This is a genomic window from Stenotrophomonas maltophilia group sp. msm1, from assembly GCF_032025805.1.
Lineage (GTDB): Bacteria > Pseudomonadota > Gammaproteobacteria > Xanthomonadales > Xanthomonadaceae > Stenotrophomonas > Stenotrophomonas hibiscicola.
The window spans coordinates 1-57,671 of the sequence record NZ_JAVSKH010000006.1 but is presented as its reverse complement, the minus strand read 5'-3'; the positions used below and the strand labels follow the sequence as shown (position 1 = coordinate 57,671).

46 protein-coding genes (1 of these 46 running past the window's edge) are annotated in these 57,671 nt (G+C 66.9%); 30 read left to right on the top strand and 16 right to left on the bottom strand.

Features of this window, described 5'->3' with window-relative positions; genetic code table 11:
- The 3 genes from ROV95_RS20555 to pilB all read left to right on the top strand — a co-directional run.
- Positions 1–584 carry the 3' portion of an isoprenylcysteine carboxylmethyltransferase family protein gene (locus ROV95_RS20555; RefSeq protein ID WP_312546171.1) on the top strand. It extends 478 nt beyond the left edge of the window, so the window shows 584 of its 1,062 coding nt (coding positions 479–1,062); its start codon lies beyond the left edge, outside the window; its stop codon occupies positions 582–584.
- A 176-nt stretch (positions 585–760) separates the two neighbouring features.
- Complete coding sequence (locus ROV95_RS20550) at positions 761–964, top strand: hypothetical protein (protein WP_312546169.1); 204 nt, start codon at positions 761–763, stop codon at positions 962–964.
- 262 nt (positions 965–1,226) lie between these two features.
- A complete protein-coding gene (gene pilB / locus ROV95_RS20545; protein ID WP_312546168.1) occupies positions 1,227–2,954 on the top strand; it encodes a type IV-A pilus assembly ATPase PilB in 1,728 nt (575 codons plus the stop codon).
- Positions 2,955–3,127: 173 nt separating this feature from the next.
- Here the strand turns inward: pilB and ROV95_RS20540 are convergent, their stop codons facing one another.
- The gene (locus ROV95_RS20540) at positions 3,128–4,501 is read right to left on the bottom strand and encodes a sigma-54 dependent transcriptional regulator (RefSeq protein ID WP_312546167.1); all 1,374 of its coding nucleotides are present in this window, start codon (positions 4,499–4,501) and stop codon (positions 3,128–3,130) included.
- A 60-nt stretch (positions 4,502–4,561) separates the two neighbouring features.
- Positions 4,562–6,175: an ATP-binding protein gene (locus tag ROV95_RS20535; protein ID WP_312546165.1), complete on the bottom strand. Its 1,614-nt coding sequence runs from the start codon at positions 6,173–6,175 to the stop codon at positions 4,562–4,564.
- Positions 6,176–6,555: 380 nt separating this feature from the next.
- Between ROV95_RS20535 and sucC the strand changes: the two genes are divergently transcribed.
- The 3 genes from sucC to ROV95_RS20520 all read left to right on the top strand — a co-directional run bounded on the left by sucC (position 6,556) and on the right by ROV95_RS20520 (position 10,484).
- Positions 6,556–7,725, top strand: coding sequence for an ADP-forming succinate--CoA ligase subunit beta (gene sucC, locus ROV95_RS20530; protein WP_005418614.1), 1,170 nt, complete (start codon positions 6,556–6,558; stop codon positions 7,723–7,725).
- Positions 7,726–7,749: 24 nt separating this feature from the next.
- A complete protein-coding gene (gene sucD, locus ROV95_RS20525; RefSeq protein WP_005418610.1) occupies positions 7,750–8,625 on the top strand; it encodes a succinate--CoA ligase subunit alpha in 876 nt (291 codons plus the stop codon).
- A gap of 224 nt (positions 8,626–8,849) precedes the next feature.
- Positions 8,850–10,484 (top strand): NAD+ synthase, encoded by a 1,635-nt coding sequence (locus ROV95_RS20520; protein WP_312546163.1) that lies wholly within the window; start codon positions 8,850–8,852, stop codon positions 10,482–10,484.
- A 113-nt stretch (positions 10,485–10,597) separates the two neighbouring features.
- Here ROV95_RS20520 and ROV95_RS20515 read toward each other — a convergent pair whose 3' ends face one another.
- Positions 10,598–11,800 (bottom strand): lipase family protein, encoded by a 1,203-nt coding sequence (locus tag ROV95_RS20515; RefSeq protein ID WP_312546161.1) that lies wholly within the window; start codon positions 11,798–11,800, stop codon positions 10,598–10,600.
- Positions 11,801–11,990: 190 nt separating this feature from the next.
- A complete protein-coding gene (locus tag ROV95_RS20510; RefSeq protein WP_026347042.1) occupies positions 11,991–12,878 on the bottom strand; it encodes an outer membrane protein assembly factor BamD in 888 nt (295 codons plus the stop codon).
- Positions 12,879–12,991: 113 nt separating this feature from the next.
- Here ROV95_RS20510 and rluD point away from each other — a divergent pair, with 113 nt between their 5' ends.
- Genes rluD through ROV95_RS20490 form a run of 4 tightly spaced genes read left to right on the top strand, consistent with a single transcriptional unit; the run spans position 12,992 to position 15,690 of the window.
- Positions 12,992–13,981 (top strand): 23S rRNA pseudouridine(1911/1915/1917) synthase RluD, encoded by a 990-nt coding sequence (gene rluD / locus ROV95_RS20505; protein WP_111098290.1) that lies wholly within the window; start codon positions 12,992–12,994, stop codon positions 13,979–13,981.
- Entirely contained in the window at positions 13,981–14,751 is a 771-nt protein-coding gene (pgeF, locus tag ROV95_RS20500) for a peptidoglycan editing factor PgeF (protein ID WP_019660163.1), read from the top strand. Before rluD ends, pgeF begins: the two co-directional genes overlap by 1 nt.
- 20 nt (positions 14,752–14,771) lie before the next feature.
- Positions 14,772–15,278 carry a DUF4166 domain-containing protein gene (locus ROV95_RS20495; RefSeq protein ID WP_312546158.1) on the top strand — a complete coding sequence of 169 codons (507 nt, stop codon included), beginning with the start codon at positions 14,772–14,774 and terminating at the stop codon, positions 15,276–15,278.
- Positions 15,253–15,690 carry a thiol-disulfide oxidoreductase DCC family protein gene (locus ROV95_RS20490; protein ID WP_312546157.1) on the top strand — a complete coding sequence of 146 codons (438 nt, stop codon included), beginning with the start codon at positions 15,253–15,255 and terminating at the stop codon, positions 15,688–15,690. The genes ROV95_RS20495 and ROV95_RS20490 overlap by 26 nt, the downstream gene beginning before the upstream one ends.
- A 95-nt stretch (positions 15,691–15,785) precedes the next feature.
- On the opposite strand, the gene otsA is transcribed toward ROV95_RS20490, so the two are convergent.
- From otsA to ROV95_RS20470, 4 genes are all read right to left on the bottom strand, one after another.
- The gene (otsA, locus tag ROV95_RS20485; RefSeq protein ID WP_021202062.1) at positions 15,786–17,150 is read right to left on the bottom strand and encodes an alpha,alpha-trehalose-phosphate synthase (UDP-forming); all 1,365 of its coding nucleotides are present in this window, start codon (positions 17,148–17,150) and stop codon (positions 15,786–15,788) included.
- On the bottom strand, positions 17,147–18,928 hold the full coding sequence (locus ROV95_RS20480) for a glycoside hydrolase family 15 protein (protein WP_031269310.1): 1,782 nt from the start codon (positions 18,926–18,928) through the stop codon (positions 17,147–17,149). Before ROV95_RS20480 ends, otsA begins: the two co-directional genes overlap by 4 nt.
- A gap of 39 nt (positions 18,929–18,967) precedes the next feature.
- Entirely contained in the window at positions 18,968–19,726 is a 759-nt protein-coding gene (gene otsB, locus ROV95_RS20475) for a trehalose-phosphatase (RefSeq protein ID WP_021202060.1), read from the bottom strand.
- Positions 19,727–19,982: 256 nt separating this feature from the next.
- A complete protein-coding gene (locus tag ROV95_RS20470) occupies positions 19,983–22,418 on the bottom strand; it encodes a TonB-dependent receptor (protein ID WP_312546155.1) in 2,436 nt (811 codons plus the stop codon).
- Between the two features lie 215 nt (positions 22,419–22,633).
- Between ROV95_RS20470 and ROV95_RS20465 the strand changes: the two genes are divergently transcribed.
- The 4 genes from ROV95_RS20465 to ROV95_RS20450 all read left to right on the top strand — a co-directional run bounded on the left by ROV95_RS20465 (position 22,634) and on the right by ROV95_RS20450 (position 28,297).
- Positions 22,634–23,116: a DUF3574 domain-containing protein gene (locus ROV95_RS20465; protein WP_049410962.1), complete on the top strand. Its 483-nt coding sequence runs from the start codon at positions 22,634–22,636 to the stop codon at positions 23,114–23,116.
- Between the two features lie 36 nt (positions 23,117–23,152).
- The gene (locus ROV95_RS20460; RefSeq protein ID WP_312546153.1) at positions 23,153–24,010 is read left to right on the top strand and encodes an SH3 domain-containing protein; all 858 of its coding nucleotides are present in this window, start codon (positions 23,153–23,155) and stop codon (positions 24,008–24,010) included.
- Positions 24,011–24,119: 109 nt separating this feature from the next.
- Entirely contained in the window at positions 24,120–25,838 is a 1,719-nt protein-coding gene (locus ROV95_RS20455; RefSeq protein WP_312546151.1) for a thiamine pyrophosphate-dependent enzyme, read from the top strand.
- 848 nt (positions 25,839–26,686) lie between these two features.
- The gene (locus ROV95_RS20450; protein ID WP_312546149.1) at positions 26,687–28,297 is read left to right on the top strand and encodes a hypothetical protein; all 1,611 of its coding nucleotides are present in this window, start codon (positions 26,687–26,689) and stop codon (positions 28,295–28,297) included.
- A 165-nt stretch (positions 28,298–28,462) separates the two neighbouring features.
- On the opposite strand, the gene ROV95_RS20445 is transcribed toward ROV95_RS20450, so the two are convergent.
- Entirely contained in the window at positions 28,463–29,173 is a 711-nt protein-coding gene (locus ROV95_RS20445; RefSeq protein ID WP_312546147.1) for a glutathione S-transferase, read from the bottom strand.
- Positions 29,174–29,343: 170 nt separating this feature from the next.
- Between ROV95_RS20445 and ROV95_RS20440 the strand changes: the two genes are divergently transcribed.
- From ROV95_RS20440 to ROV95_RS20430, 3 genes are all read left to right on the top strand, one after another.
- On the top strand, positions 29,344–30,165 hold the full coding sequence (locus ROV95_RS20440; RefSeq protein ID WP_312546145.1) for a DUF3014 domain-containing protein: 822 nt from the start codon (positions 29,344–29,346) through the stop codon (positions 30,163–30,165).
- A 181-nt stretch (positions 30,166–30,346) separates the two neighbouring features.
- Positions 30,347–32,932, top strand: coding sequence for an ATP-dependent chaperone ClpB (gene clpB, locus ROV95_RS20435; RefSeq protein ID WP_312546144.1), 2,586 nt, complete (start codon positions 30,347–30,349; stop codon positions 32,930–32,932).
- A gap of 54 nt (positions 32,933–32,986) precedes the next feature.
- Entirely contained in the window at positions 32,987–33,571 is a 585-nt protein-coding gene (locus ROV95_RS20430; RefSeq protein ID WP_312546143.1) for a hypothetical protein, read from the top strand.
- Positions 33,572–33,610: 39 nt separating this feature from the next.
- Here ROV95_RS20430 and ROV95_RS20425 read toward each other — a convergent pair whose 3' ends face one another.
- From ROV95_RS20425 to ROV95_RS20415, 3 genes are all read right to left on the bottom strand, one after another.
- Positions 33,611–34,411, bottom strand: a complete 801-nt coding sequence (locus ROV95_RS20425; protein ID WP_058981573.1) for a MipA/OmpV family protein — start codon at positions 34,409–34,411, stop codon at positions 33,611–33,613.
- Positions 34,412–34,551: 140 nt separating this feature from the next.
- Entirely contained in the window at positions 34,552–35,841 is a 1,290-nt protein-coding gene (locus tag ROV95_RS20420) for an ATP-binding protein (RefSeq protein ID WP_058981571.1), read from the bottom strand.
- Positions 35,838–36,575, bottom strand: a complete 738-nt coding sequence (locus ROV95_RS20415; protein WP_058981569.1) for a response regulator transcription factor — start codon at positions 36,573–36,575, stop codon at positions 35,838–35,840. The genes ROV95_RS20420 and ROV95_RS20415 overlap by 4 nt, the downstream gene beginning before the upstream one ends.
- Before the next feature lie 182 nt (positions 36,576–36,757).
- Here ROV95_RS20415 and ROV95_RS20410 point away from each other — a divergent pair, with 182 nt between their 5' ends.
- Entirely contained in the window at positions 36,758–38,044 is a 1,287-nt protein-coding gene (locus tag ROV95_RS20410; protein ID WP_312546139.1) for an aminotransferase class V-fold PLP-dependent enzyme, read from the top strand.
- 448 nt (positions 38,045–38,492) lie between these two features.
- Here ROV95_RS20410 and ybaL read toward each other — a convergent pair whose 3' ends face one another.
- Together ybaL and ROV95_RS20400 are read right to left on the bottom strand one after the other, a co-directional pair.
- Positions 38,493–40,190: a YbaL family putative K(+) efflux transporter gene (gene ybaL, locus ROV95_RS20405; protein WP_312546137.1), complete on the bottom strand. Its 1,698-nt coding sequence runs from the start codon at positions 40,188–40,190 to the stop codon at positions 38,493–38,495.
- A 206-nt stretch (positions 40,191–40,396) separates the two neighbouring features.
- On the bottom strand, positions 40,397–42,784 hold the full coding sequence (locus tag ROV95_RS20400; RefSeq protein ID WP_111101984.1) for a TonB-dependent receptor: 2,388 nt from the start codon (positions 42,782–42,784) through the stop codon (positions 40,397–40,399).
- 335 nt (positions 42,785–43,119) lie between these two features.
- Between ROV95_RS20400 and ROV95_RS20395 the strand changes: the two genes are divergently transcribed.
- Complete coding sequence (locus tag ROV95_RS20395) at positions 43,120–44,985, top strand: ABC-F family ATP-binding cassette domain-containing protein (protein ID WP_058981562.1); 1,866 nt, start codon at positions 43,120–43,122, stop codon at positions 44,983–44,985.
- Between the two features lie 77 nt (positions 44,986–45,062).
- On the opposite strand, the gene ampR is transcribed toward ROV95_RS20395, so the two are convergent.
- Positions 45,063–45,929, bottom strand: a complete 867-nt coding sequence (ampR, locus tag ROV95_RS20390; protein WP_197575574.1) for a LysR family transcriptional regulator AmpR — start codon at positions 45,927–45,929, stop codon at positions 45,063–45,065.
- 175 nt (positions 45,930–46,104) lie between these two features.
- On the opposite strand from ampR, the gene blaL2 reads away from it, so the two are divergent.
- The 3 genes from blaL2 to ROV95_RS20375 all read left to right on the top strand — a co-directional run bounded on the left by blaL2 (position 46,105) and on the right by ROV95_RS20375 (position 49,014).
- Positions 46,105–47,016, top strand: coding sequence for a L2 family extended-spectrum class A beta-lactamase (blaL2, locus tag ROV95_RS20385; RefSeq protein WP_312546130.1), 912 nt, complete (start codon positions 46,105–46,107; stop codon positions 47,014–47,016).
- An 85-nt stretch (positions 47,017–47,101) separates the two neighbouring features.
- Positions 47,102–48,316 (top strand): cation:proton antiporter, encoded by a 1,215-nt coding sequence (locus ROV95_RS20380; RefSeq protein ID WP_262214340.1) that lies wholly within the window; start codon positions 47,102–47,104, stop codon positions 48,314–48,316.
- Between the two features lie 53 nt (positions 48,317–48,369).
- Entirely contained in the window at positions 48,370–49,014 is a 645-nt protein-coding gene (locus ROV95_RS20375; protein ID WP_312546124.1) for a hypothetical protein, read from the top strand.
- 76 nt (positions 49,015–49,090) lie between these two features.
- On the opposite strand, the gene ROV95_RS20370 is transcribed toward ROV95_RS20375, so the two are convergent.
- The gene (locus ROV95_RS20370; protein WP_312546123.1) at positions 49,091–49,831 is read right to left on the bottom strand and encodes a DUF3011 domain-containing protein; all 741 of its coding nucleotides are present in this window, start codon (positions 49,829–49,831) and stop codon (positions 49,091–49,093) included.
- A gap of 158 nt (positions 49,832–49,989) precedes the next feature.
- On the opposite strand from ROV95_RS20370, the gene aspS reads away from it, so the two are divergent.
- The 8 genes from aspS (at position 49,990) to ROV95_RS20330 (ending at position 57,542) form a co-directional block, all read left to right on the top strand.
- On the top strand, positions 49,990–51,741 hold the full coding sequence (aspS, locus tag ROV95_RS20365; RefSeq protein ID WP_111098900.1) for an aspartate--tRNA ligase: 1,752 nt from the start codon (positions 49,990–49,992) through the stop codon (positions 51,739–51,741).
- Positions 51,742–51,757: 16 nt separating this feature from the next.
- A complete protein-coding gene (locus ROV95_RS20360; RefSeq protein ID WP_049441305.1) occupies positions 51,758–52,078 on the top strand; it encodes a hypothetical protein in 321 nt (106 codons plus the stop codon).
- Between the two features lie 31 nt (positions 52,079–52,109).
- Positions 52,110–52,631, top strand: a complete 522-nt coding sequence (locus ROV95_RS20355; protein WP_021203144.1) for a GNAT family N-acetyltransferase — start codon at positions 52,110–52,112, stop codon at positions 52,629–52,631.
- A gap of 75 nt (positions 52,632–52,706) precedes the next feature.
- Entirely contained in the window at positions 52,707–53,339 is a 633-nt protein-coding gene (locus ROV95_RS20350; protein ID WP_019660134.1) for an alpha/beta fold hydrolase, read from the top strand.
- A gap of 268 nt (positions 53,340–53,607) precedes the next feature.
- Positions 53,608–54,339 carry a YebC/PmpR family DNA-binding transcriptional regulator gene (locus tag ROV95_RS20345; protein ID WP_019660133.1) on the top strand — a complete coding sequence of 244 codons (732 nt, stop codon included), beginning with the start codon at positions 53,608–53,610 and terminating at the stop codon, positions 54,337–54,339.
- Between the two features lie 105 nt (positions 54,340–54,444).
- On the top strand, positions 54,445–54,966 hold the full coding sequence (gene ruvC / locus ROV95_RS20340; protein ID WP_019660132.1) for a crossover junction endodeoxyribonuclease RuvC: 522 nt from the start codon (positions 54,445–54,447) through the stop codon (positions 54,964–54,966).
- 13 nt (positions 54,967–54,979) lie between these two features.
- A complete protein-coding gene (gene ruvA / locus ROV95_RS20335; protein WP_312546118.1) occupies positions 54,980–55,573 on the top strand; it encodes a Holliday junction branch migration protein RuvA in 594 nt (197 codons plus the stop codon).
- 49 nt (positions 55,574–55,622) lie between these two features.
- Positions 55,623–57,542, top strand: a complete 1,920-nt coding sequence (locus ROV95_RS20330; protein WP_021203145.1) for a potassium transporter Kup — start codon at positions 55,623–55,625, stop codon at positions 57,540–57,542.
- Positions 57,543–57,671 lie beyond the last annotated feature (129 nt).

The window sequence follows — 57,671 nt, the reverse complement described above, 5'->3', positions numbered from 1 at the left end:
TGTATGCAGTCGATACTGCATTTGGTTTGATCGGCTACCTCTCGACCGCCAAGTGTCTTGGAGGTGAAATACGTTCTGTCGACGGTACCATTTCAGGTTGGCTGTCAGCCTTGGTGTGCTATCCACCTCTGAGTGCCTTGGTGGTCGATACTTGGTTGATTGCCCGCAATGCGAACCACTGGCAGGACTGGCTTGAATCGAGTGGGGTTGTGTCCGGGCTGTGGGCAGGCTGCATCCTCTTGCTTACTGGGATCTACACTTGGTCAACGGTCGCTTTTGGTCCTCGTTTTTCCAACCTTACACATCGAGGAATCATCACGCATGGACCCTATCGCTGGAGCAAACACCCCGCGTACATAAGTAAAAATCTGTCTTGGTGGCTAATCTCCGTTCCATTTCTGTCAACGTCAGGAGTGTGGCCTGCATTTCTCTCCTGCTTGGCAATGCTGGCAATTAATGCTGTCTATTGGGTGAGGGCTCGCACGGAAGAGCGACATCTTCGCCATGATCCGGTCTATTGCCAGTATTCGTCATGGGTGAGGAAGCATGGCCTAATCGCGAAGATTCGGCCTAATGCCGATTAGTCGCTATTGTTCGGTCAACAAAATGGACTTGATGTGCGTGATAGAGAGCTTGGTGCGGTGCCGGGCGCTTCTATGGCATTCCAGGCGACTTGCAGGGCTGATGTCGAAGTCCTGTCGCCAATTCGAATGTGTGATTGGGAGTTCGCAATTACCGTTCCATCCACCAGATGATGGTCATGGCTCATGCCCGGATCCGTCGGGTCGATATGCCAGTCCATATGGCCCCTGCATCTGATGCTGTTCGTCAAAAGTCCGATGAGCCGTCGGCGGTGCAGATCTTGTTTACGGGCAGCATCGCGCTGGATGCAAGTCTGATCAACCTGCGCATGATCTGTGCCGGCATCGATGTCCACTACGCTGTGCTCACGGGACGAGGATGATTGTTGCGAAGAAATTGCGATGCCGAGCAGTTGGCGGACGCGGCATCAGGCTACTATCTGTTCCGGGCAATGCAACATGCCGCCTGATCGCTGGGGATACTGCAGCGTCGCGGCAGCTGATGGACCAGAACTGGCAGGCGCTTGCCTGATGCTCGACGAAACGGGCCATTGCGCCTGCTGAGCTACCTGGCCTCAATAGGGCCGGTGCCCGCCACCAATGCTGCATTCCAGCCGTCAGGGCAAGAGTAGAACGAGGAATACCATGAGCGTTGTTTCCACCCCCAACCTCGTCGGCATCACCGGCCTGGCCCGCCGCCTGGTTCAGGACGGCGCCCTGGACGAGGCTTCCGCCCGCGACGCCATGGCCAAGGCCACGGCCGCTCGCCAGCCGCTGCCAACCTGGTTTGCGCAGAACAAGCTGGTCAGCGCCTCGCAGCTTGCCGCCGCCAATGCGGTCGAGTTCGGCATGCCGCTGTTCGACGTGTCCACCTTCGATGCCAGCCAGAACGCGATGAGCCTGGTCAGCGAAGAGCTGCTGCGCAAGCACAACGTGCTGCCGCTGTTCAAGCGCGGTGGCAAGCTGTTCGTGGGCACCAGCAACCCGACCCATGCGCTGGACGAGATCAAGTTCCACACCAATCTGGTGGTGGAACCGATCCTGGTCGATGAGGATCAGATCCGTCGCACGCTGGAGCAGTGGCACGCCAGCCACGACACCATCGGCGATGCGCTGGGCGGCGACGACGAGGGTATGGCCAACCTCGATGTCGGCCTGGGCGACGACGAAGGCGCGGGCACCGACGCCGGCATCGACGCCAAGGGCGACGACACCCCGGTAGTGAAGTTCGTCAACAAGGTACTGGTCGATGCGATCCGCAAGGGGGCCTCGGACATCCACTTCGAGCCCTACGAAGACGATTACCGCGTGCGCCTGCGCATCGACGGGCTGTTGAAGATGGTCGCCCGCGCGCCGGTTAAGTTGAACCAGCGCATTGCCGCGCGCCTGAAGGTGATGGCGCAGCTGGACATCGCCGAGAAGCGCGTGCCGCAGGACGGACGCATCAAGCTCAACCTGTCCAAGACCAAGCAGATCGATTTCCGCGTCAGCACGCTGCCGACCCTGTTCGGCGAGAAGGTGGTGCTGCGTGTCCTGGATGGCAGCGCGGCGAAGCTGGGCATCGACAAACTGGGCTACGAGCCGGACCAGCAGAAGCTGTTCCTGGATGCGATCCACAAGCCTTACGGCATGGTGCTGGTGACCGGCCCGACCGGTTCGGGCAAGACCGTTTCGCTGTATACCGCGCTGGGCATCCTCAACGACGAGACGCGCAACATTTCCACCGCCGAAGACCCGGTGGAAATCCGCCTGCCCGGCGTCAACCAGGTGCAGCAGAACAACAAGCGTGGCATGACGTTCGCTGCGGCGCTGCGCTCGTTCCTGCGACAGGATCCGGACATCATCATGGTCGGCGAAATCCGCGACCTGGAGACGGCCGAGATTGCGATCAAGGCGGCGCAGACCGGCCACATGGTGCTGTCTACGCTGCATACCAACGATGCGCCGCAGACCATCGCGCGTCTGATGAACATGGGCATCGCGCCGTACAACATCACCAGCTCGGTGACGCTGGTGATCGCCCAGCGCCTGGCGCGCCGGTTGTGCCCGAACTGCAAGCGCCCGGCGAACCTGCCGGAGCACGCGCTGCTGGCCGAGGGCTTCACCCAGGCGCAGCTGGATGCGGGTATCCAGTTGTATGAGGCGGTGGGCTGCGATGAGTGTACCGAGGGCTACAAGGGCCGAACGGGTATCTATCAGGTGATGCCGATGACCGATGAGATCGCCACCATCGTGCTGGCCGGTGGCAATGCACTGCAGATTGCAGAGGCGGCGCAGCAGATCGGGGTGAACGACCTGCGGCAGTCTGCGTTGATGAAAGCTGCGGCCGGGATCACCAGCCTGGCGGAGATCAATCGCGTTACCAAGGATTGAGGTAGAGCCGAGCCCATGCTCGGCTGAGGTACCGAAGAGCAGCCGAGCGTGGGCTCGGCTCTACAGTAGATCCACGCCATGCGTGGATGATCGGCCACGGATCCCATAGTAGTTCCACGCCATGCATGGATGGTGCGGTCCCGACCACCGCGCAGCCGGGCATGGGCTCGGCTCTACTCCATCCCCAGCTTCTTCAGTTTGTAGCGCAGCGCGCGGAAGGTAATCCCCAACTGCGCAGCCGTGCGGGTCTTGTTCCAGCGGTTCTCCTCCAGCGCGCGCTGGATGGCGCTGCGCTCCAGCTGCTCGATGTACGAGGGCAGGGCGGCGCTGCCGGGCTGCAGGTCGGCCACGGCTTCGGCGGGAGCCGCGCCGCCAGGCGCACGTGGGGCGTGCTGCGGCAGGCGCAGGTCGTCGGCGCCGATGCGGTCTTCTTCAGCCAGTGCCAGCGCGCGTTCCAGGATGTTCTCCAGCTCGCGCACATTGCCCGGGAACGCATAGTGGGCCAGCGCCTCCAGCGCCGACGGCGCCAGCAGCGGGGTGGCGCGGCCGTGGCTGCGGGCCAGCCGCGCCAGCACGGCAGCGGCCAGTTCCGGCAGGTCCTGGCGGCGCTCGCGCAGTGGCGGCACCTTCAACTCGATCACGTTGATGCGGTAGTACAGATCGTGGCGGAAGCGCCCGTCCTCGACCAGCTCGGCCAGGTCCTTGTGGGTGGCCGAGAGAATGCGTACGTCCACCGGCTCTTCGTTGGCCGCACCGACCGCGCGCACCGACTTTTCCTGGATGGCGCGCAGCAGTTTCACCTGCATCTGCAGCGGCAGCTCGGCTACTTCGTCCAGGAACAGGGTGCCGCCGTGCGCGGCCTGGAACAGGCCGGGCTTGTCGGCATGGGCGCCGCTGAAGCTGCCTTTGCGGTGACCGAAGAATTCGCTTTCCATCAGCTCGCCGGGAATGGCGCCGCAGTTGACCGGCACGAACGGCCCGGCCGCGCGCGCGCCCTGGGCGTGGATGGTGCGAGCAACCAGTTCCTTGCCAACTCCGGATTCACCGAGGATGTAGACCGGCGCCTGGCTGCGCGCGACCTTGCTGATGGTGGTGCGCAGTACGTCCATGGCCGGCGAAGCGCCGAGCAGGCGTGCTGCCTGTTCGGTGGCGGGGCCGGGCGCAGGGCGTTCGCTGTTGTTGAGTTCCAGCGCGTGCTTGACCAGGCCACGCAGTACCGAGATGTCCACCGGCTTGCTGACGAAGTCGAAGGCACCGGCCTTCAGCGCTTCCACGGCCAGGTCCATGCTGCCGAACGCGGTGATCATCGCCACCGGCGTGCGCGGGTAGTGCTGGGCGATCTCGCTGACCAGCTCGATACCGTTGCCATCCGGAAGGCGCATGTCGGTGATGCACAGATCGTACGGATTGCTGGCCAGCAGCTCGCGTGCTTCGGCCAGGTTGGCGGCGGTACTGATGCGCAGGCCCATGCGGCCAAGGGTCAGTACCAGCAGTTCGCGGATGTCGCGTTCATCGTCGACGACGAGGGCGCTGCGGGTTTCGTTCATGGGCGTGAAAGATAAACGAGGGGGCTGGAAGCGACAAATGTTTGACGCACAGATCTGCAATCAGGTGGGCAGCAGCGTGTGGGGGCCGGGCAGCACCAAACGGAAGCAGGAGCCGCCGGCGGGCACGGGAATGTAGTCCAGGCGTGCCTGGTTGGCCCGGCACAACTCGCGGGCGATATACAGGCCCAGCCCGGTGCCGTGCTCGGAGGTGGTGAAGAACGGACGGAACAGCTGCGCGGCCACGCTCTCGGGAATGCCCGGGCCACGGTCCATCACGTCAATCACCGCGCTGCGCTCGTGCTGGGCCACGCGCAGGCGCACCCGCGCCGGCTGCTGGCCGATGCGGCCGTACTTCAATGCGTTGTGCACCAGCACGGTGAGCACCTGGTACAGGTGCTTGGTGTCGACCTGCGCCATCACCGCCGTATCGCTGATGATCGGTTCGATGCTGTCGGTTTCCAGCGTCTGGCCTTGTTTGTACTCCAGCACGAAGCGGCGCACGAAGGCGACCAGGTCGACGTTCTCGGGCGTGGCGCGTTCGCGCCGTGCCAGCCCCAGCACGCTTTCAACGATGCCATTGGTGCGCTGGCATTGCTGGCGGATGATCTGCAGCAGGCGGCGGTCGCTTTCGTTGAAGCCGGTGCCTTCTTCCAGCAGCTGCACGGCATAGTTGATCGCCGCCAGCGGGTTGCGGATTTCATGGGCGAGGCTGGCCGAGAAGCGGCCCATGGCCGACAGGGTGAGCGATTCGGCGCGCCGCGAGACCACGCTGGAATCGTCCAGGAACACCAGGGCCAGCTCGCTGCCGGCCAGCAGGCGGGCGAAGCGCGGTTGCACTTCCGGCTGGTCGGGGTTGAGCTGCAGCGGCAGTTCGTCCTGCGCCCAGCCGTTGCGCCAGCGCTGCAGGCGGCGCGCCAGTTCCGGCGCGGCACTGGCCAGATCCAGGCGTCCTGTCTCACCGATGCCTTCATTGTCACCGAGCAGCATCGAGGCCGCTTCATTGGCCAGGGTGATGCGGTTGTCGGCGTCTACCACCAGCACGCCAGTGCGCATGCGGCGGATGATCAGTTCGTTGATCTGGAACAGGTTGGCTACTTCGTCGCCGCGCTGGTTGGCCAGCTGCTGGTTGCGGCGTGCGCGGCTGCCCACCTGGTAGCTGATGAAGGCCAGCGCCAGGTAGCTGGTGGCGAACATGGCCAGCTCGGCCAGCGTGCGGGTGGGATCGCCGCCTTCCAGCACTTTCCACAGGTATTCGGTACCGGTGGCCAGGCTGGCCGCGACTGCCAGGCCCAGCCCCCAGCTCAGCGGCAGCAGGGTGGCGGCCGCGGCGATGTTGAACAGCAGCGACATCGAGATGCCGGCGCTGGCGCCGGGCAGGGCGTGCGCCAGCAGGGTGGCGGCGATGATATCCACCAGCACGCTGGTGACCACGATGGGGCGCAGCCAGCGTTCGTTGCGGCCGATCGCCAGGGCCAGCAGCGACAGCACCAGATAGATGGCCGCAACGGTATCGGCCAGGCGCGGGTGGTGGGCCTCGCCGACCATGCCGGACAGGGGGCTGTAGAGCAGGCCGGCGATGACTGCGGCGATCAGCACCCGGTACAGCGCGAAGAAGTACAGCTCACGCCGCGGAATCGATTCGATGCGGTCGATCAATGAAGCACTGGGTGACACGCCGGAACTCCCCTTCTGGCTGCCTGGGTCTGGAATCTGCGGCGGGCCTGCCTGGCATCCCCTGAGGCCGGGCGGGCACGTCGCGTCGATGTAGTGTCGAGCGTGCTCGAGAGGGCCAGTATAGGGCCCCTGCGCTGGCGCCGCGGGACCGCCCCGCATCGCGCATTTGGCCCGCCGCGGAGACCGGAGGCCAGCGCCAGGGCGGGCGCAACTGCCTGAATGACCGCGAAAATCCGCCCGCGTCTGGCGTTTTGTACAGACTTCTTTGCGCCCCGGCGCCGGCTCGGCCACAATAGTGGGCCCGCCGCGGTCCGTGCCGGTGCCTCTTCCAGGGGGCCCTGAGGAATTGCGTGCGGTCGTTCCTATTCCCACGGTGACGCATGAATTTCCACGAATACCAGGCAAAACAACTGCTTGCCGAATACGGCATCCCGGTCCCGGCCGGCAAGGTCGCGGCGACCCCGGACGAGGCGGTTGAAGTCGCCCAGTCGCTGGGCCAGGGCCCCTGGATGGTCAAGGCGCAGATCCACGCTGGCGGCCGCGGCAAGGCTGGCGGCGTCAAGTTCTGCAAGACCGTCGATGATGTGAAGGCCGCAGCGGCCAAGATGCTCGGCACCAAGATGGCCACCTACCAGACCGCCGGCGTCGAGCTGCCGATCAACCTGGTGCTGGTGACCACCGCCGGTGAGATCGTCAAGGAGCTGTACCTGTCGGTCCTGGTGGATCGCGGCACCCGCACCATCAGCTACATCGCCTCTTCCGAAGGCGGCATGGAAATCGAGCAGGTCGCTGCCGAGACCCCGGACAAGATCCACACCCTGAACGTGGACTTCGTCGAGGGCGTGCAGGGCTACCACGGCCGTGACATCGGCTTCAAGATGGGCCTGACCGCCAAGCAGGCCGGCCAGTTCGCCAACATCATGGTGAACCTGTACCGCATCTTCAACGAAAAGGACTTGGCGCTGGTTGAGATCAACCCGCTGGCCATCCTGGACGATGGCAACCTGTACGCGCTGGACGGCAAGTTCAACAGCGACGACAACGCCAACTTCCGCCACAAGGAACTGGTCGCGATGCGCGACAAGTCCCAGGAAGATGAAACCGAAGTGACCGCTTCGGAGCTGGACATCAACTACGTCACCATGGACGGCAACATCGGCTGCATGGTGAACGGTGCCGGCCTGGCCATGGCCACCATGGACGTCATCAAGCTCAACGGCGGCGAGCCGGCGAACTTCCTGGACGTGGGCGGCGGTGCCAACAAGCAGCGCGTCATCGAAGCGTTCAAGCTGATCCTGTCCTCGGACAAGGTCGAAGGCATCTTCGTCAACATCTTCGGCGGCATCGTCCGCTGCGACATGATTGCCGAAGGCATCATCGCCGCCGTGAAGGAAGTGGGCGTCAAGGTTCCGGTCGTGGTGCGCCTGGAAGGCACCAACGTGGAAGAAGGCAAGCAGCTGCTGCGTGACAGCGGCATGGCCATCATCCCGGCTGACAACATCAACGACGGCGCCAAGAAGGTCGTTGAAGCGGTCAAGAACGCCGCCTGATCCACGACACCGAAGGAAATTCCCATGTCTGTTTTGATTAACAAGAACACCAAGGTGATCGTGCAGGGCTTCACCGGCCAGCAGGGCACCTTCCACGCCACTCAGATGATCGAGTACGGCACCCAGGTTGTTGGCGGCGTGACCCCGGGCAAGGGTGGCACCACCCACATCGACCTGCCGGTCTTCAACACCGTTGCCGACGCCGTGCAGAGCACCGGCGCCAACGCGTCGGTCATCTACGTGCCGCCGCCGTTCGCGGCCGATGCGATCCTGGAAGCCGCTGCTGCCGGCATCAAGGTCATCGTCTGCATCACCGAAGGCATCCCGGTGCTGGACATGCTGCGCGTCAAGAACGTGCTGACCCGTTCCTACCCGGACACCGTCCTGATCGGTCCGAACTGCCCGGGTGTCATCACCCCGGGTGAGTGCAAGATCGGCATCATGCCGGGCCACATCCACAAGCCGGGCAAGATCGGCATCGTGTCGCGTTCGGGCACCCTGACCTATGAAGCGGTCAAGCAGACCACCGAAGTCGGCCTGGGCCAGTCCACCTGCATCGGCATCGGTGGCGACCCGATCAATGGCCTGAACTTCGTCGACTGCCTGAAGCTGTTCAACGAAGACCCGCAGACCGAAGGCATCATCATGGTCGGCGAAATCGGCGGTGACGCCGAGGAAGCCGGTGCCGAGTACATCAAGAACCACGTGAAGAAGCCGGTCGTCGGTTTCATCGCCGGTGCGTCGGCTCCGGCCGGCAAGCGCATGGGCCACGCCGGCGCGATCGCCTCGGGCGGCAAGGGCACTGCCGAAGGCAAGTTCGCCGCCATGGAAGCTGCTGGCGTCGTCACCGTCCGTTCGCCGGGCGACCTGGGCGCTGCCATCGCCAAGCTGGTGAAATAAGAACGACTGCCTCTGGCAGCCGATTCTGTAGAGCCGAGCCCACGCTCGGCTTGCTTTGGAAAAGCCGCCCTCGGGCGGCTTTTCTGCGTCTGGCGGCCGCCTGGTCGGCCCATCCACGCATGGCGTGGATCTACTGAGCCGGGGCTGTCCACGCAGTGAACGCCCCCGGCGCGCGCACGACGCGGCGCTACAATGGGCGCATTGCAACCACAGGCTGGATTCCCATGGCTTCGATCCGCATCGCGATGGCGCAATTCGATTTCCCGGTCGGCGATGTCGCCGGCAACACCGAGCGCATCATCGAGATGATCGGACAGGCGCGCGACGAGTATGGCGCCGAGCTGGTGATGTTCCCCGAGCTGGCAGTGAGCGGTTATCCGCCGGAGGACCTGCTGCTGCGTCCCGGCTTCCTGTACGAATGCGAGCAGGCGATGGGCCGTATCGCTGCTGCCTGCCGTGGCATCACCGCCGTGGTCGGCTGGCCGCAGGCGGCTGGTGCGGTGGTCTACAACGCCGCCAGCGTGCTGCGCGATGGCCTGCTGGAGCAGACCTACCGCAAGCGCGAGCTGCCCAACTACGCGGTGTTCGACGAGCGTCGCTACTTCGATGTCGATCCGGACGGCGGCAGCTGTGTGTTCGAGGTCAATGGCATTCCGGTGGGTTTGCTGATCTGCGAGGACCTTTGGTTCGCCGAGCCGCTGGCCGACACCGTGCGCGCGGGGGCGCAACTGGTGGTAGTGCCCAATGCCTCGCCGTACGAGCGGGGCAAGCACGCCCAGCGCGACGCGGTGCTGGCCGCACGCACCCGCGAGAGCGGGGCGGCCATCGCCTATCTCAACGTGGTCGGTGGCCAGGATGCGCTGGTGTTCGACGGCGCGTCGGTGGTGGCCGATGGTGACGGCACGGTACACCCGGCTGCCGCTGCCTTCGTCGACCAGTGGCTGGTGGTGGAGTACGACGGTGAGACCCGCCGCTTCATGCCGCACGTGTGGATGGACGATGGCGACGAGAGCATGGACGCGCTGGCCTGGCGTGCCGTGACCCGTGGCATCCAGGACTACTGCCGCAAGAACGGCTTCAAGAAGGTGTGGCTGGGGCTGTCCGGTGGCATTGATTCGGCGCTGGTACTGGCGCTGGCGGTCGACGCGCTCGGCGCTGGGAACGTTACCGCCGTGCGCCTGCCGTCGCGCTATACCGCCGGCATGTCCAACGACCTGGCCGCCGAGCAGTGCCAGGCACTGGGCGTGAGGCTGGAAGCGGTCTCGATCGAGCCGGCGTTCAAGGGCCTGATGGAATCGCTGGCGCCGATGTTCGAAGGCACCGCGCCGGACGTGACCGAAGAGAACCTGCAGTCGCGCAGCCGCGGGGTGATCCTGATGGCACTGGCCAACAAGTTCGGCGGCCTGTTGCTGACCACCGGCAACAAGAGCGAGTACGCCGTCGGCTACGCCACCATCTACGGCGACATGTGCGGTGGCTATGCGCCGTTGAAGGACCTGTACAAGACCGAGGTGTTCGGCCTGTCTAAATGGCGCAATACCGTGGGCGGCGCGCCGGTGATTCCGCCGGCGGTGATCAGCCGCCCGCCATCGGCCGAGCTGCGCGAGAACCAGCTGGACCAGGATTCGCTGCCGGCCTATGACGTGCTGGACGGCATCCTGTACCGCTACATCGACCAGGAACAGTCGCGCACGGAGATCGTGGCCGCCGGCTACGACGCGGCCGTGGTTGACCGCGTGCTGCGCCTGGTACGCATCAGCGAGTGGAAGCGGCACCAGGCCGCGCCGGGGCCGAAGGTGTCGCGCCGGGCGTTCGGTCGCGAGCGTCGCTACCCGATCAGCAACGGCTACAAGGGCTGAGGCAACGGTGGGTGGGCAGTGCCGGCCGCTGGCCGGCAACCCGTCGGCCCTCTCCGGTGGGTGCGGACCTTGGTCCGCACGGTGGTCGAAGATCATCCACGCGTGGCATGGATCTACGGGACTTCGTCGAGCAGCTGTTCGATGCCGGCAGTTTCCGCAGTGTCGCTGAAGTGGCCATCCTCAAACCGCGCACGTACGAACGCCAGGCCATCCGCCGCCGCCGCGTCCAGCGTGCCGCGGTGATCGACCGGATAGCGCCGGAACGCGACCGGCTCGCCTCGCAGGGCCAGGCCTGCGGCATACAGCAGGGTGGTCAGATAGGGCACATCGCGGTCCTCGCTGCCGTGGCCCAGCATCAGCGGTTGGCTGAAGCCGCGGCGCGGTACGCCAAGGTAGTCGTACAGCACGGCCCAGATGCCCGGCACGTGGGTCAGCGGTGCAGTGAACATGCTGCCGGTGTCCGCGCCGTCCAGGGTGACGGCCAGTTCGCCCAGGCACTGCTCGCGTGCCACCGCCACCCGCGCGCGGCCTTCATCGCTGAGGACGCGGTCGATCTGCGGCGCGGCCTGCAGCAGGCCATCGAGCAGATACGCGTGATACGCGTTGAGCGCGCCCGGATTGGCGGCGCGGTTGTCGGGCTTCATCACCAGCGCGGTCAGTTCGACTGCGGTGGGCGTGCCGGTGGTGAAGCTGCCGCGGTACTGCAACGACGGTCCACCATAGGAGGGGGCGATGTGGCCCGCCGTGAGCGCGGCGGCACCGCCCTGCGAATGGCCGACCGAGACCCAGCGCGGCGACAGCGTCCCGTTGCCGAGGTACTGGCGGCTGGCCTTGATCATGTCGATGGCGTTGCGCGCGGCAGTGCGCACATGCAGATAGGCATGGCTGCCTGGACTGCCCAACCCCTGGTAATCCGCCGCGACCACGGCATAGCCCTGCGCCAGGAACTGATCGAGGAAGCGCCCGTCGCGCGCGGGCTGGTACGGGCCGGAGACTGAAGGCGCACAGCGATCGGCGATGCCCTGCGTGCCATGCGCCCAGGACACGACCGGCCAGCCGCCCGCCGGCGCCGTGCCGGCGGGCAGGTACAGCAGGCCGGTGCCTTCGGCCAGTTGGCCGCGATGATCCGGGGTACGGTAGTACAGCTTGTAGGCGTGCGCGGCCTTGGAGGGCACCCACGACGCGCGATAGGGGGCTGCAGACAGCAGATCGCCCGGTGCTGCCGGTGCGGCAGCCAGGGAGGCCGAGGACAGCGCCAGCAGGGCAGTGGCGAGGAGGCAGGCGCGGGGACGGAAATGGCGTGGCGGTGGGGTCATGAGGCGCTCCTTCACGGCCGGGATGGCCGTTGCGCCGCAGTGTGGAGGGGCTCGCCCGCGCCGATTGGGACCGGCGTCGCATCCGCCGGGGATTCGTAGAATTCCTAGTGTCGTGGTCCATGGGCGCACGAACCATCCACGCATGGCGTGGATAACCGACAAAGAAAAGGCCCCTTGCGGGGCCTTTTTCTTATTTCTTTTCCAGTCGCGCGTTGCGCTGGCCGGTGCTGGCGGACTTCTCGCCAGCGAACGGGTTCAGCTTGCGGATCATCCACGGGTACTTCGGCCACTTGCCTTCCAGCCACGGGTGGTCCGGCTGGTTCAACTGCAGGACGCGGCGCGCATCATCGGCCAGGGTCTTGTTGCCCAGGTGGGTGTAGGAATCGGCCAGGACAGCGACGGCGTCGTACTGGAACGCGCTCTGCGGATAGGTTTCCAGCAGGTAGTTGGCGCGGCCGGCGGCCGAGACCCAGGCGCCGCGGCGCATGTAGTACAGGGCGTTGTCCAGTTCGTGCTGGGCGAATACGTCACGCAGTTCCAGCATGCGCTGGCGCGCATCGGCGGCGTAGCGGCTGTTCGGATAGCGGTCCACCACGATGTTGAAGTCCGAATACGCCTGGTGCGGCGTGGACAGGTCGCGGCGGCTGGCATCCAGTGACCATACGCGACGCAGGAAAACCGTACTGCGGTTGGAGTTCGCCAGGCCGCGCAGGTAGTACAGGTACGCGATGTTGCGGTGGGTCGGGTAGGTACGGATGAAGCGGTCGATGCTGGACACCGCGTCATCGTGCTTGCCGGCCTTGTACTGGGCGTAGGCGGTCTCGATCATCGCCTGCTCGGTGTACGGACCGTACGGATACTGGGCCACCAGGCGGCGGAAGCTGGCCTCGGCGCCGCTCCAGTTGCCGCCCTGCATCAGCTTGTGGCTTTTCTCGTACAGCTGTTCGACCGGCACGCCTTCATCGGGGCGATCACCCTTCTTGGCGCCGCGATGGCAGCCGGTGGCGGCGATGACCAGCACCAGCAGCAGGGCGGTGAGGCGGACGGGCGCGGAGAGCATGGCGGAGCGTCGGATCATGGGGTCGAGGCGGGACGCGGCTGGAATACGAAGGGTCGATGATAGCCTAGTGTCCTGTCCAGCGACTGAAACCGGCCGCCGGGACCCCAAAATTTCAAAGAATGCCCCCTGCCATGTCTGAACAACCCTCTGAATCGGCCCGCCAGGCCATCGTCCCCGACACCGCTGCCGGGCGCCGTTTCGACGCCGTCGTGGCCGAACTGTTCCCCGAATACTCGCGTTCGCGCCTGACCGAATGGATCAAGGCCGGGGAGGTGCTGCTGGACGGTGCCCAGGTGCGCCCGCGCGATCCGCTGCGCGGCGGCGAGGTGGTGACCCTCAACGTGGTACTGGAAACCCAGACCGACGCCCAGCCGGAGGACATCCCGCTGGACGTGCTGTTCGAGGACGAGCACCTGCTGGTGATCAACAAGCCGGTCGGCCTGGTGGTACACCCGGGCGCGGGCAACCACAGCGGCACCCTGGTCAACGCCCTGCTGTTCCGCGACCCGTCGGTGGCGGTGCTGCCGCGCGCCGGCATCGTGCATCGCCTGGACAAGGACACCAGCGGCGTGATGGTGGTGGCCAGGACCCTGGAAGCGCAGACCGCGCTGGTCGAGCAGCTGGCGGCACGTGACGTGCACCGTCAGTACCTGGCCATCGTGATGGGCGCGCTGGTGGCCGGTGGTACTGCCGATGCCCCGATCGACCGCCACCCGCGCGATCGCCTGAAGATGGCGGTGCGTGAGGACGGCAAGGAAGCGGTGACCCACTACCGCCTGCGCGAGCGCTTCCGGGCACACACCGCGCTGGAGTGCCGCCTGGAAACCGGTCGTACCCACCAGATCCGCGTGCACATGGCGCACGTGCGCCATCCGATCATCGGCGACCCGCTGTATGGCGGCGCGCTGAAGCTGCCCAAGGGCGCCAGCGACGAGCTGGTGGCCGCGCTGCGCGGCTTCAAGCGCCAGGCCCTGCACGCCGAGACGCTGGAGTTCACGCACCCGATCACCGGTGAGCCGGTGCGCAACACTGCGCCGGTGCCGGAGGACATGCTGCACCTGATGAAGGTGCTGCGCGAAGACAGCGAAGCCTTCGCCGCACGCGAGCGGGACCGCTGGTGATGGCCGCCGCGCTGCCCTTGCTGCAGGCGGACTGGCCGGCGCCTCCGGGCGTCCATGCGCTGACCACGCGCCGGCACGGTGCGGGCATCTCGCCGGCGCCGTTCGCGCAGTTCAACCTGGGCAACCGGCACGCGGCCGATGGTGATACCCCCGCCAACGTCGAGCACAACCGCCAGCTGCTGCAGCAGGGGTTGGCGCTGCCGTCGGCCCCGCACTGGCTGCGCCAGGTGCACAGCAGCACCGTGCTGCGATTCAACGCGCCGCCGGTGCCGGGTGCCGCCGAGCCGGTGGCCGACGCCGCGGTGACCTCGGTGCCCGGCGTGGTGCTGGCGATCCTGACCGCCGACTGCCTGCCGGTGGTGTTCGCCGCCGCAGACGGCAGCGAGGTGGGCGCGGCCCATGCCGGCTGGCGGGGGCTGGCCGACGGCATGCTGGAGGCCACCGTGGCGGCCATGCAGACGCCGCCGGCGCAGTTGCGCGCCTGGCTGGGACCGGCAGCCGGGCCGGCCGATTACGAGATCGGTGAAGAGGTCTACCACGCCTTCGTCGGACACGATCCGGCCGCCGAGGTGGCGTTCGCAGCGACCCGCGCAGGTCATTGGAAGGTGGACCTGTTCGCGTTGGCCCGCCAGCGCCTGCAGGCGGCGGGCATGGACCCGGCGCAGGTATACGGCGGCACGGTGTCGACCATGGCCGATCCGGACCTGTACTCGCACCGGCGCGACCGCCGCACCGGACGCATGGCGACGTTGGCCTGGATCGCACCCTGACTACGCCCCTGTTTGCACGGGTGCTGGGGCCGGCCTTCGCCACCCTGGCACCGCCGGTGCAGGCGCTGCACGCCGCACCACAGCCGTGCCGCTACGTGGGGAAGGCGCGGATCCAGCGCGGGCGTCACGGGCTGGTGCCGCTGCTGGCCGCAGTGGCACGGTTGCCGAAGAGCGGCGACGCGCTGCCAACCGAAGTGGTATTCAGCACACACGGGCAGGGCGAGCAATGGGCGCGGCGGTTCGGCCGCTGGCCAATGGTGTCGCGGCTGTGGGCGCACGACGGGCATCTGCGCGAGCAGTTGGGCGCGGTGCGCTTCGAATTTGATCTGCAGGCCCGCGAGGGTGGCATCGACTGGTTGGTGCGCCGGGTCTGGGCGTTCGGGCTGCTGCCGCTGCCAAGGCGCTGGTTTGATGGCGCGCGTTGCCGCGAAGCCTGGCAGGGCGAGCGTTACACTTTCCTGGTCGATGTGACGCTGCCCTGGGTGGGAGCCCTGATCCGCTATGAAGGCTGGCTCGAACCGCGGTGAGGCCGCCGCCGAGGCTGGGACCGCGGTGATCGTATTCGATGGCGTATGCGCGCTGTGCAACCGCTGGGTGCGCTTCCTGCTGCGCTTCGACCGCAGGGGGCGCTATCGCTTTGCGGCGATGCAGGGCGCACAGGGCAGCGCGATGCTGCGCGCGCACGGGCTGGACCCGCAGGACCCGATGTCGTTCCTGCTGCTGGACGCACAGGGTGCCTGGACCGATACCGATGCGATCCTGCGCGTACTGGCCGGGCTGGGCGGCGCCTGGCGCCTGGCCGGCGTGCTGCGGCTCGTGCCGCGCGGCTGGCGTGATGCGGCGTATCGCGCGCTGGCACGCAACCGCTACCGCTTGTTCGGTCGGCATGACACCTGCCATCTACCAGCACCGGAGCAGGCCGCGCGGTTCCTGGATTGATCGCCTGTCTTTCGTAGAGTCGAGCCATGCTCGACTTGCTTTCTTCTCCTGCCAATAGCAGCCGAGCATGGCTCGGCTCTACAGGAACGCGTGCTTCAACCCTCCAGCGCGTCCAGGTAGCTGCGGCGCCAGTGGTTGATGTCGTAGGTGCGCAGGTGCTCCATCATCGCGTGCCAGCGCTCCTTGCGCCTGCTCAGCGACATCGTGGCTGCGGTGGCGATCGCATCGGCCACGCCATCCAGATCATGCGGGTTCACCAGCAGTGCCTGCTTCAGTTCGTCGGCGGCGCCAGCCAGCAGTGACAGCACCAGCACGCCCGGATCCTCCGGGTCCTGCGACGCCACGTATTCCTTGGCCACCAGGTTCATGCCATCGCGCAGCGGCGTGACCAGGCCGACCGCCGCCGCCCGGTAGAAGCCGGTGAGCGTGGCATGTGTGAAGTTCTGGTTGACGTACCGCAGCGGCGTCCAGTCCGGCTCGGCATGGCCGCCGTTGATGTGGCCAGCGATCTGCTCCAGCTGGCTGCGCAACTGCCGGTACTCGGTGACATCACCGCGCGAGACCGGGGCGATCTGCAGGTAGGTCAAGGAGCCGCGCTGGTCAGGGTGGCGCTGCAGGTAGCGCTCGAAGCCAAGGAAGCGCTCGGGGAGGCCCTTGGAATAGTCCAGGCGATCCACGCCGATTGCCAGCTGGCGGTCGCGCAGGCTGGCGCGAAGATTCTTCACGGCGGTCTTGGTGGCGGCTGTGCCGGCCTGGCGTGCGATCAGCTCGGTGTCGATGCCGATCGGGAAGGCTGCTGCACGGAAGCGGCGCCCGCCCGGCGCTTCCAGCTCGCCGTTGTCGAGCACGCGTCCGCCGCCGAACAGGCGCAGGTAGGTCTGGAAGCGATCGGCATCGCGCTGGGTCTGGAAGCCGACCAGATCGTAGGCATACAGCGCCGAAAACAACCGCAGGTGATCGGGCATCGCCTGCAGCAGGTCCGCCGACGGCATCGGGATGTGCAGGAAGAAGCCGATGCGGCAGCCGATGCCGCGCTCGCGCAGCAGCGCGCCGAGCGGAATCAGGTGATAGTCATGGATCCAGACGATGTCATCCTCGCGCAGCAATGGCGCGAGCTTGTCGGCGAACAGCGCATTGACCTTGTGGTAGGTCTCGCGGGTACCGCGGTCATAGTCGACCAGATCCAGGCGGAAGTGCAGCAGTGGCCACAGCGTGCGGTTGGCAAAGCCGTTGTAGTAGCCATCGACCTCGCGCTTGCTCAGGTCCATGGTGACGTAGTCGATGTCACCGTCCTTCTGCCGGTGCAGCGTGCCGCTGCCTTCCTTTACGGTCTTGCCGCTCCAGCCGAACCACAGGCCGCCGCGCTCCTTCAGGGCGGCCAGCAGGCCGACCGCCAGCCCGCCTGCGCGGTTCTCGCCGGGCACGGCCACACGGTTTGAAACCACGACCAGACGACTCACGATGCCTCCTGCCAGGACCGCGACAGGCGCATCGCGGCGGTGATCAGGCCGACGTGCGAATAGGTCTGCGGGAAATTGCCCCAGGCCTCGCCGCTGTCGAAGGCCAGATCCTCCGACAGCAGGCCCAGGTGGTTGCGCTGCTTCAGCAGCAGCTCGAACATCTCGCGTGCTTCATCCATGCGCCCGATCGCCGCCAGCGCATCGATGTACCAGAACGTACAGATGGTGAAGCTGGTTTCCGGTTCGCCGAAGTCATCCGGCGCGACGTAGCGGTACAGCGAATTGCCGTGCTTGAGGTCGCGGCCGATGGCATCGACGGTGGCAATGAACCGGGCGTCCATCGCGTCGATGAAGCCGATGTCGGCCAGCAGCAGCAGCGAGGCATCCAGGCGATGGCCGCCGAAGGTATCGGTGAAGTGGCCCAGCTCCTCGCTCCAGGATTCGGCCATGATGCGGGCGTGGATGGTGTCGGCGCGCTCGCGCCAATAGTGTGCGCGGTCATCACGCTTCAGGCGCACGGCGATCTTGCACAGGCGGTCGCACGCAGCCCAGCACATCGCGCTGGTGTAGGTGTGCACTTCGGTGCGGCCGCGGAATTCCCACAGGCCGGCATCGGGGACGTCGTGCAGGGCGAAGGCCTGTTCGCCCAGGGGTTCCAGGCGGGCAAACGTGTGCGCGTCGCCGGGATCCTGCAGGCGACGGTCAAAGAACAGCTGCGTGGACGCCAGCACCACGCTGCCGTACACGTCGTGCTGGCGCTGCACCCAGGCCAGGTTGCCGCGGCGCACCGGGCCCATGCCGCGGTAGCCGGACAGGCTGGGCACCTCATCCTCGTCCAGCTTGGCCTCGAAACCAATGCCATACAGCGGTTGCAGCGTACCGTCGGTGGTGGCCAGGTTGAAGATGTAACCGAGGAACTGTTCCATCGTGCGCGTTGCGCCCAGACGGTTCAGCGCGCGCACCACGAACGCCGCATCGCGCAGCCAGCAGTAACGGTAATCCCAGTTGCGCACGCTGCCGGGTGCTTCCGGAATGGAGGTGGTCATCGCCGCGATGATCGCGCCGCTGTCTTCGTACTGGCACAGCTTCAGCGTGATCGCACTGCGGATGACCGCGTCCTGCCACTCCAGGGGAATGGACAGGTAGCGCACCCATTCGCGCCAGTAGTCGCGGGTGCGCTGGAAGGCTTCCTGCACGTAGCCGCTGATCGAGCGGTTGAGCGATTCGTCCACGCCCAGGATCAGGTGGACGGGATGGCTGAGCACGAACGGCAGGCCGTCGCGCACGAAGCGGACCGGCACATCGGTGGTCAGCCGCAGCACGTGCTCGGGCAGGATCCAGCGCACATGGTTGCTGCCCCAGGTGGACTCCGGCACGCGCGCGCCCCAATCGGCCAGCGGGCGGGCGCGCACGGTGATGCGTGGGCTACCGGCCAGCGGGCGCACCTGGCGGATCAGGCTGACCGGCCGGTAGAAGCGGTCGTTCTGGCGCCAGCGGGGCGCGAAGTCGAGGATCTCCAGTTCGCCGCCGTGCGTGTCGCGCAGGACGGTGCGCAGGATCGCCGTATTGGTCAGGTACTCCTGCTCGCTGCTGGCGAAGTCTTCCAGCTCGATGGCGAAGTCACCACCGGTCTGCTGGTTGGGGCCGAGCAGGGCACAGAAGGTGGGGTCGCCGTCGAAGGTGGGCAGGCAGCTCCAGACAACGCGGGCACGTTTGTCGACCAGGGCGCCGAAGCTGCCGTTGCCGACCACGCCCAGATCAAGATCGGGTTGGGTCATCACGCGGTACATCTCGGTTGCGGCCGTGGGGGGGCCGGGTCAATAGGCATTCTCACGCAGCCAGGCGTGCACGCTGCGTATGTCGGGCAGCGCGAACACGGCCACGCTGGGTTCGCGTTCGCCCACCAGCACGCTCCAGCCATGCTGGCCGTTGGCAGCGTCGAAGCCGAATTCGTCGGTGAGGTCGTCACCGAGGAAGACGGGCAGGCGGCCACGGAAGGGCAGGTACTGCATCATCCTCCGCACCGCACGGCCCTTGTCGCTGCCAACCGGGACGAACTCGACCACGTGGTCGCCGGGTTGCAGGCGGTAACTGGAACGGCCGCGCACGTGGCGGTCGGCGAAGGCGCGCACATCGCTGGCGGCGTGCGGCGCGCCGCGCCAGTGCAGCGCCAGGCCGACACCCTTGTCTTCCACCAGCACGCCGGGGTGGCCATGGGCGAAGCGCATCGCCTGCTGGTGCAGCGCATGCAGCCACTCGGCGGTGTCGTCGTCGTGCTCCTCGCGCAGCACACGACCGTCCTCGCCGCGCAATTCATGGCCATGCAGGCCCGCGGCAGGCAGTTGCAGGGGAGCGAACAGTTGATCGAGCTGCTCAAGCGGGCGACCACTGACCAGTGCTACGGCACCTTCCAGGCGGTCGCTGATGCGGCCGATGGCGTCACGCACATCCGGCAGCAGCTGCACGGCATCCGGGCGCGCAGCGAACTCGATCAGGGTGCCATCGACATCGAGGAACAACGCACAGGCGTCGTCCAGCAATGGCGGTGGCGGACGCAGGGGGAGCGGTTCAGCCATGCGGCCCACCTTGCCAGCGTGGGCGTGTACGTGGGGTCGAGGGCAGGCTACGGATCAGCTTCGGTGGGTGCCGACCGTTGGTCGGCACAAAGGGTCAGCCTGCATTGAACCCAGACAGTGCGGACCAACGGTCCGCACCCACCGAGAGCGATCACTTCCGGTGGGTGCCAACCGTTGGTTGGCACAAAGGGTCAGCCTGCATTGAACCCGGGCAGTGCGGACCAACGGCCCGCACCCACCCATACACCCAGAGCAATCAGAAGGTATAGCGGACGCGGCCGTAGTAGTACGCGCCATTGCTGCCGATCGGCGACAGCACGTCATACGGCAGGTTGCCGAAGTAGTGGATATCGCTGTTGGACCGATCCGGGTAGTTGTCGGTCAGGTTCTGCCCGCCGATGGCCACGCTCCACTGCGGGGTGATGCGGTATTCGACTTCCGCGTCCAGCTGCCACTCGGCCTGGTAGGTCTGGCGCGGGATGTAGCCATCACCGAAGTTGAACACGCGGGTGGCGCTGCCGTAGCGGTTCACGCGGCTGCTCAGCGACCAGTGGTCATTGTTCCAGGCAGCCGAGAAACTGCCACGTGTACGCGGTGTGGCATCGGTCAGCGTGTTGGTCTCTTCAATCCCGAACAGCACATAATCCGGGTCCAGCGCCTGCAGCTGTGCCGGCGTGGCCAGCACGTTCTTCAGCGTGGTCTTGGTATACGCATAGGTGCCGGTCAACAGCAGCTGGCCATCGCCCAGCGACTGGCGCCAGTTGCTCACCAGCTCGGCGCCACGGGTGCGGGTATCGGCGGCGTTGACGAAGAAGCTGGCGCTCTGCAGGCCGCTGACACCGTAGTTGGCTGCCACGTGGCCGGTCAGTGCATCACCGGTGATGCTCTCCGACAGTGCGATGCGGTCGTCAATGTCGATCTGGAAGAAGTCCAGCGAGAGGTCGAAGTGTTCGCCGATGCGGCTGGTGAAGCCCAGCGACGTGTTCAGGGATTTTTCCGGTTTCAGGTCCTGCGCGCCAAGGCCACGCGCGATCGGATTGTTGACCGACAGCAGTCGGCCCTGCACCAGCTGGCCACCAGCGTTATAGCCGGTGGAGGTGGATTCGTAGCCGATCTGCGCCAGTGAAGGTGCGCGGAAGTTGTTGGAGATGGCACCGCGCAATGCAAACGCCGGCGTGAACTCGTAGCGCAGGCCGAGCTTGCCGGTCAGCTCGCCGCCGAAGTCGTCGTTGTGCTCGTAGCGCGCGGCCAGATCGGTGGAGAACTTCTCGCCGAACTGGCTGGACAGGCTGGCATAGGCGCTGGCCACGTCGCGCGACAGGGTGGCGGCGTCCTGTGGGGTCAGGCCGCCACCGGCCTGCGAGCCGGTCGGGCGGTCGGTGTACGGGCCCGGCGCATAGCTGGCCGGGTCGCCGGGGCGGGTCTGGTAGCGCTCATGGCGCGCTTCCACGCCCAGGCCCAGCGTGTGGCTGATGCTGTCGCTCTGGGTGAACACGCGGCTCAGGTCGAGGTTGCCCACGGTCTGCGCGTACTCGTAGTCGGCGGTCTTGAAGCGGGTCGGGCTGGTCGGGCCCAGCGACGCGTTGAGCGAATCACGCAGGCGGTAGGTGAAGTCGTTCTGGCCGTAATCCAGGCTGCTGTCGTAGCTCCACTCGCCCCACTGGCCGCGCACGCCGGCCACGGCCTGTACGTCGCGGTTCTCGCCTTCGGAGATCGGTCGGTAGCCGTTCGGATAGACCTGCTTCCAGTTGGCATCGCCATCGGGATAGCGGAAGTAGTTGGCGCCTTCGGTATCGCGCTGGTTGAAGGTGCCGAACGCGTAGAACGTCGAGGTCTGGCCCACCGGAATCTCGGTGTTCAGCCACAGGTTGATGTCCTTGCTCTTGCCATCGCCCAGCACATAGTTGCGCTTGCCCTGCAGCGCCAGGTTGGCCGGGGTCTGGTCCCACGGCGGAATCTGGTCGAAGCCGGCGCGGTTGGTGCCGTTGCGGTGCTTGTATTCCAGGCCGACGCGCAGGAAGCCGCCGTCTTCGCCCAGCGAAGTGCCGACCTTGGCGCTGATGTTGCCGGTCTGGCCGTCGGTAAGGGTACGCCCGATCGGCTTCAGGTCGGTGTGGTTGGCGCCGTAGCTGGCCTCGATCTCCCCGCCGTCGCCGCCGTTGTCGAGGATTACGTTGATCACACCGGCCACCGCATCCGAGCCGTACAGCGCGCCGGCACCATCACGCAGCACTTCGATGCGCTTGATCGCACTGACAGGAATCGAGTTGAAGTCGACCGGGGTGGTGCCCTTGCCGATCTTGCTGTCGGTGTTGACCAGCGCGGTGTGGTGGCGGCGCTTGCCATTGACCAGCACCAGCACCTGGTCCGGCGACAGGCCGCGCAGCTGTGCGGCGCGCACATGGTCGGCGCCACCGGAGTTGGACTGGCGCGGGAAGTTGAACGACGGCAGCAGCGCCTGCAGCGCGCTGCCCAGTTCACCGTTGACCACGCCGGCCTTGCGGATGTCCTCGGCGGTGAGCACGTCCACCGGCGAGGTTGACTCAAGCACGGTGCGATCGGCGGCGCGGGTGCCGGTGACGATCACCGTGTCCAGGTTGGTGGCGTCCTGGGCCAGGGCCGGGACGGCGGCGGAGGAAAGCGCGAGGGCGATGGCGAGGCCGAGCGGCGACGCGGGCAGGCGGGTGGACATGGGGGCTCCAGCAACAACGACGACGGGGAAGGGGGAGATAGTTTCACTTACATCCATCCGGATGAAGCGATATATTATCTTCGCGTGATGGCCGGTGCCGATGCAAGCCCCTGCCAGTCCGGCATGAGCTGATGCCCTGCTGGCATCAGCACGCCGGGCCGGTGGCGCTGTACGCTGCCGGCTCGCCTTGTCCCCCTTCCCCCGGAGCTGTACCGATGAAACACCTTGGCCTCGTCTTTGCCGTGCTGCTGGCCACCAGCGGCTGCGCCAGCCTTTCTTCGCAGGCGCCCAGCGCCTATGCCACGGCCACTACCGCCGAACTGAAGGGCGATGCCGCACGCCCGTCCGCCGGCCATGGCTGGGTGCGCAGTGAGCTGTACTTCGGCGTGGGCGAGGAGCAGGGTGCCGGCAACCGCCCGCAGGCCGACACCATCAGCGAGGCGCAGTGGCGCACGTTCCTGGACAAGGAAGTGACCCCGCGCTTCCCGGATGGCCTGACCGTGTTCGATGCCTATGGCCAGTGGCTGTTCCGCGGCGATGCCGCGCCCAACCGCCTGCGCACGAAGGTGCTGGTGGTGCTGCATGAGGACACCCCGCAGCGCCGCGCCGATATCGAAGCGATCCGCCTGGCGTGGAAGCAGCAGACCAGGCATCAGTCGGTGCTGTGGTCGCGGCAGCCGGTCGAGGTATCGTTCTGAGTTGAAGGTGCCGCCGCGGTGCCGCAGGGAGCAATGATGAACTACAGGGAATGCCTGCTGGGCCTGGTATTGGTGGGCGTGCTGGCACCGCCGGCGCAGGCGGGTGGGGACGACGGCGAAACGCTGCGCTTCCAGGTGGCCGCGCACGTGCAGGCGCACGCCGATCCCCAGCAGGATGGCAGCATCGCCGTGCAACTATCGCCGTCGGGAAAGCGCCAGACGCTGGCGGGCGCGGCGGATGCCGACGGCAATTCGCGCTGGGGTCTGGAAGACGTCGATTTCGATGGCTACCCGGAACTGGTCGCGCGCGCCCCGGTCGGCATGGTCAACGAGGCGGTGGCGGTGTACCGCTTCGATCCGGCCAGTGCTTCGTATCGCGCGCTGCAGGCCGACACCCACGGCAAGGACAGCTGCGGTGACCTGATGGGGCTGAGCGTGGACGTTGCCACCCGCACCCTCACCAGCAGTTGCCGCAGCGGGCCGATTTGGTACACCGACAAGTATCGCTTTGCAGGCGCGACGCTCCATCTGTACCGCGCCGAGCGTGTGCTGATGCTGGGCGATACGTTGAACGCCGCGCTGCAGTGGGAACAGACCGACGAGCAGGGCCCGCTGGCGGTCTGGCGCACCTACGATGCCGCCGGCCGTGTGCTGGAAAGTGCCATCGCCGATGGCCTGGGTGCACCGCCGGACGGGCCGTTGCAGGGGCAGCAGGCCACCGTGGTGCCCGCGCGCCTGTTCCTCTTCGACCGACCCGGCGCGTCCAGCACCAAGCGTTACCTGGTGCAGGGCGATCGCGTGGAATTGCTCGATGAACAGAACGGCTGGGTGAAGCTGCGCTATCGCAGCCCGAATCACGGCGCGGTGGAGGGCTGGATCAACGTCAACGATTGACGAGACGTCTACCCGCAGTTTGCACATCGAGGCAATGGGCAACTTGCCCACGGGGGCATCACTTCATCAGGTCTAGCCTCGGACGTTCCCCCGTTCGAGGATGTATCCGATGAGCAAGCGCGTGGCCGAAATCGTGGTGGACGCCCTGCAGCAGGCTGGTGTCCGCCGTTGCTACGGCATCGTGGGCGATACGCTCAACCATGTGACCGATGCGATGCATGGCAGCGAGATCGCTTGGGTGCACGTGCGCCATGAAGAAGTGGCAGCGTTCGCCGCCGGCGCCGATTCGCTGGTGAGCGGCGAGTTGACCGCCTGTGCGGGCTCCTGTGGTCCCGGTGGCCTGCACTTCATCAACGGCGTGTTTGAGAGCAACCGCAACCGTGCGCCGATGGTGCTGATCGCCAGCCAGGTGGTGACCAGTGAGCTGGGCATGGAATTTCCGCAGGAAGTGGATTTCAAGGCGGTCTATGGCAGCTGCACGGTGTTCTGCGAGCAGGTGCACAGCCCGGAGCAGGCGCGACGCGTGGTGGCCCTGGCCTGCCAGGCGGCGATCAGCCGGCGTGGCGTGGCGGTAGTGATCCTGCCGGCCGACATCAGCCAGGCTGAGGTGAAGCACGATGTGCCGTTCTCGGTGCACTACACCCAGCCGGTGCTGCGCCCGTCCGACGCCGAACTGCAGCGCATTGCCGAGCTGCTGGGGCAGGGCAAGCGTATCGGCATCTATGCCGGTGCCGGTTGCCAGGGCGCGCACGCGCAGCTGCTGGAACTGGCCCGGCGCCTGCAGGCGCCGGTTGCGCATACTTCGCGCGCCAAGGATTTCGTCGAGCCGGACAACCCGTACAACATGGGCATGACCGGAATCTTCGGCATCGAGTCTGGCTTCCACACGCTGATGGAGTGCGACACGCTGCTGCTGCTCGGCGCCGACTTCGCCTGGGGCCAGTTCTACCCCGACAAGGCCACGATCATCCAGGTCGACCGTGATGGCAGCCACCTTGGCCGCCGCCACCCGGTGAACCTCGGCGTGGTCGGCGATATCGCGCCCACGCTGGATGCGTTGCTGCCGATGCTGCCGCCGCGCGAGGACAGCAGTTTCCTGGACGAGTGCATCGAACGTCGCGACAAGGCGCTGAAGAAGCGCGAACAGGAGGAGCAGCCGGGCGAGGGCGAGCTGATCCACCCGCAGCATCTGACCGCGCTGCTGTCGAAGCATGCCAGCGAGGATGCACTGTTCACCGCCGACGGCGGCTCGCCGATGGTCTGGGTGCTGCGGCATATCCGCGTCAACGGTCGCCGCCGCACGCTGACCAGCCTGCTGCACGGCACGATGGCCAATGCAATGCCGCAGGCCCTGGGCCTGCAGAAGGCGTTCCCCGGCCGGCAGGTGATTTCGCTGTCCGGCGATGGTGGCCTGGCGATGCTGCTGGGCGACCTGCTGACCGCAGTGCAAGAGAACCTGCCGATCAAGGTGGTGGTGTTCAACAATGGCTCGCTGAACTTCGTCGAGCTGGAGCAGAAGGTGGAAGGCCTGCTGGACAACTACACCGACCTGAAGAACCCGGACTTCGGGCGCCTGGCCGAGGTGATCGGCTTCCACGGCCGCACGGTGACCCGTAGTGAGGATCTGGAGGAAGCGGTGCAGGATTTCCTGTCGCAGCGCGGCCCGGCACTGCTGGACGTGCACACCAGCCGCGCAGAGTTGGTGATGCCGCCGCAGATCGAGGCCAAGCAGGTCGCCGGCACGGCGCTGTACGCGGCCAAGGCGGTGTTGAATGGCCGCTTCGACGACGTGAAGCATCTGCTGGTGGACAATTTCCTGAAGAAGTAGGGGGGGCGATGCAGGGCTGCGCCCTGCACCTGCGGAGGCGAAGGTCGAAGCAACAGCAACAGCAACAGCTGGGTATCCGTGGGATGGCGGGGTGGGTCCGGTTGCGGGGGGCGCTGCAAGTACGTCCATGTAAGCTCGGTCGCCGCTTGCTCGTGTGCGCAGTCCTGCGCACACGGCAAGACCGGGGTTGGGCGTCCTGCCCAACCCCCCCGAGGCATGCCTCGGGCCCATGCGGCTCACGCCCCCGCAACCGGACCCACCCCGCCTTCGACAGCTTCCTGCAATCTGCCGGAACGGGATATTGCACTGGTGGGTGTCGACCTTGGTCGACACGGTGGATCCACGCCATGCGTGGATGAACGAAAGAATGATCGGAATGATCTTCTGTAGAGCCGAGCCATGCTCGGCTGAGAGGCTTCGCGTACAGCAGCCGAGCATGGGCTCGGCTCTACAAAGAGAGCCTGCCTTTGCTTTTGATCTTTTGATTCTTTTCCGTGGCTGGCACGCGCAGGAAACTGTCAGGGGCCGGGCGGGTAGGCTGCGCAGGGGCGTGAGCCGCATGGGCCCGAGGCATGCCTCGGGCGGGTTGGGCAGGACGCCTAACCCCGGTCTTGCCGTGTGCGCAGGACTGCGCACACGAGCAAGCGGCGACCGAGCTTACAGGGACGTACTTGCAGCGACCCCTGCGCAGCCTACCCGCCCGGCCCACCCCCTGAGGTCCGCTGTCCGCGACCAACCCAGCCACGAGGGGCCCCGCCGTTGGCTGGAACCCATCATTCCACGACGGAATTGGCGCGCCGGCCCCGCTGGGCCTACCATCGGCGGTCCCCACCCCCACCGCCCCTTCCATGTCCGCTCCCGCTTCCGCCGTACCGCGTCGCTGGTTCGTCGCCGGCGACTTCAACGGCTTCTTCGGCCTGGTCGTCGACAACCTCTCCATCCTCGGCTTCATCGCCATGGCTCTGGTCGGGATCTTCCAGTTCCCCGCCGACGTGGTGTTCGGCCGCATGTTCCCCGGCACCGCCTTCGGCGTGCTGATCGGCAACCTGCTGTACACCCTGATGGCACGCCGGCTCGCCGCGCGTACCGGCCGTGACGACGTCACCGCCATGCCGCTCGGCCTGGATGCCCCGACCAGCATCGGCATGGCCCTGCTGGTGCTTGGCCCGGCCTTCATCGCTTTCAAGCAGCAGGGCATGGACCCGCACGCGGCGGGCATCGCCACCTGGCAGCTGGGCATGGCCGCGCTGGTCATCATGGGCGTGCTCAAGTTCGTGCTGTCGTTCTTCGGCGAAGCGGTCACCCGCGCCCTGCCGCGTGCCGCGCTGCTGGGTTCCATCGCCGGCATCGCGCTGGTGCTGATGGGCCTGCTGCCGCTGCTGGAAACGCTGCGCTCGCCGCTGGTCGGCTTCACCACGCTGGGCCTGCTGCTGTACGTGCTGATCGCCAAGGGCAAACTGCCGGTGCGTGGCCCGGGCGTGCTGCTGGCCTTCGTGTTCGGCACCGTGCTGTATTACGGCCTCGGCCTGGCCGGGCTGGGCGCGCCGGGCTTCCATGTGCCGGCGTGGGTGCCGCCGCAGGTGGTGCTGCCGCTGCCGACGCTGGGCTTTCTCGACGGCCTGCCCACCGCGATGACCTACCTGCCGCTGCTGCTGCCGTTCGGCCTGCTGATGGTGGTCGGTGGCATCAACGTATCCGAAAGCGCGCGTGCGGCCGGCGATGACTACCGCACCCGCGACATCCTGCTGGTGGAAGCGGTGGCCACGCTGGTGGCCGGTGTCTGCGGCGGCGTGGCGCAGACCACGCCGTACATCGGCCAGCCGGCGTACAAGCACATGGGCGCGCGCAGCGGTTACACGCTGCTGACGGGCCTGTTCGTCGGCATCGGCGGCATGCTCGGCATCATCTCCGGGCTGGTGCAATGGCTGCCGCTGGCGGTGCTCGCACCGATCATCGTGTACGTGGCCATCGACATCACCACGCAGGCGTTCCAGGCCACGCCGCGCCACCATGCCGGCGCGATGGTGCTCGGTTTCCTGCCGTCGGTGGCCTACCTGCTGGCGATCAAGGCACCCGGCTGGATCGCACCGGATCAGCTGGCGCAGCTGCTGACCAAGCTCGACGGCCACGGCCTGCCGGAGCTGGCGGTGATCTTCACTCTCGGCAACGGCTTCATCATCACCTCGATGCTGTGGATTTCGGCGGTGGCGGCGATGGTCGATGGCCGCCTGCGCCGTGCCTGCGGGTTCCTGCTGGTGGCGGCGTTGCTGACACTGTTCGGGCTGATCCACTCGGTGGATCCGCGCGGCGGCATCTACCTGCCGTGGGACCTGGATGGATTGGCGCGCATCATCAGTGTGCAGTTTGCCGGCGCCTACGTGGCCCTGGCGGTGCTGCTGTGCCTGCTGTCGCTGCAGAAGCAGCCGGTGCAACCGCTGGCTGATCGCACCGATCATTGACCGGTGACGCCGGGCATGGCCCGGCGCTACCGCTCCTTCCACTTCTGGTGCTCTGTAGAGCCGAGCCTGCGCTCGGCTGCTCTGAGCCGAGCATGGCTCGGCCCTACAGGGGCGTGTTGCAGGCGGCGAATGATCACAGAGCGCTCTGCCGGCCAGCGGCCGGCACTACCGTTCGGCGTCCAGCTCCGGGTAGTGGCGGAAGATGCCATTCGTGTTGAACGCCAGACGTCGTTCCGAGGCCAGATAGGCGGCGATGTTCGGCCGCTTCGCCACCCGCGCCTGCAGCGCGCGCAGCAGGGGCAGGGTGGACGCCAGTGCCTGCATGCGGCGTGGAAACATGTAGTCCAGCCCACTCAACAGCTGGAACAGCGACAGATCCACGTACGAATGCTCGCGCAGTGCATGGCGGCCACCGTTGGCGGCCAGCACCCGTTCGAAGTAGCCCAGGAACTTCGGCAGGCGCTCGCTGCGCAGCGACGCGGCACGTGCCTTGGCCTCGGTCTTCTGCTCTTCGTAGTATTTTGATGCGGCGATCGGATGGTGAGTGTCATGCACCTCGGCCACCAGGTCGGCGATGGTCAGCTGCAGTTGCAACGCCTGCATCCGCCGCGAGGCCGCCTGTGGCACCAGGTCCAGCGTCGGACCGAGGAAATCCAGGATCGCCGCGACCTGCGCGATGACCTGGCGGCCGGCCTTCAGGAACGGCGGCGCGAAGGGCTGTGCCCCTTCACTGCTGCCATCGAGAAACGGCTGCATCACCGCATCGCCGTGCACCCGTGCCATGTCGATGTAGTCGGCGCCGGCATCTTCCAACGCCAGCCGCACGAACTCGCCACGGCCCTGGATGCCGGTCCAGTAGTACAGCGCGTACTGCATGGCGGTGCCTCCACAGGAAAAGACCCACAGCGTCGCGCGGAGCATGCAAAGCAGGCGTGAGCGCGGCTCTGCTGCAGGTCTCAACCCGAACGGCAGCGGAACAGGCGGGGAACCCGCTGCAATCGGTGGGGTCACACCTTCTCCATGCGTGTGAAACGAGGTGCTGCATCATGCAGAGTGGAAAGGCGGTATGGCCCTGGGTGCTGGGTGTGGTGGTGATCGGCGGCGCGGGCGGTTGGTTGTTCCGCGATCAGCTGAGGCACCTGGCAGACGGTGTTTCGGTGCCGGTGCACTCAACCCCCGCCAGCACCAGCGCACCGCCGCAACCGCAGGCGGCCGCGGACCCCGCGCCAGCACCGCCGCCGATCAGGCATCCGCTGGCCACCGAGGCCGCCGCTGACCCGGCGCTGCCCAAGTTGGCCGACAGTGATGCGGCTGCCTGGGGCGCATTGAGCCAGCTGTTCCAGGGCGAGGGCCCGATGACCCTGCTGCTGCGCGATCACCTGATCCAGCGCCTGGTCACCCAGGTCGACAACCTGGACAAACCAAGCGTGCCGCCGACGGTGCTGGCCGCACGGCCGCTGCCGGGCAACCTGCAGGTCGAGCATGGCGAGGGCGGGGAACGCATCGCGGCAAGCAACTCGGCGCGTTACGCGCCCTATGTGCAGGCCTTCACTGCGCTGGATCCAGCGGCAACGGCTACGGCGTACAAGCGCTTCTATCCGTTGATCCAGCAGGCCTACGTCGACCTGGGCCGGCCCGAGGGCTACTTCAACGACCGACTGGTGGCGGTGATCGACCATCTGCTGGAGACCCCGGAACTGGCGCAGGCGCCATCGGTGCAGCGTGATGAGCGCGTTCGCTACCGCTTCGTCGATTCCACCCTGCAGTCGCGCTCGATAGGCCAGAAGGCGCTGTTGCGCATGGACGCCGCGCAACAGCGGGCGGTCAAGCAGCAGCTGCGGGCGATCCGCAGCGCGATCACCGGCTGAGTCCGCGCACCGCGCGGAACTGATCGGGATCAACGCGCCGACCACACCCGTTCCGGCATGCTGGCCGCAGGCTGACCGGCCCCGGGGTGCAGTCGCAGCCACCCTTGAAACGGGGTGGGGCAACCGCATCTTCCCAGCATCGCCGGCGCGGGCCGGCCCTGATGACCGATGAGGATTCGCAATGCGGATGGACAAGCTCACCTCGCGTTTCCAGCAGGCGCTGGCAGACGCACAGTCGCTGGCCGTGGGCCGCGACAACAGCATCATCGAACCGGTTCACCTGTTCAGCGCGCTGCTGGACCAGCAGGGCGGCAGCACGCGCCCGCTGCTGGCCCAGGCCGGGGTGAACGTGCCGGTGCTGCGCGAGCGCCTGACCGAGGCGCTGGATGCACTGCCGAAGGTGTCCGGCCAGGCCGGCAACGTCTCGATGGGCAATGACCTGGGGCGCCTGCTGAACCAGACCGACAAGCTGGCCCAGCAGCACGGCGATGCCTTCATTGCCAGCGAGTGGTTCGTGCTCGCGGCGCTGGAAGACGGCGGCACGCTGGGCATGGCGCTGCGCGCCGCCGGTGCCGACAAGACCCGCCTGCAGGCTGCGATCGACAAGCTGCGTGGCGGCGAGAACGTACAGTCGGAGAATGCCGAGGAACAGCGGCAAGCGCTGGAGAAGTACACCATCGACCTGACCGCGCGTGCCGAGAGCGGCAAGCTCGATCCGGTGATCGGCCGTGACGAGGAAATCCGTCGCACGATCCAGGTGCTGCAGCGCCGGACCAAGAACAACCCGGTGCTGATCGGCGAACCCGGCGTGGGCAAGACCGCAATCGTGGAAGGGCTCGCCCAGCGCATCATCAATGACGAAGTGCCCGAAGGCCTGCGCGGCAAGCGCGTGCTGTCGCTGGACATGGGCGCGCTGATCGCCGGGGCCAAGTTCCGCGGCGAATTCGAGGAGCGCCTGAAGGGTGTACTCAACGACCTGGCCAAGAACGAAGGCCAGATCATCCTGTTCATCGATGAACTGCACACCATGGTCGGCGCGGGCAAGGCCGACGGTGCGATGGATGCCGGCAACATGCTCAAGCCGGCCCTGGCGCGTGGCGAGCTGCATTGCATCGGTGCGACCACGCTGGACGAGTATCGCAAGTACATCGAGAAGGATGCCGCGTTGGAGCGCCGCTTCCAGAAGGTGTTCGTGGGCGAGCCGTCGGTGGAGGACACCATCGCGATCCTGCGCGGGCTGAAGGAAAAGTACGCCGTGCACCACGGGGTGGAGATCACCGACCCGGCCATCGTGGCTGCAGCCACGCTGTCCAACCGCTACATCACCGACCGCCAGCTGCCGGACAAGGCCATCGACCTGATGGACGAAGCCGCCTCACGCCTGCGCATGGAGATCGACTCCAAGCCGGAAGAGCTGGATCGCCTGGAGCGCCGGGTGATCCAGCTGAAGATCCAGCGCGAGATGCTGAAGAAGGAGAAGGACGAAGCCTCGCGGCAGCGCCTGGCCGACCTGGAAAACGACATCGACGGGCTGGAGCGCGAGTTCTCCGACCTCAATGAAATCTGGAAGTCGGAGAAGGCCGCGCTGCAGGGCGCCACCAAGATCAAGGAACAGGTCGAGCAGGCCAAGCTGGAGCTGGAGGCCGCGCAGCGCCGCCAGGATTTCGCCAAGATGAGCGAGATCCAGTACGGGCTGTTGCCGCAGCTGGAAAAGCAGCTGGCCGCGGCCCAGGAGGCCGAGCACAAGGACTTCAAGCTGGTGCAGGACCGGGTCACCGACGAGGAGATCGCCGAAGTCGTTTCGCGCTGGACCGGCATTCCGGTCAACAAGATGCTCGAAGGTGAGCGCGACAAGCTGCTGCGCATGGAAGAGGTGCTGCACAATCGCGTGGTTGGCCAGGAGGAAGCGATCAAGGTCGTCTCCGATGCCGTGCGCCGCTCGCGAGCAGGCCTGTCCGATCCGAACCGTCCGGCCGGCTCTTTCCTGTTCCTCGGCCCGACCGGCGTCGGCAAGACCGAGCTGTGCAAGTCGCTGGCCGAGTTCCTGTTCGACAGTGCCGACGCGATGATCCGCATCGACATGAGCGAGTTCATGGAGAAGCACAGCGTGGCCCGCCTGATCGGCGCGCCTCCGGGCTATGTCGGCTACGAGGAAGGTGGCTACCTGACCGAGGCCGTGCGTCGCCGTCCGTACTCGCTGATCCTGCTGGACGAAGTGGAGAAGGCGCATCCGGATGTGTTCAACATCCTGCTGCAGGTGCTCGACGATGGCCGCCTGACCGATGGACAGGGCCGTACCGTGGACTTCCGCAACACCGTCATCGTGATGACCTCGAACCTGGGCTCGCACCAGATCCAGGACATGAGCGCCGACGACAGCCCCGAGGCCTACACCCAGATGAAGGCGGCGGTGATGGGCGTGGTGCAGGCGCACTTCCGGCCGGAGTTCATCAACCGGCTCGACGACATCGTGGTGTTCCACCCGCTGGACAAGCAGCAGATCAAGCAGATCGCGCGCATCCAGATGCGCGGGCTGGAGAAGCGCCTGGCCGAGCGCGGGTTGAAGCTGTCGGTCTCCGATGCGGCGTTCGATCTGCTCGGCAACGTCGGGTTCGATCCGGTGTATGGCGCGCGCCCGCTGAAGCGCGCGATCCAGTCGCAGCTGGAGAATCCGCTGGCGCAGCAGATCCTGTCCGGTGCGTTCGTCAACGGTGACACCATCGAAGTCGGCAATGAGGGTGGGCATTTGGTCTTCGCCAAGGCCTGAACCGGTGGCGCGCCTGCCATGGCTGGCGCGCCACCAAAGCCTCAGCAAGGCACAATGATCCCGTTTTACTTTCGCAAGGACGAGGAGAACCGCATGGACGTTACCCGCAGGGTTTCACTCTGCGTGGCGCTGGCGCTCGCTGCAGTTGCTGGACACGCCGCAGCCGTCGAACAGGTCCAGCTGCCGCCGATGAAGGGTTACCAGCAGGCCCACCAGAGCACCGACGCACAAGGCAACCGCGTCACCGAGTACGTGCCGCAGGGCCAGACCGTGCAGGACTGGACCGACATGGTTACCGTCAATGATGCGCCGAACAGTGGCCATGTGAGTCCGCGCGAGTTCCTCGGCATCATCGAGGCGGGGTGGCGCATGGCCTGTCCGGCTGCGCAGAGCCACTGGATCCGCGAAGGCGAGGAGGGCGGACGGCCATTCGCGCTGCTGATGCTCAGTTGCCCGCTGAACCCCGGCACCGGCAAACCGGAGTTCACCTGGATCAAGGGCATGCAGGGCAGGCAGGGCTTCCACACCGTGCAGAAGTCGTTCCGCGCCGAACCGGAGAAGGACGACGTCGTGCAGTGGATCGGCTGGCTGCGCGAGGTTGGCTTGTGCGGCAGCGGCGACGCCCCGGCCTGCCGCTGATCGCAGCAGAAGAGGGCGCCCAGCGGCGCCCTTCATGCATCAGAAGCGGTGCGTATAGCCGCTCATCAAGCCGAACTGGTTCGCCTTCTGCACGATCGGGCTGTCGGCGGCATCACCGAGCAGGCGCGTGCCTTCGGCCGAGATGTACCAGTTGCCGTTGCGGCCCACGCGGTGGCTCCACTTCAGGCCGACACCGGCACTGACCAGGCCGGCCTTTGGCTTGTGCTCGGCAAAGCCGGTACGCGCCGCCTGTTCCGGGCTGACGCCGTACCAGGTCTGCATGTAACCGCGGTTGCCGTAGTCGGTGGACACGCTGCCGCTGACCACGCCGCCGGCCAGGTCGAACAGCGGCATGCTCAGGTTCAGATGGATCTGCTGGGTGGCCAGGCCGTTCTCGGCCTTGTCCTCGTCCTTGCCGGTGAACTGCCAGGAGCCGCTCAGCACGGCTTCGCCCAGCGTATAACCAGCCGAGACGCCGACCAGGGGACGGGTATCGATATCACCCATGCCGCGCAGGAAGTCGGAACCGCCGAGCAGCGAGTCCTTTTCCTTGCGGATGCCGCTGGCGCCGACATACGCGCGCACGCGGGTGTGCTCGCCGATGGAGGTGCCCCAGCCAATGCCAGTGGTGCCCAGAAACCATCCACCCGGCGAGGTGACATCAAAGGACAACGACGGCGTCGCACGATACTCCTCGCTGCCGCTGTAGCGCGGCGCCACGCCACCGCCGGCAGCGAGCTCGAAGGTCCAGTGGTCATCCCTGGCGTGGGCGATCGGTGCGGCGAACAGCGGCAACAGGGCCAGGCAGAGCAGGGCGGGGGAACGGCGAAGCTGGGACATGGAAACTCTCGACAATGGGAGGAAGGCAGCGCGCGCATCCGGCGAGTGCTGCAGGGTCGCTAGCGTGGCGATACGCCGGCGACCGATCCGTCCGCAGTTGTGCGGGAGTTGTAATCAACTGTAATTGCGCCCAAGGGCGTTCAGCTGGCAGCCAGCGGCCAGTGCATCTCCAGGCGCGCGCCGCCCAACGTGGCGCGGCTGATGCGAAGCTCGCCGCCGTGGCGGACGGCAATGCGGCTGACGATGGCCAGGCCCAGGCCGAAGCCTCCGGTATCGCGGCTGCGGCTGTCATCCAGGCGGGTGAACGGGCGCATCACCTTCTCCCGATCGGCTTCGGCGATGCCGGGGCCATCGTCATCCACGCGCAGGCAGGCGCGGCCGCTGACACCGACCAGCGAGACTTCCACCTGCGAGCGCGCATGGCGCAGCGCATTGCCCACCAGATTGCTGAGTGCCAGCTGCAGCAGGCGCGGCTCGGCATCCACCCGTGGCAATGCACTGGGTTGCACGCGCAGGACCACGCCGGCGCGTTCGGCATCACGGCGTGCATCGGCCAGGCAGGCCTGCAGCCAGTCGTTGGCTTCGATGCGCTGCATCGGCTCGCCTTCGCTGGGATGCTCCAGGCGCTCATAGGCCAGCAGTTCGCTGACCAGCCGGTTGAGCTCGGCCAGATCGCCGTGCAGGCCCTGTGCCAGCCGTTCGCGGCGTTCGCGGTCATCGCTGTCCTGCATCAGGTCCAGGCCGAAGGCAACGCGCGCGATCGGCGTGCGCAGCTCGTGCGAGATCGCATGGGTCAGGTCGCGCTGGCGCTGCACCAGTTCGGCCACGCGTGCCGCCATGCGGTTGGAGTGGTCGACGATGACCCGGATCTGCGAGCGTGGCGAGACCTGCGCACGTGCCTGCAGATCGCCAGCGCCGATGCGGTCGGCGTGCAGGCGCAGCGCTTCCAGGTCGCGCCAGAGCAGGCGCACCCACGCGTACAGGCTGGCGCCCACCAGCAGCAGGATGCTGAGGTAGGCGGCGATGGTCATGTACGTCGTCATCTGCACCGCGCCAGGCAGGCGCAGGTGCAGCCAGCGGCCATCGCTGCCCTCGATGGGCAGCAGGACCTGCTGGTATTGATCGCGCACGATGAAACCATCGGCCTTCACGGCCACCTCTTCCTGCGCGTCGAGTGCGGGAGGCTTGTCGAGCAGGGTCAGGGCGATGCCGTAGTGTGGCTGCCACTGCTGCAGGCGCTCACGCTGCTGGTCGGCATCCAGGCCGGCCAGGCCACTGCGCAGGGCGTACACCTGACCACGCACCTGCTGGACGAAGACGCGATCCTGCACGGGCGTGTAGATGCCGTCCAGGATGTGGTTGAGGAAGAACACCGACACCAGGAAGCAGGCACCCGTGATAAACCACAACCACAGGAACAGCCGCTTCATGCGGTCCAGGCCGACGGATTGAACTGGTAGCCACGGCCCCACACGGTCTTGATCCGCCGCGGTTCGCGCGCATCATCGCCGAGCTTGCGGCGCAGCTTGCCGATGCTGACATCGACACTGCGGTCCAGGCCGTCAAAGCCGATGCCGCGCACCGCCTGCAGGATATGGTCGCGCGACAGGATCTGCCCCGGCTGGCTGGCCAGCAGCCACAGGATCTCGAATTCCGTGGTGCCCAGCTCGACCTGCTGACCGTGCAGGTGCACTTCGCGCTGCATGCGGTCGATCAGCAGTTCGCCATGCATCAGACGGCTGGGTGTGCCGGTGTTGCTGCTGCCATGGCGGCGGCGCAGCAGGGCGCGCAGGCGGGCCAGCAGCAGGCGCGGCTCGATCGGTTTGTGCACATAGTCATCGGCGCCCGATTCCAGGCCCAGCACCTGCTCGATGTCGTCTTCGCAGGCGGTCAGCATCAGGATCGGCACGTCGGAGAAACTGCGGATCTGCCGGCACACGTCGATGCCGCCGAGGCCGGGCAGCATCAGGTCCAGTACCACCAGCTCGGGCGCATGCTGGCGGCAGGCCGCGCCGGCAAGGTCACCGCGCGCCACATGCTGCACGGCGAAACCATGTTCGTGGAGATAGTCGCTGACCAGCTCTGCCAGGCGACGGTCGTCCTCCACCAACAAGACCTGGGTCGGGGTACCGTTGGCGGTGGGTGTCCAGGGGGATGGCTGCATGCGCGTGGGGCCTCCGTGCCCGGGCAGGAGCGCCCGGCGGCGAAGCCTATCAACGCCCCGTGACCGCTGCCTGAATCGCGGCCAACCTGATAACCCCCGGTATGGGCGTCATCGCCAGCAGCTTTCAGCGGCGGGCGACGGCTGGCCTATGGTGGCGGTTTCCCCGGATGGAGCCTGGCGCAATGAGCGATCCGCAGTGGCAACTGGAAACCCTGGCCGTGCACGGCGGCTACCGTCCCGACCCGACTACCCGCGCGGTGGCGGTGCCGATCTACCAGACGGTGGCGTATGCCTTCGATGACACCCAGCACGGTGCCGATCTCTTCGACCTGAAGGTACCGGGCAATATCTATACGCGCATCATGAACCCCACCACCGACGTACTGGAGCAGCGCCTGGCTGCGCTGGAAGGCGGCATCGGTGCGCTGGCGCTGGCCTCGGGGCAGGCCGCGATCACCTATGCCCTCCAGACCATTGCAGAGGCCGGCGACAACATCGTCGCCTCCAGCGCGCTGTATGGCGGCAGCCTCAACCTGCTGGCGCACACGCTGCCGCAGTACGGCATCCAAGCGCGCTTTGCTGATCCGGCTGATCCTTCTGCGTTCGCCGCGCTGATCGACGAGCGCACCAAGGCGGTGTTCGTCGAATCCATCGGCAACCCGCGCGGCAACGTCACCGACATCGCTGCGATTGCGGAGGTCGCGCATGCCGCTGGCGTGCCCCTGATCGTCGACAACACCGTGGCCACGCCGTTCCTGCTGCGCCCATTCGAGCACGGCGCCGACATCGTGGTGCATTCGCTGACCAAGTACCTGGGCGGCCACGGCACCAGCCTCGGCGGCGCGATCATCGATTCGGGCCGCTTCGACTGGACCGCACAGCCCCAACGCTTCGCGCGGCTCAACCAGCCCGACCCCAGTTACCACGGCGTGGTCTATACCGAAGCGCTGGGGCCGGCGGCCTACATCGGCCGCGCGCGGGTGGTGCCATTGCGCAATACCGGCGCTGCGTTGTCGCCGTTCAATGCGTTCTTGATCCTGCAGGGCATCGAGACCCTGGCCCTGCGCATGGAACGCATCAACGCCAACGCACTGGCCGTCGCGCAGTACCTGAAGGCGCACGCCAAGGTAGCGTGGGTGCGCTATGCCGGGCTGGCCGACGATCCCGAGCACGCCGCCGCGCAGCGCTATCTGGGTGGGCACGGCTCGGGCGTACTGGCCTTCGGCCTGCCGGGTGGACGCGAGGCAGGCGCACGTTTCCTTGACGCGCTGAAATTGTTCACCCGCCTGGTCAACCTCGGCGATGCGAAGTCACTGGCCACCCATCCGGCCTCGACCACCCATCGGCAGCTGGATGCAGCGGAACTGGCCAAGGCCGGCGTCAGTGAAGACACCGTGCGGCTGTCGATCGGCATCGAACATATCGGCGACCTGCGTGCCGACCTGGAGCAGGCCCTGGCCGGCGCCTGATAGCCACGCGCTTGGTCGTCATCGCCACAGGCGATCACCACCCGCGCCGCGATGCGCTACGGTGGAACTGCCTCTCCAAGGCGTGGCAACGTGGCGATCCAGATCCCCGGTCGATGCGGGTCGACCGGGGATTTTTTTGTTTCCGGGGTCAGATCCGTTTTCCTGCGGAAAACGGATCTGACCAATGCACCGCCGTGTCGACCAAGGTCGACACCTACCAGAGCAGAACGCCGTTCCGGCAGATCGCAGGAATCTGTCGAAGGCGGGGTGGGTCCGGTGGCGGGAGTGTCCGCGGCATGGATGCCGCGGCCAAGCCCCCATGGAAGGGTTTACGGCGTCTCCCGCCACCGGACCCACCCTGCCATCTCACGGAATGCCTGCTTTTGCCGTTGCAGTTGAAGTTGCTTCAGCAGGTGCAGGGCTGCAAGCCCTGCCGCACGCACACCCCTCACACCACCGGAATACTGTGCTGGCCCAACCCGCGATACGGCGGCGTGGCCATCACCATCTCCGCCAGCGAATACGCCAGCTCACGTTCGGCCATCACCGTGCCATCGGCACCATGCTCCAGCAGATGCTTCACTTCCGCATCGCTGTGCGCACGCGCCAGCAGGGTCAGGTCCGGGTTGATCGCCCGCAGCTTGGCCAGCGCCTCACCGGCTTCCAGCGGCTGCGGAATCGCCAGCACCGCAATCTTCGCCCGCTCAGGATGGGCCTCGGCCAGCACCCGGTCGGCCGCCGCACTGCCGCGGATCGCCGCCAGGCCCTTGGCGTGCGCCGCCTCGACGTGTTCCTTGTTGTCATCGATCACCAGCACCGGCACGCCACGGTCGCTCAGCACCTGCGCCAGTTCGCTGCCGACCCGGCCATAGCCGATCACGATGGCGTGGTCATGCAGGTCCCGTGACGGGCCGATGGCTTCAGGCGGCTCGGGTGCCTGCGGGGACTGCTCCTGCTTGGCCTGCCAACGGTCGAGCAGGCCGAACACCAGTGGGTTGAGCATGATCGACACCAGCGCACCGGCCAGCACCAGCGACTGGCCTTCCTTCGGCAGGATCTGCAGCGCCACGCCCAGGCCGGCGATGATGAAGGCGAACTCGCCGATCTGTGCCAGGCTGGCCGAGATGGTCAACGCGGTGCCGGTCGGGTGGCCGAACGCGCGCACAATGAAGAACGCAGCGGCCGACTTGCCGAACATGATGATCAGCACGGTGGCCAGCACCTGCCACGGATGCTGGACGAGGATGTTGGGGTCGAACAGCATGCCGACCGACACAAAGAACAACACCGCGAACGCATCGCGCAGCGGCAGCGAATCATGCGCGGCCTTGTGGCTCAGTTCTGATTCGTTGAGCAGCATGCCGGCAAAGAACGCGCCCAGCGCGAACGAGACGCCGAACAGCATCGCCGAGCCGAACGCCACGCCCAGCGCGATCGCCAGCACGGACAGGGTGAACAGCTCACGCGAACCGGTACCGGCGATGCGTTCCAGGATCCACGGGATGACCCGGCGCCCGACCACCAGCATCACCGCCACGAACAGGCCCAGCTGCACGAAGGTCCAGCCGATGTCGGCCAGCACGCTGCCGAGCGAGTGCGACTCCTTGGCCGCGTCGGGACCGAACACGCCGGCCATCACCGGCATCATCACCAGTGCCAGCACGCAGGCCAGGTCTTCCACGATCAGCCAGCCGACCGCAATCTTGCCGCGCATCGTCTCCAGCAGACGGCGTTCCTCCATCGCCCGCAGCAGCACCACGGTACTGGCGGTGGCCAGCGAGAAACCGAAGATGACGCCGTGGATGGCCGGCCAGCCCATCAGCGAGGCCACACCCCAGCCGAGCAGGGTGGCCACCGCGATCTGGCCGATGGCGCCGGGGATGGCGATCGCCTTGACCGCCATCAGGTCCTTCAGCGAGAAGTGCAGGCCGACGCCGAACATCAGCAGCATCACGCCCAGTTCGGCCAGCTGGTTGGCCAGCGCCTGGTCGGCGACGAAGCCGGGGGTGAACGGGCCTACGCAGATGCCAGCAACCAGGTAACCGACCAGGGGAGACAAGCGGAGCTTGTTGGCCAGCGCGCCGAAGATGAAGGCGAGCCCCAGGCCAACGGCAACGATGTTGATCAGGTCGGTGTCATGGTGCATCGGCACTCGCAGGCAAACGGGGGATGCCCCGATTTTCACCGATGCGGCCAGATACGGCAAACCCGCCGTCCGTGCCGTGGCCGGCGGGTTTGCCCACGCATTTCTCCTCTACCCCCGCCTTCGGCGCGCCCCTTCAACAAGAAGGGGCTCTCCTCCAGATGCGGCCCGGGGTTGCCGGCCAGCGGCCGGCACTACCAGAGCCTCGCTTACCAGGTGTACTTGATCCGCCCGTACACATACGCGCCGTTGAAGCCGAACGGCGAGTAGTTGCTGTACGGCAGCATGCCGAAGGTGGAGTTCTGCAGGTCTTCGGTGCGGTCCGGGTACTTGTCCAGCAGGTTGTCGGCGCCCACGGTCAGGGTCCAGTTGCTGCTCGGCTTGTAGCTGGCCGAGGCATCCACCACCCAGGCATCGCCGTAGGTCTGGTCGCGCAGCGCGGTGGCCGAGTTGCGCACGGTGAACTTGCCGTAGCGGGTTGCGGCCAGGCCCAGTTCCCAGTGATCCGAACGCCAGGTGCCACTCAGGATCGCCTTGTCGCGCGGGTAGCTGTCCTCGATGCGGCCGATCTCATCTCGGCCGATCAGTGACTGGGTCAGGCCCAGAGTGCCAAACACCGCCGGGGTGCCGCCGACGCGGCGCACTTCGGTGTCGTTGTAGCTGTAGGCGGCGGTCAGCTCCAGGCTGCTGGCGCTGAACGGCACGGTGTAGCTGGAGACGAAGTCGACGCCGCGGGTGCGCGTATCCAGGCCGTTGGTGAAGTACGAGAACGCGGTCACCTGCGGCAGGCCGAGGGTGCCCAGCAGCGCGCTGGTGGCGGCGTTGGTGGTGATGCTGGACGAGAGCGCGATGCGGTCATCAATGTCGATCTGGTACGCATCGACGGTGATGTACAGGCGGTCCACCGGCTGCAGCACCAGGCCCAGGCTGTAGGAGGTGGAGGTTTCGGCCTTCAACGGCGAGGCACCCAGCGCCTGCGCGGCCGGGCTGGTGGTCGGGAAGGTGCCACGCTCGACGAACACGCCATTGAGGAACTGGCTGGTCACCGCCTGGTAGCCCTGCTGCGCCAGCGAGGGCGCGCGGAAACCGCTGGAGGCGGTGGCACGCAGCGCGACCTTGTCGGTGAACGCATAGCGCGCCGACAGCTTGCCGGAGAAGCGGTCGCCGAAGTCCGAGTAGTCCTCGTAGCGGCCGGTGATGCCGGCCGAGAACTTCTCGGTCAGGTCCGCTTCCAGGCCGGCGTAGACCGCGTAGTTGTGGCGGTCGGCATGCACTTCATTGGTCGGGGTGAAGCCCGCGAAGCCCTGCGCGCCGCTGCCGGTGTACGAGTTCAGTTCGCCCGGGTTCTGGTCCCACTTCTCCTTGCGGTACTCACCGCCGAAGGACAGCGTGACCGGGTAGGCAAGGCCCCAGTCCAGCGACTTGGTCAGGTCGGCGTTGAAGATGTCCTGCTGGTACTTCAGCGTGCCGTCGTAGAACGAGCGCGGGCTGGTGGCGCCGAGGCTGTAGTTGATGCTGTTGCGGGTGTGGAAGTCGAGGGTGTTCTCGCCGTGGTTCAGGCTCAGGTCCCAGGTCCAGCCGTTGTCGGTGTTGCCCTTGACCCCGGCCACCAGCGAGCGGTCCTTGGAGTACTGGTTGATCTCCGGCACGTAGCCGTCCGGGTAGGTCTGCGCCAGCAGCGCGCTCTGCCCGCTGTGGTTGCGCGAACGGTAGAACGCGAACGAGGTGATGTCGCGGTTGCTGAGCAGCGCGCTGGCGTAGCCGGTCACGTGGTCGCTGAAGTCGAAGCTGGCGTTGGCCGAGGCGGCGGTGGCATCCACGCGCGGGTCACCGACGATGAAGGTCTTCTGGCCGATGCTGGGGAAGTTGCCGGTGTTCGGCGTGGTGCCGCGGTACGGGCCGGCGCGGTTGCTCTCGTCCTGCTGGCTGATCTGGCCAGCCACGTGCACGCGACCACGGCCGTTGCCGAACTCGACGCCGGTATCGCCGGAGAGCTGGTACTTGTTGCCGTCACCGGCCGAGTACTGGCCGTAGTCCACGGCCAGGCTGCCGCCACGGCCGCTGCCCTTGAGCACGATGTTGATGACGCCTGCAATGGCGTCCGAGCCGTACTGTGCCGACGCACCGTCGCGCAGCACTTCCACGCGCTCGATGGCGGCGATCGGGATCGCGTTGATGTCCACCGCCGACGAGCCACGGCCGATGCTGCCGTTGACGTTGATCATCGCCGAGGTGTGGCGGCGCTTGCCGTTGACCAGCACCAGCACCTGGTCCGGTGACAGGCCGCGCAGCTGCGCCGGGCGCACGCCACTGGTGCCGTCGGTCAAGGCTGGGCGCGGGAAGTTCAGCGAGGGCAGGGCGCGCGACAGTGCGGTGGCCAGCTCACTGGTGCCGGTGGACTGCAGCACTTCAGGGGTGATGATGTCGATCGGCGACTGCGATTCGGCGACCGTGCGGTCGGCCACGCGGGTTCCGGTGACGATCACCGTGTCCAGGGTGTTGGCGGCGGTGCCGGCCTGCTGGGCAGCGGCACCGAACGGAGAGCCACCGAGTGCGACAGCGACGGCGGCGGCGATCAGGCTGGTCTTGCGGGTCATCGGGATGGGGCTCCGGTTGGCGGGGGCGGCACCGGAATCGACATCACGGGGGTGAGGCGGACGGCGGTTGTTGCGGTGCGCAATACAGCAATTAACGGGATATTCAGTGCCTGTCAAATGCCGGTCATCGGAAAAAACGTTGCAGCAGCAACCATTTAGCCCGGACAGGCATCGGCGGGGAGGAGACCCGGGACGCGCGCGGCGGGGACGTGGGAGAGAGGAACGTCGGCCACTGCGCATCCCGGGACGCGTCAAGTATTCGTTAACGCTAGAATTGCGTCGCAGGAACAGTGCTCACCAGCACATTCCATCCGGTTATATGGACCCCTCCCCCGATGATCTCCCTTCGTAATTTCGCCTTGCGCCGCGGCGAGCGGCTGCTGTTGTCCAATGTCGACCTGACCCTGCACGCCGGTTACCGGGTAGGTGTGGTCGGCCGCAACGGTGCTGGCAAGTCCAGCCTGTTCGCGGCGGTGAAGGGCGAGCTGGAGGCCGACAAGGGTGACGTCGACCTGCCCGGCAAGGTCCGTATCGCCAGCGTGGCTCAGGAAACCCCGTCGCTGCCGGACCCGGCGCTGAGCTTCGTGCTGGGCGGCGACACCGAGGTGGCCGCGGTGCTGGCCGAAGAGGCCGAGGCGACCGCGCGCGAAGACTGGGAGGCGGTGGCCAACGCACACACCAAGATGGCCGAGATGGGGGCCTACGACGCCGAAGCGCGCGCCGGCAAGCTGCTCCACGGCCTTGGTTTCCCGGCCGAGACCCACCACCGCGCGGTCTCCTCGTTCTCCGGCGGCTGGCGCGTACGCCTGAACCTGGCCCGCGCGCTGATGATGCCCAGCGACCTGCTGCTGCTGGACGAACCGACCAACCACCTGGATCTGGACGCGGTGTACTGGCTGGAACAGTGGCTGCTGAAGTACCCGGGCACCCTGCTGCTGATCTCGCATGACCGCGAGTTCCTCGACAACGTGGCCACCCACACCCTGCACCTGCACGGTGGCGGCGCCAAACTCTACCCGGGCGGCTACACCGATTTCGAGCGCCAGCGCGCCGAACAGCTGCGCCAGCAGCAGATCGCGCACGAGAAGGAGCAGGCCGAGCGTGCCCACCTGCAGAGTTTCATCGACCGCTTCAAGGCGCAGGCCAGCAAGGCCGCGCAGGCGCAGAGCCGCATGAAGCGCCTGGCCAAGCTGGCCGGCACCGAAGCGGTGCGCGCCGAGCGTGAGTTCCGCATCGAGTTCGCGCCGCCGGCCAAGCTGCCGTTCTCGCTGATCCGCCTGAACCATGTCGAGGCCGGCTACGGCAAGGACGCAGTGATCCTGCACAACGTCGGCTTCGGTCTGGAAGCGGGCCAGCGCATTGGCCTGCTCGGCCCGAACGGTGCCGGCAAGACCACCCTGGTGAAGACCCTGGTGGGCGAGCTGGCACCGATCGTCGGCGAGCGCATGGCGCACCCGGACCTGAAGATCGGCTACTTCGCCCAGCACACGGTGGAGTCGCTGCACGAAGGCCAGTCGCCGATGGAGCATTTCCGCGAGATCGCCCCGGACGCACCGAACCAGTCGTTCCGCGACTTCCTCGGCAAGTGGAACTTCCCGGGTGACCGCGCGTTCGAGCCGGTCGACGGCTTCTCCGGTGGCGAGCGCGCACGCCTGGCGCTGGCGCTGATCGCCTGGCAGCAGCCGAACGTGCTGCTGCTGGACGAACCGACCAACCACCTTGATCTGGAAATGCGCGAAGCGCTGGCCGAAGCATTGGCCACCTTCGAAGGCGCGATCGTGATGGTCTCGCACGACCGCCATCTGATCGGCCTGGTCTGCGATACCTACTGGCGCGTGGCCGATGGCGTGGTCGAGCCGTTCGATGGCGACCTGGATGCCTACGCCGCGTGGCTGCGGACCCGCCCGCAGGCGCAGGGCACCAAGGCGCGCATGGAGCAGGTGGAAGAGCCGGTGGTGGTCAAGACCGCCCCGGTGGCGCAGGTGGTGCAGAAGAAGCCGGTGAACCCGCACAAGCTGGCGGCCGCCGAGGCCAAGGTGGCCGAACTGGAGAGCGCGCTGGCCGAGCTCGACCGCCAGCTGGCCGATCCGGCCAACTACGCCGATGCCACGCGCATGGCCGTGCTTGGCCGCGATCGCGAAACCGCCGCCGCGCAGCTGGAAAAGGCCGAAGCCGCCTGGATGGAACTGCTCGAGTCCTGACCTCGCAAAAAAGGGGACGGAGGGGATTAAGTCGTTTGTGGCGCAAACGACTTAATCCCCTCCGTCCCCTTTTTTTGTTACGCGCCCTGTGCCTGCAGCCACTCGCGGAACCGCTTTGCCGGCTCGCGCTCTGCACGCGAGCGCAGCCGCGTCAGCCAGTAGCGTCCCAGCTCCAGTGTGGTGCCGAACGGCTGCAGCAGGCGGCCTTCGGCCAGCTCCTGCTCGAACATGCGCAGTGGCAGCAGCGCCACGCCGGCGCCGCCGACCGCGGCCATCGCCACGGTCAACGACGAATCAAACACCGGCCCGCGGGCTTCCACGCCACTGACGCCTGCCGCCTGCAACCAGCGCGGCCATTCGTCGCTGCGATAGGAGCGCAGCAGCGGCAGCGTGCCCAGGTCGCGCGGCTGTTTCAGGCGCCGCGCCAGTGCCGGCGCGCACAGCGGCGCGAACGGCGCGTCGAGGATCGCCGTGCAGGCCTGGCCCTGCCAATCGCCATCACCAAACCGGATGGCCAGGTCCAGGCCTTCGCCGGCTAGGTCGATGCGGTTGTTGTGGGTCTGCAGGCGCAGCTCGATGTCCGGGTGCGCTGCCTCGAACGCGGCCAGCCGTGGCAGCAGCCAGCCGGTGGCGAAGGTGCCGACCACGCCCAGGGTCAGCACTTCACGCGCAGGTCCGCCGGTGTAACGCGCGATGCTGGCCGAGATGCGTTCAAACGATTCGTTGAGCACCGGATACAGCGCCGCGCCTTCTTCGGTGAGCGCCACGCCGCGCGGCAGGCGATGGAACAGGCGGATGCCGAGCCGGTCCTCAAGCCCGCGAATCTGGTGGCTCAGCGCGGCCTGGCTGACACACAGCTCCAGCGCGGCACGGGTGAAGTTCTGGTGGCGGGCGGCGGCCTCGAAGGCGCGCAGCGCGTTCAGGGGCAGGGTAGGGTGCAACATCGCGCCGTCGTGAGCTGGAGTGATGGCTGATCCTAACCCTCCAGTGGTGGATTTCGGGAAATTAAAGGGTTGAATACGTCATGCATTAATTCTTCTCATGTCTATTGCAGATTTTTTGCGCTGGTCGCTCCCGATCAAGGCTTCAATAATCGAGCGGTCCCCCAGGAGAACCCGCATGCTTGCCCGTCGCCGATTCCTGCAGTTCAGTGGTGCCGCCGTTGCTTCCTCGTTTGCGCTGCCGTTGCTGGCACGTGCAGCGGGCAAGGCCGCCGCCACCGCGCCCACCGATGCCGCCATCAACGCCGCCAGTGATTTCGCCGCGCTGGAGAAGGCTTGCGCAGGACGCTTGGGCGTGACCCTGCTCGATACCGCCAGCGGTCGCCGCGTCGGTCATCGCCAGGACGAGCGCTTCCCGATGTGCAGCACCTTCAAGAGCATGCTGGCCGCGACCGTGCTCAGCCAGGCCGAGCGCATGCCGGCATTGCTGGACAGGCGCGTGCCGGTGGGCGAGGCCGATCTGCTCTCGCACGCACCGGTCACCCGCCGTCATGCCGGCAAGGACATGACCGTGCGCGATCTGTGCCGTGCCACGATCATCACCAGCGACAACACCGCTGCCAACCTGTTGTTTGATGTGGTCGGCGGGCCGCCAGCGGTCACCGCGTTCCTGCGCGCCAGCGGCGATGCGGTCAGCCGCAGCGACCGGCTGGAGCCGGAAATGAACAGCTTCGCCGAAGGCGACCCGCGCGACACCACCACCCCGGCTGCGATGGCGGGTTCGCTGCAGCGTGTGGTGCTGGGGAAAGTGCTGCAGCCGGCATCGCGGCAGCAGCTGGCCGACTGGCTGATCGATAACGAGACCGGTGACGCCTGCCTGCGCGCGGGACTGGGCAAGCGCTGGCGGGTGGGCGACAAGACCGGCAGCAATGGCGAGGACGCGCGCAACGATATTGCCGTGTTGTGGCCGCGGGCAGGCGGCGCACCGTGGGTGCTGACCGCCTATCTGCAGGCCAGTGCGATCAGCAACGAGCAGCGCGCCCAGGTGCTGGCCCGGGTGGGCCGGATCGCCGATCGACTGATTGGGTGAGGTAACCGGGGTCATTCAAACGTCGCTTGCCGGATCGGTTCGGCGCGCGCATCCTGCGCGCGTTCGAACCCCACGGAAGACCCCGATGAGCCATGAGTTGATCTACCTGCTGCTGATCTTCGCGCTGCTGGTGATCCCGCGCGCGCTGCAGCGCTTCAGCCTGCCCGCACCACTGACCTGCCTGCTGTTCGGCATCATCGGCATGCTCTGGCTGGGGGATCAGGCACATGATGCGGTGATCGGACTGCTGGCCACCCTGGGCATTTCCTCGCTGTTCCTGTTCGCCGGCCTGGAAGTGGATCTGCAGGCGCTGCGCCGGGGCATGTGGCCGCTGCTGGCACATCTGGTCATCCGTACCGGCACGCTGTTCGGGGTGGGCTGGCTGGCTTGGCGTTATGCGGGGCTGCCGTGGCAGGCCGCTGGCCTGTTGGCGTTGGCGCTGCTGACGCCGTCCACGGGCTTCATCATGGATTCGCTGTCGCGGCTGGGCCTGAGCGAGGACGAGCGGTTCTGGGTGACCAGCAAGGCCATCGCCGGCGAACTGCTGGCGCTGGCGGCGTTGTTCATCGTGCTGCAGGCCGGCGATCCGGGGCATATGGCGCTGTCCAGCCTGGCGCTGCTGGCGATGATGGTCGGCCTGCCGCTGCTGTTCATCGCGCTGGGCCGCTGGGTGGCACCGCACGCGCCGGGCTCGGAATTCTCGCTGCTGGTGATGGTCGGCATGGTGGCGGCCTACATCACCTACCTGCTGGGCGTGTACTACCTGGTTGGCGCGTTCATCGCCGGCCTGGTCGCGCGCCTGCTGCACCAGCGCATGCCGCTGCTGGCCTCGCACGAGAACCTGCACGCGCTGCGCCTGTTCGCCTCGTTCTTCGTGCCGTTCTACTTCTTCAACGCCGGCACCAAGGTGCCTGCCGAAGCGCTCAGCTTCGAGGCGCTGGGGCTGGGCATCGTGATCACCCTGGTGGTGCTGCCGCTGCGCATCGGCGTGGTCTGGCTGCAGCGCCGGGTGATGTTCGGCGAGAGCTTCCGCAGCAGCCTGCGGGTCTCGCTGGCGCTGGCACCGACGCTGATCTTCACCCTGGTGCTGGCGGCGATCATGCGTGAGCGGTTCCAGATTCCGGCGGTGCTGTTCGGTGCGCTGCTGCTGTACGCGGCGCTGACCACGCTGTTGCCGTCGCTGGTGTTCCGTACACCGTTTGACGTTGATCCGGTGGAGCAGGAGCCGGCCGGCGAGGGCGAGGCCGCACCGGTGGCGGCGACCGAAGCACTGCCGGCAGCACCGTCTGCCGAGCGCTGAGCGGGACTGGCGCGCGGTTTGCGCCCATCGTCCATGGCCGTTAGGGTTGGGGCATGAGACCGATTGCCGTTGCCACTGCCGCCGCCCTCCTGCTCAGCCTCGCTGCGTGCACGCAGCGCTCCGATACGGTCGCCCATGACCTGGCGACCGCACCGGCCGATGCGTTCATGGCCGCCGTCGCCGCACATTGCGGCCAGGCCTACGTCGGCAAGGTGGTGGAGGACACGCCTGCACCGACCGCCAAGGATCCGTTCGCCGGGCAGCGCCTGGTCATGCATGTGCGCGGCTGCGCCGACCCGGCGCACGAGCTGCGCATCCCGTTCCATGTCGGTGATGACCACTCGCGGACCTGGGTGCTGACCCGCACGCCGAACGGGCTGCGGCTGAAGCACGACCACCGCCACGAAGATGGCAGCCCCGACGCGATCACCCTCTACGGTGGCGACAGCACGCCACCGGGTACCGCCGAGCGCCAGCAGTTCCCGGCCGATGCCGATTCGGTGGCGATGTTCCGCCGCGCCGACATGCTGGCGTCGACCCACAACACCTGGGCGATGGAGATCGATCCGGACCAGACGTTCGTCTACGAACTGACGCGCCCGGACGGCCGCCGCTTCCGCGTGCAGTTCGACCTGAGCAGGCCGGTCGACCTGCCACCGCCGCCTTGGGGTGATGAGGCCGCGCAGCCAGCCCGGTAGCGCCGGGCCGTGCCCGGCGGGTTTTCTGCAGTTGACCGCGCCACTGCGCTCGCCGGGCATGGCCCGGCGCTACCCCTCACCGCGTGCCGAAACGCGCCCGGCAGCCGTTGCTCACCCACACCTGCCCACGCGAGTAACCCCAGCTGCGGCCTTCCTGGCAGGCGCTGCCGGACAGCTGCTGCTGCAGCACCGGGCGGCCTTGGCGCTCATCCCAGTCGCAGTTCTGCGTGCGGTTGTTGTTGCTGCTGCAGGTGATCGAGTAGTTGCTGTTGCCGCCGCCCCAGCCGCCGCCACCGCCCCAGCCGCGGGCCTCGGCGAATTCGGCACGGCAGCCGTTGCTGACCCACACCGCGCCATTGCGCACGCCCCAGGTACGACCTTCGTCGCAAGGGCTGCCGGACAGCTGGCGGACCAGGCGGGCATTGCGCCAGCCGACCGGGCAGCTGCGCTCGCGGTTGTTCTGGCTCTCGCAGCGGATGGTCTCGCCGGGCCGGCCGTTGTTGCCGCCCCAGCCGCCCCCGTTGCCGCCGCCCCAGCCGCCACGGGCCTCGACGAACTCCGCGCGGCAGCCGTTGTTGACCCAGATGCTGCCGTTACGGCTGCCCCAGGTGCGGCCTTCGTCGCAGGCGCTGCCGGACAGCTGGCGGACCAGCTGCGCATTGCGCCAGCCGGTGTTGCAGACCCGTTCGCGGTTGTTCTGGCTTTCGCAGCGGACCACGCCGCTCTGCGCATGCGCGGAAGGGGTGGGCAGGGCCAGGGTGCCCAGCGCACCCAGGCTGAGGGTTACGGCCAGGCTGGCCAGGGACAGCGGTTTCATGGCGGCATCCCATACGGTGGTAGGTGCCCGACTATAGGGAGGGAGGCGATCAAGCCGGTGTGACTGGCCGGATTTGCCCCGGCCGGGGCCTCGGCCGCAGAATACGAGGCTTTCCGGCCCCCATCCGGTGCCGGCGTTCTCCAGCGGAGCTTCCCCCCATGCGTACCCACTTCTGCGGCCTGGTCGATGAGACCCTGATTGGCCAGACTGTCACCCTCGCCGGCTGGACCGACGTGGCCCGTAACCAGGGCGGCGTCTGCTTCATCGATCTCCGCGATCATGAAGGCATCGTGCAGGTGACCGTGGAAGTCGACAACGCCGACGTGTTCGCCGTGGCCGCGTCGCTGGGCTATGAGGATGTGCTGCAGGTGGAAGGCGTGGTGCGTGCACGCCACGCGGTGAACGACAAGATGCGCACCGGCAAGGTGGAAGTGATCGCCACCGCCATCACCGTGCTGAACAAGGCCGCGCCGCTGCCGTTCCACGCGCACGAGAACCCGGGCGAGGAAACCCGCCTGAAGTACCGCTACCTGGACCTGCGCCGTCCGGAAATGCAGCGCATGCAGCGCACCCGCATCAAGCTGGTGCAGGCCCTGCGCCGCCACCTGGACGAGAAGGGCTTCCAGGACATCGAGACCCCGATCCTGACCAAGGCCACCCCGGAAGGCGCGCGCGACTTCCTGGTGCCGGCGCGCATGCACCCGGGCGAGTTCTATGCCCTGCCGCAGAGCCCGCAGCTGTTCAAGCAGATCCTGATGGTGGCCGGCTTCGACCGTTACTACCAGATCGCGCGCTGCTTCCGCGATGAAGCACTGCGTGCCGACCGCCAGCTGGAGTTCACCCAGCTGGACATGGAATTCGCCTTCGTGCGCGAGCGCGACGTGCAGGACTTCGTCGAAGACATGATCCGCGCCATCTTCAAGGAAGTGGTCGACGTCCAGCTGGATGCCAGCTTCCCGCGCATGACCTGGGCCGAGGCGATGCGTCGCTACGGTTCGGACAAGCCGGACCTGCGCATCGCGCTGGAGCTGGTCGACGTGGCTGAACTGGTCAAGGACAGCGAGTTCGCAGTGTTCACCGGCCCGGCCAACGATGCCGAAGGCCGCGTCGCCGCGCTGCGGATCCCGGGCGGCGCAGCGCTGAGCCGCAAGCAGATCGACGAGTACGCCGCGCACGCCGCCAAGTACGGCGCCAAGGGCCTGGCCTACATCAAGATCGCCGACAACGGCGAAATCAGCTCGCCGATCCAGAAGTTCTTCAGCGAGGCCTCCTTCGCTGCGCTGGTGGCCCATGTTGGCGCCGGCAACGGCGACATCGTGTTCTTTGGTGCCGGTGGCTACAACAAGGTCTCCGACTTCATGGGCGCGCTGCGCCTGAAGGCCGGCAAGGACTTCGGCCTGGTCGCCGACGGCTGGGCGCCGCTGTGGGTCACCGACTTCCCGATGTTCGAATGGGACGAGGAAGAACAGCGTTACGTCGCCCTGCATCACCCCTTCACCGCACCGGCCGTGGACGACATCGCCGACCTGCGCGCCAACGCCCGTACCGCCGTTTCGCGCGGCTACGACATGGTGCTCAACGGCAATGAGATCGGCGGTGGTTCGATCCGTATCCACCGTCCGGACATGCAGAGCGCGGTGTTCGAGCTGCTCGGCATCGGTGCCGAAGAGGCCCGCGCCAAGTTCGGCTTCCTGCTCGACGCGCTGAACTACGGCGCGCCGCCGCACGGTGGCATCGCCTTCGGCATCGACCGCATCGCCGCGCTGATGGCCGGCACCGAATCGATCCGCGACGTCATCCCGTTCCCGAAGACTACCGGTGCACAGGATCTGATGACCGACGCGCCGTCGCCGATCGTCGACGCGCAGCTGGCCGAAGTGCACATCCAGGTTCGCCCCAAGACCAACTGATCAGGAGATCCAGGCAATGACCGAGTTTGCGTTTTCGCTGGAGTGGGAAAAGCTGGGCAATGAAGGCTCCGAGGCCAACCTGGTCACCGAGCGTGCACGGGTGTTCGGTGGTTGGCTGGTCCGCGTCGGTACCAACCCGGCGGCGATGGCCCTGACCTTCGTCGCCGACGGCGAAGGCCGTTGGGACGGTGAAGACTTCGGCGTCGAGGATTACGAGGACGACGAAGAGGAAGAGTACGACGAGGACGAGGAAGGCGAGGAAGAAGAGGACGAGGACGAAGAGGAATACGAGGAAGAGGACGAGGAAGAAGAAGCGGAGTCGCCTGAAAAGGCTTGACCCCTGCTTCGCCCTGGCGTCAACTTCCTGCATGTATTCGATCCGCCGCGCCACTGTGGACGACGCGCCGACCCTGTCGGCGCTGGCCGCCCGCACGTTCACTGAAACCTTCGGCCATCTGTACCCGCCGCAGGACCTGCAGGCCTTCCTGGAGGAGGCCTACGCGGTCGAGCGCCAGCGCGTGATCCTGGCCCACCCCGATTACGCGGTGTGGCTGCTGGAACTGGATGGGGAGGCGGTCGGCCATGCCGCCGCCGGCCCCTGCGGCCTGCCGCACCCGGACGTGAAGCCCGGTGACGGCGAACTCAAGCGCCTGTACCTGATCAAGACGCAGCAAAGCTGCGGCTGGGGCAGCCGCCTGCTGGAAACCGCGCTGGCCTGGCTGGAACACGAGGGCCCGCGCACCCTGTGGTTGGGCGTGTGGTCGGAGAACTTCGGCGCACAGCGCTTCTACGCCCGCTACGGTTTCGAGAAGGCCGGCGAATACCTGTTCCCGGTGGGCGACACGAACGATCTCGAATTCATCCTGCGCCGCGCACCGCGCGCGGCCTGATGTTCACTGCCGCTTGCTGCGCGCGCGTGTTCAATCACCGTACGTTCCTGCCCCGCTGACCGCCAGGCTGTTCGCATGACTCCCCCCGTATTGCTGCTGCATGGCATCTGGAATGCCCGCGCCTGGGTCGGGCCGCTGGCCTGGCGCCTGCGCGCGCGCGGCTTCCAGGTGCACGCGTTTGGTTATTCCTCGGTGTTCGGTGGCCCGGACGTGGCCGTACCGCAGCTGCTGGAGCGGCTGGCCGACGCCGGCCCGCTGAGTTTGGTCGGCCACAGCCTGGGCGGGCTGCTGGCGCTGGAAGCGCTGCGGCGCAATCCGCAGCTGCCGGTGCAGCGCGTGGTCTGCCTGGGTTCGCCGCTGCGCGGCAGTGGTACCGCACGCTCGTTGTCCGAGCACGGCTGGGGCCTGGCCCTGGGCCGCAGCAGCGAGCTGCTGCTCGATGGCCTGCCGGACTGGCAGGGCCGGGCGGAGGTTGGCCTGATCGCCGGCTCGGTACCGCATGGGCTGGGCAGCCTGCTGGGTGCCATCGACGATGCCTCCGACGGCACCGTGGCACTGGCCGAGACCCGCCTGCCGGGGCTGGCCGACCATTGCGTGGTGCGCACCAGCCACAGCGGCCTGGTGGTATCGCCCGACGCCGCGCGGCAGACCGCGCATTTCCTGCGTCATGGCCGTTTCGACCACAGCCGCGACGCCGCCGCCGCGTAAGTTGGTGGGAGCGAACGGCCTGCCAGGGTGCGTACGAACGGCACCAAGGTGGGTGCGAACGACACCAAGGTGGGTGCGAACCGTTGGTTCGCACGCTCTTCGCCGGGCATGGCCCGGCGCTACCGGGAAAAGCACCACCAGATCGCCAGCGGTAGCGCCGGGCCATGCCCGGCGAGCGCAGCGGCATCCATCGGGCCTAGACACGGTTGCAGCGCCCGATCAGGTAGAATCCGCGCCTTGATCCTGAAGCAGCCAGACGGTAGCACCCATGGGTAGAGGCCCCTCCATCGAAGCCCGCAAGAACGCGTCCGACGCGAAGCGCGGCAAGATTTTCACCAAGATCATCCGCGAGATCGGCGTCGCCGCGCGCGGCGGTGGAGGCGACCCCAACAACAACCCGCGCCTGCGCGTGGCGGTGGACAAGGGCCTGGCCGTGAACATGTCCAAGGACGTGATCGAGCGCGCCATCAAGAAGGCCACCGGTGAACTGGAAGGCGTCGATTACGAGGAAGTCCGCTACGAGGGCTACGCCCCCGGTGGCGTGGCCGTGATCGTCGACTGCCTGACCGACAACCGCGTGCGCACCGTGGCCGATGTCCGCCATGCGTTCAGCAAGTGCGGCGGCAACATGGGCACCGAAGGCTCGGTGGCCTTCATGTTCAAGCGCCTGGGCGTGCTCAGCTTCGCCCCGGGCGCCGACGAGGAGGCCATCACCGAAGCCGCCATCGAGGCCGGCGCCGATGACATCGTGGTCTATCCGGACGACGGCTCGATCGACGTGGTCACCAGCCCTGACGCCTTCAACGCGGTCAAGGACGCGATGACCGCCGCCGGCCATGTCGCCGATCACGCGGAAATCACGTTCCGCGCGGACAACGACATCAAGGTCGAGGGCGAGGTCGCCCTGCAGGTCAAGAAGCTGCTGGACATGCTGGAAGATCTGGACGACGTGCAGGACGTGTACTCCAACGCCGAACTGGGCGCCGACGCCTACGCCTGAGCCGTCCTCGACGGCCTGGGCGCGGGCCGTTGAACGGTCACCGCGGACAGTCATGAGCCCATACGCCTGCCAGCGCACCCCGTTCCACCCTGCCAGGAGCGCAGCATGACCCGCATCCTCGGCATCGACCCCGGTTCACAGCGGACCGGGGTCGGCATCATCGATGTCGACGCCGCCGGGCGCGTCACCTACGTGCACCACCAGCCGCTGGTGCTGCTGGGCGCGGACGATTTCCCGCAGCGCATGAAGCTGCTGGTGCTCGGCCTGGCCGACCTGTGCCGCGAGTTCCAGCCGCAGGAAGTGGCCATCGAACGCGTGTTCATGGCCCGCAACCCCGATTCGGCGCTGAAGCTGGGCCAGGCCCGGGGCGCGGCGATTTCCGCCGTTGTGCTGCGTGACCTGCCGGTGCATGAATATGCCGCCAGCGAGATCAAGCTGGCGGTGGTCGGTCGTGGTGGTGCCGAAAAGCAACAGGTTCAACACATGGTCGGGCTCATGCTCAACCTGAAAACCAAGCTGCAGGCCGACGCGGCCGACGCGTTGGCGGTGGCGATCACCCATGCCCACGTAAGGGCAACGGCCAACCGCCTGGGGCTCAGTGCCCGCCAGGCGTGGGGCCGCAAATGAGGAGCTGCACGCAATGATCGGTCGACTGCGCGGCATCGTCGCCTACAAGGCGCCGCCGTGGCTGGTGGTGGACGTGAACGGAGTGGGCTACGAGCTGGAGGCGCCGATGAGCACCTTCTATGACCTGCCCGAACTCGGCCGCGAGGTCACCCTGTACACCCATTACGCGCAGAAGGAAGACAGCGTCTCGCTGTACGGCTTCCTGCGCGAGGGCGAACGGCGGCTGTTCCGCGACGTGCAGAAGGTCAGTGGCATCGGCGCGAAGATTGCGCTGGCCGTGCTGTCCGGGGTCACCGTCGAGGAATTCGCGCGCATGGTCCAGGCCGGTGACATCACCGCGCTGACCCGCATTCCGGGCATCGGCAAGAAGACCGCCGAGCGAATGGTGCTGGAACTGCGCGACCGCGCCGCCCAGTTCGGTGCCGGCGGCGCGCTGCCCACCGGCAGCGACCCGGCCGCGGCCGACCCGCTTTCCGATGCCACCGTGGCGCTGCAGCAGCTGGGCTACAAGCCGGCTGAAGCGGCCCGCATGGCCCGCGACGCCTTCACTGAAGGCGATGAAGTGGCCACCGTGATCCGCAAGGCGCTGCAGTCCGCGCTGCGCTGAGTCGGCTTCCTTTCTCTCAACGAACCGCCTGAGCCTCGCCAGGAGTCCCATGTCCAGCAGTCAAACCCCGCACGCAGCTGCCCCCGGCGGCCACGGTCACGCTCCTCCCGCCGGAGGCCTGGCGCTGATCATCGGTGCGATCGGCGTGGTCTTCGGTGATATCGGTACCAGCCCGCTGTACACCCTGAAGGAGGCGTTCTCGCCGCACTACGGGCTCAACAGCGACCACGACACGGTACTGGGCGTGCTCTCGCTGGCGTTCTGGGCACTGAACATCGTGGTCACGCTGAAGTACGTGACCATCATCATGCGCGCCGACAATGACGGCGAGGGCGGCATCATGGCGCTGATGGCGCTGACCCAGCGCACGCTGCGCAACGGGTCGCGCTCGGCCTACGTGGTGGGCATCCTTGGCATCTTCGGCGCCTCGCTGTTCTTCGGCGACGGCGTGATCACCCCGGCGATCTCGGTGCTTGGCGCGGTCGAAGGCCTGGAGGTGGCCGCGCCCGGCCTGCATGCCTTCATCGTGCCGATCACGGTGGTGGTGCTGCTGATGGTGTTCGCGGCGCAGCGCTTCGGCACCGAGAAGATCGGCAAGGCGTTCGGCCCGATCACCTCGGTCTGGTTCATTTCGCTGGCGGCGATCGGCATCTACAACATCGTGGATGCGCCGGAAGTGCTGAAAGCCTTCAACCCGTGGTGGGCGATCCGCTTCTTCATGGAGCACAGCTGGCACGGCATCTTCATCCTCGGTGCGGTGGTACTGGCGGTGACCGGCGGCGAAGCGCTGTACGCCGACATGGGCCACTTCGGTGCCAAGCCGATCCGCCATGCCTGGTACTTCTTCGTGCTGCCGTGCCTGGTGCTGAACTACCTGGGGCAGGGCGCACTGGTGCTCAACCATCCCGAGGCGCTGAAGAACCCGTTCTTTGAGGCAGTGCCGTCGTGGGCGCTGTACCCGATGATCATCCTGGCCACGATGGCGGCGGTGATCGCCTCCCAGTCGGTCATCACCGGCGCGTTTTCGGTTTCGCGCCAGGCCATGCAGCTGGGCTACATCCCGCGCATGCGCATCAAGCACACCTCGCATGACACCATCGGCCAGATCTACATCCCGGGCATCAACTGGGGCATCGCGGTGATGGTGATCGGCCTGGTGCTGGCCTTCCGCAGCTCGTCCAACCTGGCCGTGGCCTACGGCATCTCGGTGTCGGCGACCATGCTGATCGATACCCTGCTGCTGGCCCTGGTGGCCCGCTCGTTGTGGCCGAAGGCACGCGCCTGGCTGCTGCCCCTGTGCGTGGTGTTCTTCATCATCGACCTCGGCTTTGTCATCGCCAACGGCGCCAAGCTGCTGCAGGGCGCCTGGTTCCCGGTAGTGCTGGGCATCTTCCTGTTCACCATGATGCGTACCTGGCGCCGGGGCCGCGAGCTGCTGCGCGATGAGATCCGCAAGGACGGCATCCGCCTGGATACCTTCCTGCCGGGCCTGATGCTGGCGCCGCCGGTACGCGTGCCGGGCACCGCCGTGTTCCTCACTGCGGATCCGACCGTGGCCCCGCACGCACTGATGCACAACCTCAAGCACAACAAAGTGCTGCACGAACGCAACGTGTTCCTGCATGTGGAAACCCTGCCGATCCCGTATGCGATGGAAGGGCAGCGGCTGAAGATCGAATCGGTGGGCGACGAGTTCTACCGGGTCTATGTGCGCTTCGGCTTCATGGAGACCCCGGACGTCCCACTGGCGCTGATGCGCTCGTGCGACCACGGCGGCATCTACTTCGACCCGATGGACACCACCTTCTTCGCCAGCCGCGAAACCATCGTCGCCACCGCCAACCGCGGCATGCCGATCTGGCGCGACAAGCTGTTCGCGCTGATGCACCGGAATGCCGCGCCGGCGACCGGCTTCTTCCGGATTCCGGGTAACCGGCTGGTGGAACTCGGCGCGCAGGTGGAGATTTAATCTCCACCGTCGATTCCTCCAGAGATCGTCCACGCATGGCGTGGATCTACCGTGCCAACCAACGGTCGGCCCCCACCAAAGCAGAACGCCGTTCCGACAGACCGCAGGAAACTGTCGAAGGCGGGGGGG

Coding starts and splice junctions, on each gene's coding strand:
- ROV95_RS20550 (WP_312546169.1), top strand. CDS start 761: ATGGCTCATGCCCGGATCCGTCGGGTCGATATGCCAGTCCATATGGCC.
- pilB (WP_312546168.1), top strand. CDS start 1,227: ATGAGCGTTGTTTCCACCCCCAACCTCGTCGGCATCACCGGCCTGGCC.
- ROV95_RS20540 (WP_312546167.1), bottom strand. CDS start 4,501: ATGAACGAAACCCGCAGCGCCCTCGTCGTCGACGATGAACGCGACATC.
- sucC (WP_005418614.1), top strand. CDS start 6,556: ATGAATTTCCACGAATACCAGGCAAAACAACTGCTTGCCGAATACGGC.
- sucD (WP_005418610.1), top strand. CDS start 7,750: ATGTCTGTTTTGATTAACAAGAACACCAAGGTGATCGTGCAGGGCTTC.
- ROV95_RS20520 (WP_312546163.1), top strand. CDS start 8,850: ATGGCTTCGATCCGCATCGCGATGGCGCAATTCGATTTCCCGGTCGGC.
- ROV95_RS20515 (WP_312546161.1), bottom strand. CDS start 11,800: ATGACCCCACCGCCACGCCATTTCCGTCCCCGCGCCTGCCTCCTCGCC.
- ROV95_RS20510 (WP_026347042.1), bottom strand. CDS start 12,878: ATGATCCGACGCTCCGCCATGCTCTCCGCGCCCGTCCGCCTCACCGCC.
- rluD (WP_111098290.1), top strand. CDS start 12,992: ATGTCTGAACAACCCTCTGAATCGGCCCGCCAGGCCATCGTCCCCGAC.
- pgeF (WP_019660163.1), top strand. CDS start 13,981: ATGGCCGCCGCGCTGCCCTTGCTGCAGGCGGACTGGCCGGCGCCTCCG.
- ROV95_RS20490 (WP_312546157.1), top strand. CDS start 15,253: ATGAAGGCTGGCTCGAACCGCGGTGAGGCCGCCGCCGAGGCTGGGACC.
- ROV95_RS20480 (WP_031269310.1), bottom strand. CDS start 18,928: ATGACCCAACCCGATCTTGATCTGGGCGTGGTCGGCAACGGCAGCTTC.
- otsB (WP_021202060.1), bottom strand. CDS start 19,726: ATGGCTGAACCGCTCCCCCTGCGTCCGCCACCGCCATTGCTGGACGAC.
- ROV95_RS20470 (WP_312546155.1), bottom strand. CDS start 22,418: ATGTCCACCCGCCTGCCCGCGTCGCCGCTCGGCCTCGCCATCGCCCTC.
- ROV95_RS20465 (WP_049410962.1), top strand. CDS start 22,634: ATGAAACACCTTGGCCTCGTCTTTGCCGTGCTGCTGGCCACCAGCGGC.
- ROV95_RS20460 (WP_312546153.1), top strand. CDS start 23,153: ATGAACTACAGGGAATGCCTGCTGGGCCTGGTATTGGTGGGCGTGCTG.
- ROV95_RS20455 (WP_312546151.1), top strand. CDS start 24,120: ATGAGCAAGCGCGTGGCCGAAATCGTGGTGGACGCCCTGCAGCAGGCT.
- ROV95_RS20450 (WP_312546149.1), top strand. CDS start 26,687: ATGTCCGCTCCCGCTTCCGCCGTACCGCGTCGCTGGTTCGTCGCCGGC.
- ROV95_RS20445 (WP_312546147.1), bottom strand. CDS start 29,173: ATGCAGTACGCGCTGTACTACTGGACCGGCATCCAGGGCCGTGGCGAG.
- ROV95_RS20440 (WP_312546145.1), top strand. CDS start 29,344: ATGCAGAGTGGAAAGGCGGTATGGCCCTGGGTGCTGGGTGTGGTGGTG.
- clpB (WP_312546144.1), top strand. CDS start 30,347: ATGCGGATGGACAAGCTCACCTCGCGTTTCCAGCAGGCGCTGGCAGAC.
- ROV95_RS20430 (WP_312546143.1), top strand. CDS start 32,987: ATGATCCCGTTTTACTTTCGCAAGGACGAGGAGAACCGCATGGACGTT.
- ROV95_RS20425 (WP_058981573.1), bottom strand. CDS start 34,411: ATGTCCCAGCTTCGCCGTTCCCCCGCCCTGCTCTGCCTGGCCCTGTTG.
- ROV95_RS20420 (WP_058981571.1), bottom strand. CDS start 35,841: ATGAAGCGGCTGTTCCTGTGGTTGTGGTTTATCACGGGTGCCTGCTTC.
- ROV95_RS20415 (WP_058981569.1), bottom strand. CDS start 36,575: ATGCAGCCATCCCCCTGGACACCCACCGCCAACGGTACCCCGACCCAG.
- ROV95_RS20410 (WP_312546139.1), top strand. CDS start 36,758: ATGAGCGATCCGCAGTGGCAACTGGAAACCCTGGCCGTGCACGGCGGC.
- ybaL (WP_312546137.1), bottom strand. CDS start 40,190: ATGCACCATGACACCGACCTGATCAACATCGTTGCCGTTGGCCTGGGG.
- ROV95_RS20400 (WP_111101984.1), bottom strand. CDS start 42,784: ATGACCCGCAAGACCAGCCTGATCGCCGCCGCCGTCGCTGTCGCACTC.
- ROV95_RS20395 (WP_058981562.1), top strand. CDS start 43,120: ATGATCTCCCTTCGTAATTTCGCCTTGCGCCGCGGCGAGCGGCTGCTG.
- ampR (WP_197575574.1), bottom strand. CDS start 45,929: ATGTTGCACCCTACCCTGCCCCTGAACGCGCTGCGCGCCTTCGAGGCC.
- blaL2 (WP_312546130.1), top strand. CDS start 46,105: ATGCTTGCCCGTCGCCGATTCCTGCAGTTCAGTGGTGCCGCCGTTGCT.
- ROV95_RS20380 (WP_262214340.1), top strand. CDS start 47,102: ATGAGCCATGAGTTGATCTACCTGCTGCTGATCTTCGCGCTGCTGGTG.
- ROV95_RS20375 (WP_312546124.1), top strand. CDS start 48,370: ATGAGACCGATTGCCGTTGCCACTGCCGCCGCCCTCCTGCTCAGCCTC.
- ROV95_RS20370 (WP_312546123.1), bottom strand. CDS start 49,831: ATGAAACCGCTGTCCCTGGCCAGCCTGGCCGTAACCCTCAGCCTGGGT.
- aspS (WP_111098900.1), top strand. CDS start 49,990: ATGCGTACCCACTTCTGCGGCCTGGTCGATGAGACCCTGATTGGCCAG.
- ROV95_RS20360 (WP_049441305.1), top strand. CDS start 51,758: ATGACCGAGTTTGCGTTTTCGCTGGAGTGGGAAAAGCTGGGCAATGAA.
- ROV95_RS20355 (WP_021203144.1), top strand. CDS start 52,110: ATGTATTCGATCCGCCGCGCCACTGTGGACGACGCGCCGACCCTGTCG.
- ROV95_RS20350 (WP_019660134.1), top strand. CDS start 52,707: ATGACTCCCCCCGTATTGCTGCTGCATGGCATCTGGAATGCCCGCGCC.
- ROV95_RS20345 (WP_019660133.1), top strand. CDS start 53,608: ATGGGTAGAGGCCCCTCCATCGAAGCCCGCAAGAACGCGTCCGACGCG.
- ruvC (WP_019660132.1), top strand. CDS start 54,445: ATGACCCGCATCCTCGGCATCGACCCCGGTTCACAGCGGACCGGGGTC.
- ruvA (WP_312546118.1), top strand. CDS start 54,980: ATGATCGGTCGACTGCGCGGCATCGTCGCCTACAAGGCGCCGCCGTGG.
- ROV95_RS20330 (WP_021203145.1), top strand. CDS start 55,623: ATGTCCAGCAGTCAAACCCCGCACGCAGCTGCCCCCGGCGGCCACGGT.